50 protein-coding genes (1 of these 50 running past the window's edge) are annotated in these 57,671 nt (G+C 37.8%); 10 read left to right on the top strand and 40 right to left on the bottom strand.

Annotated features, from left to right (window positions below):
- The 14 genes from FB379_RS05990 to hpaB form a co-directional block, all read right to left on the bottom strand.
- Positions 1-167 carry the 5' portion of an ABC transporter substrate-binding protein gene (locus FB379_RS05990; protein ID WP_066252139.1) on the bottom strand. 1,021 nt of this gene lie to the left of the window's left edge, so only the first 167 of its 1,188 coding nucleotides appear in the window; its start codon is at positions 165-167; the stop codon falls past the left edge of the window.
- Between the two features lie 311 nt (positions 168-478).
- Positions 479-1,633, bottom strand: a complete 1,155-nt coding sequence (locus FB379_RS05985) for an iron-containing alcohol dehydrogenase (RefSeq protein ID WP_144597423.1) — start codon at positions 1,631-1,633, stop codon at positions 479-481.
- Between the two features lie 27 nt (positions 1,634-1,660).
- Positions 1,661-3,112, bottom strand: a complete 1,452-nt coding sequence (locus tag FB379_RS05980; RefSeq protein WP_144597421.1) for an aldehyde dehydrogenase family protein — start codon at positions 3,110-3,112, stop codon at positions 1,661-1,663.
- Between the two features lie 181 nt (positions 3,113-3,293).
- The gene (locus FB379_RS05975; RefSeq protein ID WP_063388846.1) at positions 3,294-3,950 is read right to left on the bottom strand and encodes a GntR family transcriptional regulator; all 657 of its coding nucleotides are present in this window, start codon (positions 3,948-3,950) and stop codon (positions 3,294-3,296) included.
- Positions 3,951-4,006: 56 nt separating this feature from the next.
- Positions 4,007-5,521 (bottom strand): 5-carboxymethyl-2-hydroxymuconate semialdehyde dehydrogenase, encoded by a 1,515-nt coding sequence (hpaE, locus tag FB379_RS05970; RefSeq protein WP_144597419.1) that lies wholly within the window; start codon positions 5,519-5,521, stop codon positions 4,007-4,009.
- A gap of 22 nt (positions 5,522-5,543) precedes the next feature.
- On the bottom strand, positions 5,544-5,930 hold the full coding sequence (locus FB379_RS05965) for a 5-carboxymethyl-2-hydroxymuconate Delta-isomerase (RefSeq protein WP_063388848.1): 387 nt from the start codon (positions 5,928-5,930) through the stop codon (positions 5,544-5,546).
- Positions 5,931-5,986: 56 nt separating this feature from the next.
- Positions 5,987-6,721 carry a fumarylacetoacetate hydrolase family protein gene (locus tag FB379_RS05960; RefSeq protein ID WP_144597417.1) on the bottom strand — a complete coding sequence of 245 codons (735 nt, stop codon included), beginning with the start codon at positions 6,719-6,721 and terminating at the stop codon, positions 5,987-5,989.
- Positions 6,718-7,509, bottom strand: coding sequence for a fumarylacetoacetate hydrolase family protein (locus tag FB379_RS05955; RefSeq protein ID WP_144597415.1), 792 nt, complete (start codon positions 7,507-7,509; stop codon positions 6,718-6,720). The genes FB379_RS05960 and FB379_RS05955 overlap by 4 nt, the downstream gene beginning before the upstream one ends.
- Before the next feature lie 49 nt (positions 7,510-7,558).
- The gene (gene hpaI, locus FB379_RS05950) at positions 7,559-8,476 is read right to left on the bottom strand and encodes a 2,4-dihydroxyhept-2-ene-1,7-dioic acid aldolase (protein ID WP_130156668.1); all 918 of its coding nucleotides are present in this window, start codon (positions 8,474-8,476) and stop codon (positions 7,559-7,561) included.
- 105 nt (positions 8,477-8,581) lie between these two features.
- Entirely contained in the window at positions 8,582-9,466 is an 885-nt protein-coding gene (locus FB379_RS05945; RefSeq protein WP_158640170.1) for an FAD synthetase family protein, read from the bottom strand.
- Between the two features lie 4 nt (positions 9,467-9,470).
- Positions 9,471-9,947 carry a flavin reductase family protein gene (locus tag FB379_RS05940; RefSeq protein ID WP_144597410.1) on the bottom strand — a complete coding sequence of 159 codons (477 nt, stop codon included), beginning with the start codon at positions 9,945-9,947 and terminating at the stop codon, positions 9,471-9,473.
- A gap of 25 nt (positions 9,948-9,972) precedes the next feature.
- Positions 9,973-11,397, bottom strand: coding sequence for an aldehyde dehydrogenase family protein (locus FB379_RS05935; protein WP_144597408.1), 1,425 nt, complete (start codon positions 11,395-11,397; stop codon positions 9,973-9,975).
- A 26-nt stretch (positions 11,398-11,423) separates the two neighbouring features.
- Positions 11,424-12,404: a 3,4-dihydroxyphenylacetate 2,3-dioxygenase gene (gene hpaD, locus FB379_RS05930; RefSeq protein ID WP_063388855.1), complete on the bottom strand. Its 981-nt coding sequence runs from the start codon at positions 12,402-12,404 to the stop codon at positions 11,424-11,426.
- A 163-nt stretch (positions 12,405-12,567) separates the two neighbouring features.
- Complete coding sequence (gene hpaB / locus FB379_RS05925) at positions 12,568-14,028, bottom strand: 4-hydroxyphenylacetate 3-monooxygenase, oxygenase component (protein ID WP_063388856.1); 1,461 nt, start codon at positions 14,026-14,028, stop codon at positions 12,568-12,570.
- A gap of 156 nt (positions 14,029-14,184) precedes the next feature.
- Here hpaB and FB379_RS05920 point away from each other — a divergent pair, with 156 nt between their 5' ends.
- Complete coding sequence (locus tag FB379_RS05920) at positions 14,185-15,105, top strand: LysR family transcriptional regulator (protein ID WP_063388857.1); 921 nt, start codon at positions 14,185-14,187, stop codon at positions 15,103-15,105.
- A gap of 220 nt (positions 15,106-15,325) precedes the next feature.
- On the opposite strand, the gene FB379_RS05915 is transcribed toward FB379_RS05920, so the two are convergent.
- Positions 15,326-15,766, bottom strand: a complete 441-nt coding sequence (locus FB379_RS05915; protein WP_144597406.1) for a hypothetical protein — start codon at positions 15,764-15,766, stop codon at positions 15,326-15,328.
- 705 nt (positions 15,767-16,471) lie between these two features.
- Here FB379_RS05915 and FB379_RS05910 point away from each other — a divergent pair.
- Positions 16,472-17,443 carry a 2-hydroxyacid dehydrogenase gene (locus FB379_RS05910; protein ID WP_144597403.1) on the top strand — a complete coding sequence of 324 codons (972 nt, stop codon included), beginning with the start codon at positions 16,472-16,474 and terminating at the stop codon, positions 17,441-17,443.
- A gap of 576 nt (positions 17,444-18,019) precedes the next feature.
- On the top strand, positions 18,020-19,312 hold the full coding sequence (locus tag FB379_RS05905; RefSeq protein WP_144597401.1) for an MFS transporter: 1,293 nt from the start codon (positions 18,020-18,022) through the stop codon (positions 19,310-19,312).
- A 426-nt stretch (positions 19,313-19,738) separates the two neighbouring features.
- On the opposite strand, the gene FB379_RS05900 is transcribed toward FB379_RS05905, so the two are convergent.
- From FB379_RS05900 to FB379_RS05860, 9 genes are all read right to left on the bottom strand, one after another.
- Positions 19,739-20,680: an MTP-1 family protein gene (locus tag FB379_RS05900; protein ID WP_063388861.1), complete on the bottom strand. Its 942-nt coding sequence runs from the start codon at positions 20,678-20,680 to the stop codon at positions 19,739-19,741.
- 241 nt (positions 20,681-20,921) lie between these two features.
- Positions 20,922-21,995 carry a BtaManbiosPhlase gene (locus FB379_RS05895; protein ID WP_144597399.1) on the bottom strand — a complete coding sequence of 358 codons (1,074 nt, stop codon included), beginning with the start codon at positions 21,993-21,995 and terminating at the stop codon, positions 20,922-20,924.
- A 1,114-nt stretch (positions 21,996-23,109) separates the two neighbouring features.
- The gene (locus FB379_RS05890; protein WP_066251196.1) at positions 23,110-24,165 is read right to left on the bottom strand and encodes a galactitol-1-phosphate 5-dehydrogenase; all 1,056 of its coding nucleotides are present in this window, start codon (positions 24,163-24,165) and stop codon (positions 23,110-23,112) included.
- Between the two features lie 24 nt (positions 24,166-24,189).
- Positions 24,190-24,372, bottom strand: a complete 183-nt coding sequence (locus FB379_RS05885; protein ID WP_063388864.1) for a hypothetical protein — start codon at positions 24,370-24,372, stop codon at positions 24,190-24,192.
- Between the two features lie 107 nt (positions 24,373-24,479).
- Complete coding sequence (locus FB379_RS05880) at positions 24,480-25,514, bottom strand: zinc-binding dehydrogenase (RefSeq protein ID WP_063388865.1); 1,035 nt, start codon at positions 25,512-25,514, stop codon at positions 24,480-24,482.
- A gap of 38 nt (positions 25,515-25,552) precedes the next feature.
- Complete coding sequence (locus FB379_RS05875; RefSeq protein WP_063388866.1) at positions 25,553-26,815, bottom strand: PTS galactitol transporter subunit IIC; 1,263 nt, start codon at positions 26,813-26,815, stop codon at positions 25,553-25,555.
- 45 nt (positions 26,816-26,860) lie between these two features.
- A complete protein-coding gene (locus tag FB379_RS05870; protein ID WP_063388867.1) occupies positions 26,861-27,145 on the bottom strand; it encodes a PTS sugar transporter subunit IIB in 285 nt (94 codons plus the stop codon).
- 1 nt (position 27,146) lies between these two features.
- Entirely contained in the window at positions 27,147-27,626 is a 480-nt protein-coding gene (locus FB379_RS05865) for a PTS sugar transporter subunit IIA (RefSeq protein WP_082829602.1), read from the bottom strand.
- Between the two features lie 34 nt (positions 27,627-27,660).
- Positions 27,661-29,712: a BglG family transcription antiterminator gene (locus FB379_RS05860; protein WP_144597397.1), complete on the bottom strand. Its 2,052-nt coding sequence runs from the start codon at positions 29,710-29,712 to the stop codon at positions 27,661-27,663.
- A gap of 716 nt (positions 29,713-30,428) precedes the next feature.
- Between FB379_RS05860 and FB379_RS05855 the strand changes: the two genes are divergently transcribed.
- Positions 30,429-31,565 (top strand): carbon-nitrogen hydrolase family protein, encoded by a 1,137-nt coding sequence (locus tag FB379_RS05855; RefSeq protein WP_144597395.1) that lies wholly within the window; start codon positions 30,429-30,431, stop codon positions 31,563-31,565.
- Between the two features lie 524 nt (positions 31,566-32,089).
- Here the strand turns inward: FB379_RS05855 and FB379_RS05850 are convergent.
- From FB379_RS05850 to FB379_RS05825, 6 genes are all read right to left on the bottom strand, one after another.
- Positions 32,090-33,073 carry an endonuclease I family protein gene (locus tag FB379_RS05850; RefSeq protein WP_338420489.1) on the bottom strand — a complete coding sequence of 328 codons (984 nt, stop codon included), beginning with the start codon at positions 33,071-33,073 and terminating at the stop codon, positions 32,090-32,092.
- Positions 33,074-33,189: 116 nt separating this feature from the next.
- Entirely contained in the window at positions 33,190-34,161 is a 972-nt protein-coding gene (locus FB379_RS05845) for an MBL fold metallo-hydrolase (protein WP_117017164.1), read from the bottom strand.
- A gap of 599 nt (positions 34,162-34,760) precedes the next feature.
- On the bottom strand, positions 34,761-35,507 hold the full coding sequence (locus tag FB379_RS05840; protein WP_063388872.1) for an IclR family transcriptional regulator: 747 nt from the start codon (positions 35,505-35,507) through the stop codon (positions 34,761-34,763).
- 655 nt (positions 35,508-36,162) lie between these two features.
- Positions 36,163-36,669 (bottom strand): flavin reductase family protein, encoded by a 507-nt coding sequence (locus FB379_RS05835; protein ID WP_117017162.1) that lies wholly within the window; start codon positions 36,667-36,669, stop codon positions 36,163-36,165.
- Between the two features lie 49 nt (positions 36,670-36,718).
- Complete coding sequence (locus FB379_RS05830; RefSeq protein ID WP_144597393.1) at positions 36,719-36,931, bottom strand: hypothetical protein; 213 nt, start codon at positions 36,929-36,931, stop codon at positions 36,719-36,721.
- Between the two features lie 195 nt (positions 36,932-37,126).
- Positions 37,127-38,206, bottom strand: a complete 1,080-nt coding sequence (locus FB379_RS05825; protein ID WP_063388875.1) for an LLM class flavin-dependent oxidoreductase — start codon at positions 38,204-38,206, stop codon at positions 37,127-37,129.
- Between the two features lie 442 nt (positions 38,207-38,648).
- Between FB379_RS05825 and FB379_RS05820 the strand changes: the two genes are divergently transcribed.
- Positions 38,649-39,935 (top strand): MFS transporter, encoded by a 1,287-nt coding sequence (locus FB379_RS05820; RefSeq protein ID WP_242009299.1) that lies wholly within the window; start codon positions 38,649-38,651, stop codon positions 39,933-39,935.
- 179 nt (positions 39,936-40,114) lie between these two features.
- On the opposite strand, the gene FB379_RS05815 is transcribed toward FB379_RS05820, so the two are convergent.
- The 9 genes from FB379_RS05815 to FB379_RS05775 all read right to left on the bottom strand — a co-directional run bounded on the left by FB379_RS05815 (position 40,115) and on the right by FB379_RS05775 (position 50,915).
- Entirely contained in the window at positions 40,115-40,666 is a 552-nt protein-coding gene (locus FB379_RS05815) for a glutathione peroxidase (protein WP_063388877.1), read from the bottom strand.
- A gap of 916 nt (positions 40,667-41,582) precedes the next feature.
- Complete coding sequence (locus FB379_RS05810) at positions 41,583-41,948, bottom strand: PTS glucitol/sorbitol transporter subunit IIA (protein ID WP_117017161.1); 366 nt, start codon at positions 41,946-41,948, stop codon at positions 41,583-41,585.
- An 84-nt stretch (positions 41,949-42,032) separates the two neighbouring features.
- Positions 42,033-43,052, bottom strand: coding sequence for a PTS glucitol/sorbitol transporter subunit IIB (gene srlE / locus FB379_RS05805; RefSeq protein ID WP_063388882.1), 1,020 nt, complete (start codon positions 43,050-43,052; stop codon positions 42,033-42,035).
- Positions 43,053-43,072: 20 nt separating this feature from the next.
- Positions 43,073-43,627: a PTS glucitol/sorbitol transporter subunit IIC gene (gene srlA, locus FB379_RS05800; RefSeq protein ID WP_066251165.1), complete on the bottom strand. Its 555-nt coding sequence runs from the start codon at positions 43,625-43,627 to the stop codon at positions 43,073-43,075.
- A 13-nt stretch (positions 43,628-43,640) separates the two neighbouring features.
- On the bottom strand, positions 43,641-44,093 hold the full coding sequence (locus FB379_RS05795) for a transcriptional regulator GutM (RefSeq protein ID WP_186439333.1): 453 nt from the start codon (positions 44,091-44,093) through the stop codon (positions 43,641-43,643).
- Positions 44,094-44,097: 4 nt separating this feature from the next.
- Positions 44,098-46,035: a BglG family transcription antiterminator gene (locus tag FB379_RS05790; protein WP_242009298.1), complete on the bottom strand. Its 1,938-nt coding sequence runs from the start codon at positions 46,033-46,035 to the stop codon at positions 44,098-44,100.
- Between the two features lie 119 nt (positions 46,036-46,154).
- Positions 46,155-46,955 (bottom strand): SDR family oxidoreductase, encoded by an 801-nt coding sequence (locus FB379_RS05785; RefSeq protein WP_144597389.1) that lies wholly within the window; start codon positions 46,953-46,955, stop codon positions 46,155-46,157.
- A gap of 1,876 nt (positions 46,956-48,831) precedes the next feature.
- Positions 48,832-50,235: a sensor histidine kinase gene (locus FB379_RS05780; RefSeq protein WP_144597387.1), complete on the bottom strand. Its 1,404-nt coding sequence runs from the start codon at positions 50,233-50,235 to the stop codon at positions 48,832-48,834.
- Entirely contained in the window at positions 50,232-50,915 is a 684-nt protein-coding gene (locus tag FB379_RS05775; RefSeq protein WP_063388886.1) for a response regulator transcription factor, read from the bottom strand. The genes FB379_RS05780 and FB379_RS05775 overlap by 4 nt, the downstream gene beginning before the upstream one ends.
- Positions 50,916-51,249: 334 nt before the next feature.
- On the opposite strand from FB379_RS05775, the gene FB379_RS05770 reads away from it, so the two are divergent.
- From FB379_RS05770 to FB379_RS05750, 5 genes are read left to right on the top strand one after another with little or no spacing between them, the layout of a single operon-like run.
- On the top strand, positions 51,250-52,527 hold the full coding sequence (locus FB379_RS05770; protein ID WP_144597385.1) for a right-handed parallel beta-helix repeat-containing protein: 1,278 nt from the start codon (positions 51,250-51,252) through the stop codon (positions 52,525-52,527).
- Entirely contained in the window at positions 52,520-53,065 is a 546-nt protein-coding gene (locus FB379_RS05765) for a nitrous oxide reductase accessory protein NosL (protein WP_066251149.1), read from the top strand. Before FB379_RS05770 ends, FB379_RS05765 begins: the two co-directional genes overlap by 8 nt.
- Before the next feature lie 43 nt (positions 53,066-53,108).
- Positions 53,109-53,921, top strand: coding sequence for an ABC transporter permease (locus tag FB379_RS05760; protein WP_144597383.1), 813 nt, complete (start codon positions 53,109-53,111; stop codon positions 53,919-53,921).
- Positions 53,918-54,619, top strand: a complete 702-nt coding sequence (locus FB379_RS05755; RefSeq protein ID WP_144597381.1) for an ABC transporter ATP-binding protein — start codon at positions 53,918-53,920, stop codon at positions 54,617-54,619. Before FB379_RS05760 ends, FB379_RS05755 begins: the two co-directional genes overlap by 4 nt.
- A 36-nt stretch (positions 54,620-54,655) precedes the next feature.
- Entirely contained in the window at positions 54,656-56,077 is a 1,422-nt protein-coding gene (locus FB379_RS05750) for a PepSY-associated TM helix domain-containing protein (RefSeq protein ID WP_144597379.1), read from the top strand.
- A gap of 341 nt (positions 56,078-56,418) precedes the next feature.
- Here the strand turns inward: FB379_RS05750 and FB379_RS05745 are convergent, their stop codons facing one another.
- Positions 56,419-57,381 (bottom strand): Rpn family recombination-promoting nuclease/putative transposase, encoded by a 963-nt coding sequence (locus FB379_RS05745; RefSeq protein ID WP_144597377.1) that lies wholly within the window; start codon positions 57,379-57,381, stop codon positions 56,419-56,421.
- Between the last annotated feature and the right edge of the window lie 290 nt (positions 57,382-57,671).

The raw sequence follows: 57,671 nt of genomic DNA, 5'->3' as shown, positions 1-57,671 counted from the left end.
TTTCCTAGAGGAGCACCGCCGCCCGAAGCTGAATAAATAGCACCAATTTTAATGACATCGGAACCACCGGAATCATTATTTTTTCCACCGGCGCTTTCAGAATTTCCGCATGCTGCCAGCATAGAGAGAAATAACATCAAAATGATCAACGAAACAAATTTTTTCAACGTAACCCCCTCCTTTATTTTTGGCAAAATTCCTTAAAAGCTTTATCTTTCTTAGTGACAACGCTTTCATATTAGTGAAATCAGAGGACCACCCCTTTCCTTCGACCAACAAATCATCAATAATATTATATATGATTTAAGATATGGTTTCAAATATTCCGAAAATTACTTCTATTTGTTTTTTTGCTAGCTTTTATTCGTTTTTTTATAACGGAATTAAAAATATTTTGGAATCAGTTTGATATCAATCGATTTTTAAATATATAAACATTTTTAAAAATATCTTTTATTTATTCATTCGCCTTATTTTTTTAATAAGCAACTTCTAAAATTTTTAATATATCTTGTTTAGTTACTTCTCTTGGATTCGCTAATATGCTTAATTCCTCATTTAAAGTAGCATCAGCTAAAATGTCAAACTGCTCTCGTTTAACTCCTAATTTACTTAGAGACGGTATTTGAACTTTTTCAGACAAATTTCTCACAGCCTCAATAGCTTGTTTAGTTGCTTTAAAGTCCGATAAATCTTCAACAGGCAAACCCATTGCCTTTGCGACATTCTTAAATCTCTTTTGTACATTTTCATCTTTCGCATTAAAATCCATGACATATGGCAAAGTACAAGCATTTGCTACCCCATGAGGTAATCCACAATAGACACTTAACGGGTGAGCTATTGCATGAACTAAACCTAATAATGCAGAGTTAAATGCAAATCCAGCAAGCATGCTTCCGAGTAACATGTTTGTCCGTGCTTCGATGTTTTTCCCATTATTAAATGCCTTTTCCAGATTGCTATAAATAAGTTCAATTGCTTTTAAAGCGTTGATATCTGTTGGAATAGAATGAAACTTTGATACATATGCTTCAATTCCGTGAGTTAAAGCATCCATACCTGTTGATGCAGTAATATTGGGTGGCAATGCTATTGTAAGTTCAGGATCTACTAGCGCAACATCTGCACCACAATTTCGTCCAGCAATTACCATTTTCTTTTTTCTTTTTGTATCAGTTATAACGGTTACCCCAGTAACTTCACTACCCGTACCTGCAGTAGTAGGAATTGCTATTAAAGGTTTTGTTGGACGTTCAACTTTATTCACTCCTTCATACTTAGCGATTGGACCAGGGTTAGAAATAAGTATATTGATTGCTTTAGCTGCATCAATTGAACTACCACCACCTATTGCGATCAATGCGTCAATTTGTTCGTTTTTGGCTAGAAGAGCTCCTTTTTCTAAAATAGTATCAGGAGGATTTGGAAGAACTTGATTAAACTCAATAATATCAACATTAGTTTTCTTAATCTTTGACAATACTTTTTCAACAATTCCTGCTTTTTGTACACCTTGATCATATATACACATTACTCTTTTTACATGAAACTCTGCTAGGACGTCCTGAAGCTTTGAAGCGGCACCCTTACCAAAGATTACTTGACTAGGAATATTAAATTCAAAATTCATCTTCTACACCTCTCCATTCATTTATTTTTAATTTTCATTCAAATCAATCCAAACATGCTTAGTTTGCGTATACATTTCCATCGCTTGAACACCTAATTCACGACCAAACCCACTTTGTTTTGTTCCGCCAAAAGGTGCTGCACTATCTAATAAACTGTAAGTATTAACCCATACAGTTCCTGCTTTAAGACCGCGAGCCATTCTGTGGGCACGTTTTAAATTATTGGTCCAAATACCAGCAGCTAGTCCATAAATGGTATCATTTGCTTTAATTAATGCATCTTCTTCATCTTTAAACTTAATGACTGATACAACAGGGCCGAATATTTCCTCACGTGCAATCGTCATGTCATTTGTAACGTTTTCAAACACTGTTGGAGTAAAATAGTATCCATTTGCCTCTTTATTTAATCTTTTCCCACCTATTGTCAGTCGAGCCCCTTCATCCAATCCAACAGCAACATAATGTTCTATTTTTTTTAAATGTTCTTCTGAAATTTGTGGCCCCATTTCCGTACTCTGATCAAGCGGATTTCCTACACGAATAGAATTAGCTTTTTTTATGAATAGATCCATGAATTTTTCGTAAATTGACTCCTGTACAAATAAACGAGACCCAGCCGCACATACTTGTCCTTGGGCAAAGTAAATTCCAAAAGCAGACATATTTACAGCTTTTTCAAGACTAGCATCATCAAACACAATATTCGGGGATTTTCCACCCAACTCAAGTGAAACTGGTTTTAAATTTTTGCTGGCTGCTTGCATAATTAGTTGACCTGTTTTTGTGGACCCTGTAAATGCAATCTTGTCTACATCTGGATGAGAAGCCAAGGCTTGGCCTGCAGTTTCTCCAAAACCTGTTACAACATTAATTACTCCATCTGGAATTCCGACTTCTTGAAATAGTTTTACTAACTCTAAGATACTCACCGGTGTCTGTTCAGCCGGCTTAATCACAATTGTATTTCCAGCTGCAAGAGCAGGAGCCAATTTCCACATAGTAAGCATAAGCGGAAAATTCCAAGGTACTATAGCTCCAATAACACCTAATGGTTCTCTTAGAGTATAATTGAAACGGTTGTTAGGTGATGCTAGTGTTTCACCTTGAACTTTATTTGCCAAACCTGCATAAAATTCTAAAACATCGATCGTTGCTGGTATTGCAATAGACTTGGTATCACTTATTGGCAATCCATTGTCCTGTGATTCCACTTCAGCAAGAAAATCGGCTTTTTCCCACATTTTTTGCGCAGCCTTATACAATAACCTACCTCGGTCACTGGGGGTCATTTTTGTCCAAGGACCTGATTCAAATGCCTTTCTAGCAGCTCTAACCGCCCGATTGACATCATCTGCACCTGCCTCCGCAACGATAGCGTGTACCTCACCAGATCCGGGATTAACTGATTCAAAAGTCTTTCCAGAAATAGCGTCTACCCATTTCCCATCAATAAAAAGTTGATACTTTTTTACCATAGCTTCTCCCCCTTAATATTTCATTTTCTCAAAATATTTTAGAAATCGCTTTCACAAAATACTTATTTTAATACTATATATAAAATTATATACGATATTGGCTGCATAAATATTTATTTTACCTGAACAAATTCAACTGAGTACGGAGTACGATCAGTTGAATTTGTTCGAAATTGTTTTATTATGAAAATTTTTGCCGATTTCTGAATGCTTCTGCTGTATTTAATTTGTGTTGGCGGACAAATTCCTCAATTTGGTTGGGCGGAGCCTTTTCTCGAAGCAATCGAATAATTTCTTCGTGCTCTTTAATGGACTCTTTAGAGCGCTTCGGAACGAGTGTGAAGCCATAAGTCCGTATCCGCTTCATCCTCTGCCAAATTTGCTTAATCTGTTCCTCTAAAAAGTTATTGCCGCAGTTTTCATATATTAAGGTGTGGAACTGATAATTTAATTCACTGAATTGCTCTAATTCAAAATCTTGCAGCGACTGTTTCATCTTTTCGTTTAATTCTTCTAATTTTTTGATCGTCTCCTCCTTTATAATATTAGAACTTAAAACAGTCGCGTAGCCTTCTAGCACCGCCAAAACCGAAATGGTTTGCAAATACTCTTTTTCGTTGATATTGCTTACAACTGCTCCGCTATACGGCTTATATTGAATTAAGCCTTCTGCTTCCAATTGGCGGATCGCTTCTCTGACAGGGATGCTGCTTAAATTCAGCTCTTTTGCAATTTGATCGATTACTATTCGATATCCAGGCCCGTAAGCACCATTTTCAATTCGTGAAAGAATATAATCATATGCAATTTGTGTTTTATTTTTTACCTTCTGTTCCATACTTATATCATATATTAAAGAATATATACTAACAAGCAAAACGAGTTAGCTTTCTATTATTGCTGAGCCGAAATCGTTTCGGCTTTTTTTGATTTACCAAACTGAGGAATGTGATGATCTCCAATCGCCACATGAATTACTTGAACCTCTGTATAAAAATCAAAACTATAATGTCCGCCCTCTCGGCCAATACCGCTATATTTCGTTCCGCCAAACGGGATTCTTAAATCCCTGACGTTTTGTGAGTTTACCCAAGCCATTCCGCTTTCAATCGATTGGACAATTCGGTGTCCGCGCTTCAAATTGTTCGTCCATACATAAGCAGCCAGCCCATATTTTACATCATTAGCCATTTTTATGACTTCTTCTTCAGTCTCAAATGGTATAACTGCCATGACAGGTCCGAATATTTCCTCTTGAGCAACTTTCATACCGTTATGGCAATTCAGAAGAAGTGTCGGTGGAACAAAGTTGCCATTTTTCAATGATTGCGGAACGTTTCCTGAAAACACTTCTGCCCCTTCTTTTTTGGCTATTTCAATGTAATTTAAAACGGTTTCCCAATGTTTTTTGTGAATTAGCGGCCCTAGTTCTGTCGAAGAATCCAATGGATCCCCTACCGAGATATTTTGCACACGCTCTTTCAGCCGTTCAACAAAGGAATCATAAATCGATTTTTCCAAAAACAACCGCGAATTGGCTGTACAGCGCTCCCCGTTAAGAGAAAATACTCCCCAAACGACAGCATCCAAGGCTTTTTCCAAATCAGCATCGGCAAAGATAATTGCAGGAGATTTTCCTCCTAGCTCCATAGAGGTTTTTTTCAACGTATCTGCGCTATTTTTTATTATTTCGGCACCTGTTGTCGTCTCGCCCGTAAAGGAAATAAGCCGGACATCAGAATGTCTCACGAGGGACGCGCCAGCTGTTTCCCCAAAGCCGTGAACGATATTAAAAACTCCCTCTGGCAGTCCCGCTTCATGAATAATTTCAGCCAGCTTGTTAGCAGTCAGCGGCGACCATTCAGCAGGTTTTAAGACAACCGTATTACCTGTTGCCAACGCCGGAGCCACTTTCCATGTTTCCAGCATGAACGGAGTGTTCCATGGAGTAATTAAACCTGCCACCCCAATTGGCTTGTAAATAGTATAATTAATAAAATCTCCGTCTACTTTATACGCTTCTCCTACCATGCGGCTTTTAACCATTTGTGCATAAAATCGAAAGTTTTCAGCTGCACGGGATGCTTGCTTTTTCGTTTGACTGATTGGCAATCCTGTATCTAGAGATTCCAAATAAGCAATTTCTCCCGCATTTTCTTCAATTAATGCAGCAATTCGTAAAATATACTTCATTCTTTCATCTACCGACATTGTTCCCCAAGGGCCGTCAGCAAAAGCTTTTTTGGCAGCTTTTACTGCTAAGTCAATATCTTCTGCAAATCCTTCCGCTACCTCATTGATTACTTCATTATTAAAGGGATTAATATTCTCAAAGCTTTTCCTTGCAACTCCCTCTACAAACTTGCCATTGATATAATGAAGAACTTTCCCAACTTTATATGTGGTCATTTCGATTCCTCCAAGTATGCAATTAATTTTTGTAGCGCTGATGAATGTTATTATATTTGTACGTTCCAAATTCACTAAATTCATATAGTTCTAAAGACAATGCAAGATATCTCCTTTTGAAAAGGATAGAAAAATGATCTTTCATCACGGCAAAGATCTCATCACAAACTGCTTTTTTATCCTCTTCAGTACGCCCAGCGCCAATCTTTAGCGTACCGTGGACAAAGGCATCATCCTCAGAGCCGTCAGCAACACAATAATCTTTCAATTCAATGGCTCTAGATCTCACGCCTCCAATTGGAAATATATCGCTTTTGGAAATTAGCACATCATTAACTTTTTTCAGCAGCTCTGGAATTTTTGCCTCTTTTTTGATATTGTCGGTATATTCTAAAATAAAATGCGGCATAACGTCAGCTCTCCTTTAAAGTGTTGGTGACGGAGAAAAGATTCTGAATGACAGCTTCATATAATTCGATTAATTAAACGTCCAATCCCTTCTATTTCTGTAATCACTTCATCGCCAACATTAACATTGACCGCTCCTTTAGGTGTTCCTGTGAGAATTATGTCCCCGTAATTTAAGGTCATAAAGCTAGTTAAATACTCGATTAACATAGGGATTGTAAAAATCATATCTTTTGTGTTTCCTTCCTGCACTAACGCTCCATTAACGTAAGTCCGAAGGACCAAGTTCATCGGATCTGGTATATCTTCTTTATCGACAAGCCAAGGGCCTATCGGGGTAAATGCATCGCGATTTTTCACGCGCAAATTCGGCCGGTAATAGTTCTCTAAATAATCCCTGACAGCGTAGTCATTTGCAACCGTATATCCTAAGACGTATTCATACGCTTCACTAGCCTTGACATTACGCGCCATTTTTCCGATTACCACTGCCAGTTCACATTCATAGTGCATAAAATCTACATCAGGAGGACGTTTCGTTTCAGATCGATGCCCAACAATCGTATTCGGTCCCTTTAGAAACACAAGCGGTTCAGTTGGTGCATGAAATGACAGCTCTTTAGCATGATCTGCATAATTCAAACCTAATGCAAAAACAGTCCGCGGGCTTACAGGCGGAAGCCAGACTACGTCCTTTTCTGTCACTTTATGCTGATCGTTCAGTTGAAGGAAGCCGTTATCTTCAATTGCTTCATAAATAGTGCCGTTCATAGCAACTCTAGCTCGTTTCATCGCACAGCCCCCTTCACATAATCCGCTTCATGAACAATTGTATTTTCTAGACTGCCTACACCTTCAATTTCAATGCGAACATGGTCTCCTGCCTTTACTAAAGGCGCTTGCTCAGGAACACCTGTCAGCAGCACATCTCCTGGATAAAGCGTCATAAATTCTGTTATATCAGCCAGCAGCCGAGCAACTGGCCGGATGAAATTTTTCGTGTTATTTTTTTGTGCAAGCTTTCCATTGACAAAAACGCGAATGTCCAATGAATCAGGATCAACTATCGATTCCTTTTTGATGATCCACGGACCAACCGGATTAAATCCATCTCTTGCCCGCTCCCTAATCGCCGGACGATAAATGTTTTCGTGCGGAATTGCTACATCATTCACAACTGTATATCCAGCAACATATTGAAAGGCTTCTTCTTCCTTTACTTTAGTGGCAGTACGCCCAATGACCACGCCGAGTGCTGCCCCTACTTCTAATTCGTCTGCATCCTCAGGCAATGGTATGGGGCTCCTGTAGCCACTTAATGTGTTAATCGGTTTTATATATAAAATTGGCGCTTTCGGTGGTTCGTTATATGGTGAATGTGCCATTTGCTCACGATATCGATGAAAGGCGCCTTGATAATTCAAAAGGACACCGTAAATCGTACCTGAAACCGGAGGCTCCCAAGAAAGCTGATTGACGTGATATTGAGTTCCATTTAAAAAAATTGAATTGTTTTCTGGATCCACTTCGGCTTCCGTTATATTTGGCATTCCAAAAATTTTCACTACTGCATTGCCCATCCAATTCACTCCTTAGCAGGCGCAATACATCAGCCCTTTTTAGCTTGCCTTAATTTTTTACTTTCTCTAAAAGACCATATTTTTGCAGCGTTTGCCGAATTCTTTCTTGAAGCTCCTCCGCAGGCAAATCAAGAGGCAATCTTAATTTCGGCGTGATTTTTCCCATCATTCCAAGCGCCGCCTTTACAGGTCCCGGATTTGTCTCGGCAAATAAAATATCGTTTAATTCCATTAACTCGAAATGGAGGTCCTGAGCTCTCTTTATATCGCCTTCAAACCAAGCATCATGCAATTCCGCAACTTTTGCCGGTTCCACATTAGCCGTTGCACTAATAGAACCTGCTCCCCCGATTGCTAGCATTGGATAGCATAAAAGCTCGATTCCTGAAAATAGTAAAAAATCTCTTCCGCAATGAAGCAGCACCCGATTCACATGCTCAAAATCTTTATTGGATTCTTTTGCACCGATAATGTTCGGGCAATCCTCCACTAAACGAGCCATTGTTTTGACCTCTAAATTTACAGCTGTTCTCCCTGGGATGTTGTAGATAATGATCGGAATATCTACAGAATCAGCTACTGCTTTAAAATGCTTATACAACGCATGCTGGGACGGCCTATTATAATACGGAACAATGACCATCGCAGCATCTGCGCCAATTTCTTGTGCAAATTTCGTTAGTTCAAGTGTTTCATCATGATTAGTCGATCCTGTTGCCGGAACAAACGGGACTCGGCCATTCACTGTTTTTTTCGCCAGCTCCATTACCTGCTTGCGTTCCTCCGTTGTTAATGAACTGGGTTCGCCAGAAGTTCCTGTCACTGAAATCCCATGGCTGCCGCTTTCAATTTGCCAGTTGATTAAATTTTTCATCGTTTCAAAATCAATATTGCCTTCCGCATCAAATGGAGTAACAACAGGAGCAATCGATCCTCTTAATCTTTGCTTTATTTCGTTATAAGACATATATAAGCAACCTCCTGAACAAAATGATTATTATCTGAATATTTCAAATCTCATTAATTTATTTTTATTATATATATAATCATATATGATTTCAACTATAAATTATTATATGACTGTTCGGCTAAAAAGATCATAAGCAGCAGCAACTGGTCGATCAAGCAATTGTTCTATGAACCTCAATTGGACATTATTTTTTTCTGCTATTCTATCCAATCCGTCAATAACACCCTCAAATAAGTAAGGTTTTAATGTTTTGTTCGTTATATGGCATAAACCGTTGTAAAATGTCTCATTGAATTCTATTTGGATTTTATAAATTCCCGGTTTAGGCAGGAAATAATCATGATCGATTTGCGCTTTAAAAATAAAATTGTTGTCAGCATCCCCTCGTTCCATCGATTTGACTAAACATGAAACACGATAATAATCCCCAAGATAATGAGGTATTTCATTTACAAGGCCTGACTCTAGCAGCTTCCGAATCATGGAGGAGCTTATTTTTTCTTGTTTATATTGGATTTTCGGAATAGTCGTCACATCAAAAAATCCCGTTCCAACGTTTTTCAGCTTCTCCATATTCCCTTTTCCTTTAAAACCATACGTAAAGTCGAAGCCGGCAACGACATGTTTGCACATCAAGCCTTTTAAGTATTGATTCACAAAGTCTTGATCGGATAATTCAGAAAAATTTTTATCGAATTTTACAATATACAGTTTCTCTACCCCTAATTGTGAAAAGATTTCCATTTTGGAAGGAAGCGGCGACAGATAGGAGATAACTTTTCTATCCGTTTCAATGACTTGACTTGGATGTGGAAAAAACGTCATCACGGCAAATGTTAGTTTTTTTACTTGCGCGATTTCTTTCGCTTTTTCAATGATTTTCTTATGTCCTAAATGCACTCCATCAAAGAAGCCGACTGCCATGACACACGGCTCGGGCTTGCATTCCGCTAATACTTTGGAATTGTTAATATAAACGACTTCCATCCATTCACCCCGCGTTGGCATGACTAGCCAAATTTCTATATTTTCCTTCAAAAAATAACAATGGGTCACCTTCCTTCATATAAATGTCAGTCACCTTTCCAATGTATAAAGTGTGGTCGCCGGCAACATGTGTATTGTATACGTCACATAAAATATTTGCTAACGAATTGGGCAGCACCGGTTGATCACCGACCCAATCAAAAGTAACATTTTGTTTCTCTTTTAATTGGCCGGCAAAAAGCATCGATAAATCTTGTTGTTCTTCAGACAAAATATTTACTGTAAATTTTCCTGTCTGCTTAATGATTTCATTCATTTTTGCTTTTTCTCCAATTGAAATGAGAATTAGTTTAGGATCTAAAGAGACAGACATAAATGCATTTGCCGTCATTCCGCGTACTTCCCCATTTAGGGCAGTCGTAATAACAGTGACTCCTGTCGCAAACTTCCCCATTGCATTTCGAAACGTGCGATCATCCATGTTACACACCTCTTTTTACGCTTTTTTATACTTGCCGATTTATCACGATTAATTTTAGCTCCGTCATTTCTTCAATCGCATATTTAATTCCTTCTCTCCCCATTCCGCTCTCTTTCACTCCACCGTATGGCATATGATCGACTCGGAACGTCGGGATATCATTAATCATTACACCGCCTACTTTTAGCTCTTCAGCCGCATATAAAGCATGGTGGATATTTTTTGTATAAATCCCTGCCTGCAGTCCATACCGGGAATCATTTACATACTCAACAGCCTGTTCAATCGATGAAACCTTTTCGATTAACACTACAGGGCCGAAAATTTCTTGACAGGAAACTTTCATATCAGGTTTTGTGTTGAGTAAAACCGTCGGTTCGACAATATTTCCTTTCGCATTTCCCCCTGTTGCAACTATTGCACCTGTTTTTTTAGCTTCTTCGATCCAGCTGATGACACGGATTACATCATGTTCGGAAATCAGCGCTGAAACATCTGTTTGAAAATCCAGCGGATCTCCTGTTGTCAGCTTTTCCGTTTCTTTCACAAATGCATTGACAAACTCATCATATACATGTTCATGTACGTAAATTCTTTGCAGCGAGATGCATACTTGCCCTTGGTTAGAAAAAGCCCCTTTAACACATCTTGGAATGATGCTTTTAACATCAATTCCTTCATCTACGATCAAAGCCGAGTTGGAACCTAACTCAAGCGTGACACGTTTCAAGCCTGCTTTATTTCTGATCTCTTTTCCGACTTGCGGGCTTCCTGTAAACGTAATCATTTTAACCCGCTCATCTTCTACGATTTTTTTGCCAACGATGCTGCCGCTTCCTGTTACAACATTTAATGCACCATCAGGCAGTCCTGCTTCCTGCAATAATTCAGCTATAAAGAAAGCAGATAACGGTGTTTGGGAGGCCGGCTTTAAGACAATCGTATTTCCGGAGGCAATGGCCGGTCCTACTTTATGCGCAACTAGATTCATTGGAAAATTAAACGGAGTGATAGCTCCTATTACACCGATCGGTTCACGAACCGTATAAGCAGTCCGATTTTCCCCGCCGGGCGCCGCATCTAATGATAGTGCCTCACCATGAATTCTTTTTGCCTCTTCAGCCGAAAATTTGTATGTTTGAATGGTTCTTTGCACTTCCTCTAATGCTGTTTTGATTGGCTTCGCCGCCTCTTTTGCAATAATTTCTGCCGCTTCCTCTTTCCTCTTATCTAAAAGCATCACCAGTTTTTCCAAAATATGTCCGCGTTCATGCTTTGGCATTTTCGCCATTTTCAGAAAGGCGTTATGTGCGGCTTCGATCGCTTTTTCAACGTCAGCTTCTGAAGCAATTGGAATTTCTGCAATTACTTTTTTATCATATGGAGAGGAAAGAGGAGCATAATGTTCTGCTCCTACCCAACTTCCATTAATAAACAATTTTCTTTTCATCGTTACCTCTCTTTTCTTACTTAAAATTAAATGACAAAATCAGGTTTTAGCTTTTGCACACTTGGCTCTTTTAGTTCAACTAACTCTCCGCTATGAATATCAAATACTTGTGATGCTTCATTAAACCAGCAGTCCGGTGCTTCATGCCCCCAAAATGTTTGGCGTCTTGGATCATTTATATCCCAGCGAATCGGCAGAAAATCCGGATCGCTTGTCAAGTAATCTCCATTGTATAATTCAATTCGATGTCCATCTGGATCACGCAAATAGAGGAAAAATGCGTTTGAAAGACCATGGCGTCCAGGGCCTCTTTCTATATTTTTCGCATATCCCATAGCCGCTAACACATCACAGGCATGAATGAGACTAAGTTGATCCGACAGCCAAAAGCCGATATGGTGAAGACGAGGGCCGTTTCCATTCATAAACGCCAAATCATGCACATTAGGTTTTCGATGCAGCCATGCAGCCCATAATTCATTATTCTCTGTTTCGGTATACTCAGAGCACGCAAACCCCAGCTCTTTTACGTAAAAGTCATATGCTTTTTGTACATCCGGCACCATGCAATTAAAGTGGTCAATTCGCTGTATTCTTGCTCCTTTATATAAGTCATATCTTTGCAGCAGCCTTTCGACCGTGTCCATTCTGGCAAAAAACTCAACTGGAAGACCTGAAATATCCTGCACACGGAAAGCCCTTTCAACTGCATGCTGATTTTCTATCCATTTTGGATTCATATTTTTTTGTTGAAAATAGTCATATAATTTGTTTAAATCCTCATCGGAATAAACCTTGTAACTGATCGCTTCCACACCAGGCTGCTCTGCTTTTTTCAACACCAGGCTGTGATGATTATGTTCCTCATACCCTCTGAGATATAAATGGTTTTCATCAGCCTCTGTCACAACGAACCCTAAAGCGTTTTCATAAAAATCGCGTGAAGCCTCCAAATTTGTCACCAACAGTACCGCCCTTGCACAACGAATAATATTAAAATCTACCATCTTGAAAGTCCCTCCCTATTAAATTCCCCCGAGAATAGAAAATTTTCAGAAAAATATAGTTCACTAAAATCATATATGATATTGTATATTAAGTCAAGTTCAACTCGCTATGCTGTCATGATCACTTTCACAATTAACGTGTGGCACCTTCATTTATTATTTGTTAAACAGTTGTTACTTTTGTAGCTCCTAAAAATTCACGAACCAAGTCTTTGAAATAATCTTTTTCGTACCCGTCAAAATAAACCATACCCATGCGGACCGGATCTCCAAAGAAATAATATTCATAATGAGTTTGACGGCTACCAAATGCACTCATTGTAATATCCCAAGCTAAACGGAACAACTGAACGCGCTCATAACCATCAATATTTGCTCCTTGCATCGCTCTTCTGACAATATCGCCGATTTCTTCATTATTAAAATCAGCTTCTGTCGGAATGGCCATTAATCCAGAAGCGCCAAGAATCCTTAAGATTTCCACTAAACGAGGGTAAATTCTTGGGTACCAATTTCGAGCAGCATCAAGCGCAGCAAAATCCGGCGTCATTGTTCCCCATTTATCAAGCTTTGCATTATGCTCTGCACGATATAAATGACTGCGCATTGTCTCAAGAGTCAGCATAATTTCTGTTCCTTTATCTTTTACATGCTGAAACTGTTCAATTCCAATAGCCTCCATAATTAAAAGGACAACTCCAAGTATAAATTCAGTTTTCACTACATTTTTGGCAACTACTTGATGCGACATGTGGACAACGGCATTCGTCTCACGGAAGGTTCGGTTGCAAATGGAAGAATTGCCACAGACAAATACCCGTTCCCAAGGAACGAAAACGTTTTCAAATGAAACAATAGCATCTCCTTCTTCAAATCGCGACCCGAGCGGATGATCCCAATGACTTTTTCCATAGTCAAAGGCTTCGCGGCAAATAAATTTTACGCCTGGAGTATTATTTGGAATTGCAAAAGCTAATGAATACGGGTCATCCCCTTCACTTGATTTTTTAACTGTTGAAGGAAAAACTAATATTTCATCCGTTATGCCGCCTTGCGTAGCCAACAAACGAATCCCATCAACAATAATTCCATCTTTATTTTTCTCGACTAAATGCAAGGAAACATTTGCATCCTTTTGCTCATGCTGAGCTTTAGAGCGATTAATCTGCGGATGTATAAGGGTATGTGTTAAAGAAATATCGTTTTCTCTCGCATATTCATAATATTTTCTTGCGTTCTCCGCATACATTGGATCATCTTCTGCGAACAGATCATTCGCTATTCCCATTGCCATCACTTCAGCATTTAAATAATCCGGAGACCGCCCCATCATTCCGGCGGAAGTTCGAGCCCATTCCTGTATTGCTTCGCGTCTTGCAATCAGTTCTTCTTTTGTGGTAGGCTGCATAAATGTTATACCGACTTTTTCTCCTGTTGTTGGTGAAGTATACAGCATCTTATCAGCTTTTTCATATTGAAGATCGTAAAGCTTTGCCATTGATTGAATCACATTTTTCAATGCAGGATGCTCCGTGACGTCATCTACTTTCTCCCCATGAATGTAAACGCTGCTTTTCGCTTTCTTCAAACGCTCAATATACTCTTTTCCAGTTTTTGCAGGCATCTTCATTCCCCCTTAAATAGATTTTTTCATCCACAATTCGATTTACTTTTTTGAATCTTCAAAAATAATATAACATATGATATCATATATGAAAAATATGAAAAAAATTGGTTTTGTATATAAAAAAAATATGCACCTTCACATGAGGTGATCAGATTGATTGACATTAAACAGCTGAAATATTTTGCAGCGATTGTCGAGGAAGGACAAATTACACGCGCGGCGAAAAAGCTGCATATGGCGCAGCCGCCTTTAAGTCATCAGTTGAAGCAATTGGAGGAAACGCTTGGAGTCATTTTATTAGAACGGAACGGAAAAAAACTTGAATTAACGGAATCCGGGAAAATTTTCTACAAAAAAACGAAACAGCTCCTTCATCAATTGAATGATATGATTTTGGAAGTCCAAGAAATAAACGATGGAACGAAAGGCACATTATCAATAGGATGTGTGAAATCATGCTTTTCCTATTTACCCAAAACAATGCGGAAGCTTCTTGAGAAATTCCCCAATGTCAAATTCCATTTAAGAGAAGGAGATACATTCTTAATCAGTGAATTTTTAAAAAGCAGAGAAATAGAGGTAGGGATTATACGATTGCCCATTGATACCGATGAATATCAAACAATAAAACTGCCAAGCGATCCATATGTGGCCGTCATCCCGCAGCATTGGAATTATAAACATCATTCTATTCAAATGAAAGATATAAAAGAAATGCCTTTGCTTCTATTACACCGAATCAGCGGGAAAGGCCAGTATGAAATGGTTGTGAATGAATGCGCGCGGCATGGATTTGAACCAAAAATTTTATGCGAGTGTCCTGATGTAACGATTCTTTTATCATTAGTTGCAGAAGGTGTAGGTGCAACGATTGTCCCAAAATCTGCCGTTTCCAATTTTCAAATTCCAAACATTCAAATGCTGGAAATTGAGGATTCATCCATTACAGCTGAAGCATCGATAATTTTCGAAAAAAATCGGTACCTGTCTAAAAGTGCAGCGAATTTTATTAAGATACTAAAAACTGAATATCCGATTGATGATCAGCTTGGCAGACCGCAGCCAAATAAATAAATAAATAAATAAATAAATGCACACCGAAGAGAATCTTTGTTTGGAATTCATGTCTATTATAGTGGCACAAGGACTTAAAATTGAAATCGAGAGAAGACCTCGACTTAACTAGATTAAAAGGCTGGCTTCTTTTCTCAATATTCTACGGTTGTGTTCGCAAAATATTGGGCGGCGGATAGTTTTCATCAACTAAAAAGTGATGAAGAAATATATTTCCTCATCACTTCTTAGATCCTGTTGTTGCCCATGTCAATTTATACGTAACTTTCTTTTTGGTTCCTTCGTTAACGAGCTTGAATCTGTAACGATCTTTTGGTGAAAATTTCGGTGAATCGAAACGGGTTGTGCCGTTTTTGTTGGCATTGATCGTTTTGATCGTTTTCCAGCTTCCTTTATTATTTTGTTTAATTTGTATATACAGCTTAAATGTTCCTTTTGCTGCACTTGAAGCTTCAATGCGTCCGTATGAGATGGAGACATTTTTTGTGCTGCTCGTCCACTTTTCTTGATAGCTTGGCGTTTCGACATAATTGGTAAAATAGCCGCTTTTGTATTGAAAAAGAGAAAGACCTGCTGCTTTTTTCGGAGCTGCTCCAAAACTAGCAAAACCAAAAAGTATTAAGACAACAGCTATTGCACCTATTATGAAGTTCTTTTTCATTATAAATATTCCTCCTATCCCATCAATATCCAGATTGATTATAATATGGGTGGGTCATAAATACATCCTCCGAATGAACTAACATAATTTAGTAGAAAGAACCGATTTTTGAAGAATAGTATCTTTCAATCTATGAATGACAAATTGCTGCTTCTCAATCAGCACACGGAGGAAAAATTGAAGGGCATGAAATTGCCGAAAACGCATTGAAAAAAACGCATGAAATAGTGCTAAATGTCCAGAAGTCCTGATTACGGAGAAGAGCGCTTTTAGGTTTTAAGTTGTTTTTCAGCTGACAGGGACACTAGAACATATCGCCTAGTGAGAAAATCATCCTTTCAGCAAACAGACAAACTCGTCCAAGACGTTTGAATCGCTGCGTCCATTTATAACTGTGCTCCGACAAACTTGTATTAGATGTTATGAAACTGATCCAAAAGCGGGAAAGCTCTCAAGCCTGTATTGTTAACGCGCCGTTAAGAGGTAAATTGCAAAATCAACAGAGGTTTTGTGGACAAGCAGCCTTGATAGCCTTCTTTGTTTTCCTAGATAACAATTGGGAAAATCTCCATGCTCAACTTTAGATCGGTCAATCGCTTACTTCCATTTTTCTCACATAAAAGACACCTTTAGAATACGTGCAGCACAATTTCTTCCATAATAGATTCCGCCTTGATGTAAAATATATTTTTGGAGGATAAAAACATGAAACCAAAGGTGATAGTATATAAAAAATTGCCTGAAGATATTTTAAACAGCTTGAAACAAGTATGTGAGATCAAATATTACCCCGACAGTAAAGACTATTCTATATTTCTGCATGACTTACATGACGCTGAAGGGATTATTGGCGCAGGAATGCGAATCGATCAGCATTTTTTAAAGCAAGCTCCAAAATTGCGAATTGTCAGCAATGTTTCCGTTGGATATGACAATTTAGACATTCAGGAATTAACGAAACGAAACATTATGGCAACCAATACACCTGCTGTTTTAAATGAAACAACGGCTGATGCAATTTTTGGGCTGCTCCTTATAACAGCTAGAAGAATGGCGGAGTTAGATCGTTACGTAAAAGAAGGCAAATGGGAAGCCCCGATTGGAGAAAATTTATTTGGTGTTGACGTTCACCATAAAACACTTGGGATTATCGGCATGGGGAAAATCGGCACCGCCATTGCCAAAAGAGCACATTTCGGTTTTGGCATGAACATTTTATATCATAACCGATCCCGCAATCAAAAGGCAGAGGAACAATTTCATGCCATCTATTGCGAGCTTGAGGACTTACTAAAACAATCAGACTTTGTCTGCCTCATGACGCCGTTAACATCAGAAACAAAGCATTTAATCGGGCTAAAACAATTTCAATTGATGAAACGAAGCGCCATTTTCATCAACGGTTCAAGGGGCCAGACCGTCAACGAAAAAGACCTTATTTACGCGCTCCAAAACAAACTCATTTTAGGTGCCGGGCTTGATGTATTTGAACAAGAACCTGTCCCGAAAGATCACCCTCTGTTAAAAATGAATAATGTCGTCACATTACCGCATATCGGCTCAGCAACTTATGAAACGCGGTATGCAATGGCAAAACTGGCGGCGGAAAATTTAATAAAGGGGCTGAAAGGATTATGTCCGCCCAATTTAATAAATCAAGAAGTGATGCGAAAGTGAATTGCTAATTTCAAACCTCTGAACATCAGAAACACTCCTTTCCAAAAAATCTTTTCAAAATAAAAAACGCTCTCCACGGAGGCGCTTTTTTTCTTTGAAAACATAAAATGTGAGTCCTTAAACTGCTGCTTGCTGAAACCGGGATAAATGCTGATTCATTCAAACCGTTCTAAGTTCAGCCTTTAGCTCCACTCTTTTTGCAATGGGCTGCTTTTTCTGTTATATTTCATTCACTGCTGATGATTGTGCTGAAATAATCAAATCGTTTCCTTAAAGCATTCAGCAGTCATGGATGCTAGTTTTTATTTGCAGATCGGACGTTGGATAATCTGCTTTACGTATCGTGAAATGGAATTTTTTCAAAAAGATACTTTTTACAAAAATGTCATTTATGTTAATATAAAAAAAGATATTTCTATTTTCCGGTCATCAGATGACCTGTTTATCTGTTGTCAGAAAATTTAATAAAATGAAAGGAGGCGGACAAAGCTCTAAATGAACTAAAAGCTTCGCAAAAATGAAAGCGTTTAAACAATTCGATTTTAGAACGAAAAATTTGAAGAAGGGGAGAAAGCCGTGGTCAAGGGTAAATGGAAAATATTGATTGCCAGTTTAGTAGGAAGTGCGATTGAATGGTTTGACTACTTTCTTTATGGAACAGTTGCATCATTAGTTTTTAACCAATTGTTTTTTGTTAATGAAGACCCTACAGTCGGATTATTAATTGCCTATACTTCTTTTGCTTTAGCGTTTTTCCTCAGACCTGTTGGCGGAATTATTTTCAGCCATATTGGCGACAGGTTAGGAAGAAAGAAAACATTGGTTTTAACCCTTAGCTTAATGGGAATTGCCACATTTGGCATGGGGGTAATGCCTACGTATCAAGTGATCGGAATTTGGGCTCCTATCTTTTTGACTCTGTTGCGTTTCATACAAGGTTTAGCTCTTGGCGGAGAATGGGGAGGCTCTGTTTTACTAGCTGTTGAATATGCTTCAAAAAATAATAGAGGTTTTTTTGGAAGTGTACCTCAAATGGGAATTTCTTTAGGATTGATTTTAGGCACCCTTGCCCTTTCAATTATGTCACTTTTGCCGCATGATCAATTTATGTCATGGGGCTGGCGTGTTCCATTTCTGTTAAGTGCATTGCTTGTAATTTTCGGGCTGTGGATTAGAAAAGGAATTGATGAGACGCCTGCCTTTAAAAAAGCTCAACAAGAAGGAGAGGTTGCTAAAATTCCATTGGTAGACACTCTTCGCTACCATTGGAAAGAGGTTTTAATTGCGATGGGTGCAAAAGTCGTGGAGACTGCACCGTTTTATATATTCGGTACGTTTATTGTATCGTATGCCACTTCAACTTTGAATTTTGATAATACAGATGCATTAAATGCTGTACTGATAGGCTCTATCGTAGCTACAATCGTCATTCCGCTCGTCGGAAGCTTATCAGATCGAATCGGACGAAAAACGATTTATATTAGCGGAATTATACTCACTATTTTATATGCGTTCCCATATTTTTGGATGCTTCAACAAAATTCGGTGTTTTTATTAATTTTAGCAACGGTGATCGGCCTAGGCGTTATTTGGGGATCTGTGAATGCAGTTCTTGGCACAATGATTTCAGAAATTTTTTCGGCCAAGGTTCGATATACGGGAATATCTCTAGGCTATCAGCTTGGGGCTGCAGTTGCCGGAGGGACCGCACCGTTAATTGCAACCGCTTTATTGGTGGAATTTAATAATTCCTACATTCCTGTTGCCATTTATATTATTTTCGCTGCATTGATCAGCTTCGTAGCTATTTGGTCTGTAAAAGATGGAGCGAATAGAGAGCTGAATGATAAAGTACAAATAAAAGCTTAAGAAAATCTCAAAACCCAGATTATTCCATTCCATGTGGATAATCTGGGTTTTATTTTATTTCTCACCATACTTGGGGTTGTTAATATAAAATGAATAATTTTTCTATTAATAGGTATAAAAAAAGCGAAAACTCTGATATCGTAATTGTTGACTAAACAAACCAGTTTATCAAATCTATTCTGCCATTACCATTTTTTTATGGTTTCTATTCCTTCTGATGAAGTGCCTGCTGTTTTTCCAACCCAAGCAGCACCTCCATGCATTCTTTGTTCCATTTGCTTTGGGAAAAAATAAAATAAAACTCATCAAAAAGGGGGGATGGATACCGAAACAACGCACATCTTTTCTTTCGTATCCGCCTAGAAACGGGAAGAAAATTTGTCACCCCCGCCTTTTGATGATGAACCTTTTATTTTGCAATCTTCCTTATTTTTCATACTTCACAAACGGATCAGCAATGGTAATTTTTTGCGCTTCTGCATCGCTGGTGCCTACATATAGATCAGCTGTTCCATCCCCTTTTCTGATTAAACCGCCGCTGAAAACTACATTGACAAGGTCAGGCCGCTTGGCTGCGCCTTTCAAAAAATGGGATCTCGTTGCGATTAGTTCCATATCAGAAAATTTCATTGTATCAGGATCTAATACAAACACCATCGGATAATAATGGCGGTTCCCTTGTTCATCTTTGCTTGCTATATGTCCGAGTACACCAATCAGACCGTTTGAAAGCAAATGCAGTTCGTTTGCTCCTCCCCATTCTTCATCCGTGAATTGCCCCTCTAAAAGCGTGGCTTTTTCGAGATTTTCGGGATTAAGATCATCAAGAGTCGGTATTCGGATAAACCCAATTTTGCCGAGACCGCCTTTCTCGCCTTGAGGCCTCGTCAACACTCCAATTGATCCGTCTTTTAATTCGATCACTCTGATATCCTTCATGCCTTCAGGACCTTTAGCGAATTTTTCTAAATCTGCAATATTCTTCCCTTTATAAAAAAGCGTTCTCCACCAAAGTGAGCTTTTAAAAGTGGGATGCGGAAAAATTTCAACTCCGCCAAAAACTAAATCTCCGCCAATTCTCGTCACGAACGGATCCTGCAGCTGAAATTTCGGCGCTCCTTCTTTCGGAATCCACTTTCCATCCCGATTTACAAAGAAATATACTTCTGAATGCTCGCTGTTTCGAGGCTCTACTCTACCTGCTATGACAAGTTCCCCATCATCTAAAAACGGCGCCGAGATATTATATACGTCCCTATTTCCTACACCTTTGAAAATTAACTTTTGTGGATTGATCGGCTGAGGAGCATTTTCAAATTCTTTTAGCAACTTAGCGCTTGACTTAATGCCCGTTTTCTCCAACCGCACAAAAGCTCCCTCCACACTTTTGCATTTCTGTTTCTAGCAAAGACTTTCTGATGTTTTATCATATTCAATTCCAATGATGCTTGACAATGATGTGTAACGGGGGAAAAATATTTTACAAATGGATTCATCATTTTATTTACCTTTTCAAAAGAATTCTTTTAATTATTTTACATAACAAAAGTATTTCGTCAATTATATCATTTACAAAGATCAGCAAATTATTTATATGCCCTGCCCTATTTCAAATGAAACGTTTGTGAAGTTTTTCCATTATTTCTTCAAGAGAAATTTCCGCACCTGCAACCGATTGATCCGATGCACCATAATAAATCCGAACTGTACCATTTTCCGTCAAAGCTCCGCATGTAAATACAACTTGACCGAAGAATCCGTTCATTTCATAATCCGCTTCAGGCTTTAAAATGGGTTCCTCCGTCTTAGCTAACATTTTCCCAGGATCATTCAAGTCTAGAAGCAGAGCACCTAAAGAATAGCAGTCGTTTTGATCAGCGCCATGATAAATAGCCAACCAGCCTCTATCGGTTTTAAACGGAACTGCTCCCCCGCCAATGCGGCAGCTGTCCCATCCTTTTTCGCTAAGACTAAGCAAATGCCGATGATTTCCCCAATATAAAAGATTGTCCGATTCAGCAATCCATATTTCCGGTCTGCCGATTCCTTTCGGTACAGGTCGATGCAGCGCATAGTACTTGCCATTAATTTTTTCAGGAAAAATGGCCACATCTTTGTTTTCAGGATGAAAAATTAACCCTAGCCGCCTGCATGTTTTAAAATCAGTTGTTGAGGCAAGCCCCACTCCAATGCCTTCAGGCGACACTGCGCTGTACTGAATGTAAAAAGATGCACCAATCTTAGTAATTCTTGGGTCTTCAATTCCCCATGCTTCACGTTCAGTTTCCGGATACATGAAAGGTTTATCATCAATGGTGAAATTCCGTCCGTCTTTGCTGCGGGCAAGCCGAAAATAAGATAAAGATGTGACATAGGCAGCTCTATGCATGGAATCACTGTAAAAAATCATTCTTGGGTCAGAAAAATCATATCTTGTGTCATTTTTTTGCAATTCCATCTCTTTCAGCTTTCCTTTTCCTGAAGAAAAATCGATATAAGAAATTTTCACGACATTTGGATCTGTACAGACAGGACGTTCAGCAACGCGCAGCAATAGAAGCACTTCGCCGTTCAACTGGGCAACACCAGCATTAAAAACTCCTATTACTTCATGTCCACGGTGAAAAGGTTTAACATCGCCCGGAGCAATCAGTGGATTTTCTGGAAAACGAAAAACTTTCACAACCAATGCCTCCTGTTTTAAAAAAATCTAGGAAGTTTTTTGAATTGCCATGTTATTTTTCTTCAATGTCCCCTTTTCAATTCCTGTTACCAATTGTGATCGAATGTTAAACAATCCATGATCAACGTTTGAATTATCTATCCAAAGAACATCTCATTTATACAGCGTCGCTAATATAAATATTCAGAATAAAAATCAAGGTTGATATGGCAATTTTCAATCAAAGGTAAGAGTTAAAGCATGAAATCCAGCTGTCCAAAAATCCACAAACACCTCTTGAATGGATTGGCAAGGCAAAACGCAGCACTTATGTATTGAAAGATGAGCCATTATTTTTATGGTGACAAAACAAACGAAAGATTGACATACTGCATAATGACAGGGATGGTTATCAAGGGGTGTACAGAGCAAATTCAAACAAAATTCTCTATATAAAAATGACAGTCCGATGGGTTCCTAAAATGAAGGATTGGGGAGAAATACTACTGTAAAGGACAAAAATAATCGAATAAAATTTGTAAATGTCCTTCATAGAGGCAATGAAGTCCAACAAGAAGCAATTGTATGTGCTGAATGTCCATCATAAAACTTTTGAAGAACGTAATTCAGAAAGAGAACATAAGAAAAATCCTTCATAAGACTTCTGAAGGATTAAACAAGATAGGAAAAAATGGTTTGTCCGATAAATCCCTAAAATGAAGGGGCTCCAAAAAGTCAGTTAACTTGGGCACCTCTCCAACGGAATATTTTGACTGTACCAAATGAATGGCTCCAAAAAGTCAGTTAACCCTGACTTTTTGGACAGCCCTACCATCTAAGCGTCTATTCATTTCGATTTTTTCCACCTTAGTCTGTCTTAAAAACGCTTGGCAGACAAGGAACTGATCTTTAGAGAAGATGCGAATCGAACCAAAAAAGTTCATGAGCGGACGAGGCCAGTGACGCTGGATGAAAGCATTCGCCGACAGTCTGAATGCCTCCCAAATAAGGAAGGCTAGACTTTGTTCAGCTGTTTTTATTCATTTGTATATTTTGCAAATGAAGCTCCAAGCAGGTAACAATAGTTCAAATGGCAAGAATAAGCTTTCCGCATAGCTCAAACAGCGGCTGAAAATTAAAGCCTAATTTCCGGATAAAACAATACTTTGCCGATGAACTCTTTTTTTTCTAAAATTTTTTCAAACATTTTCGGTCCTTCCTCTAACGTGATGCGATGTGTGATCAGCGCCTCAGCGTTTATTTTTCCGGTTCTCATACAATCGATGGTCGTTTTCCATTCTTTTCCCGGAAACGGAGACGATATGGCATTCCAAGATCCTAATACGGTTAATTCGTTTCGGACGATTTTTTCAAAGTAAAATCTTTCGACTAGGACGTCTCCGTATGGAATTCCCATAAATACAACCTGCCCTCTCTTTTTCGCTAATGAAAAAACTTGGGCGGAAGTTACAGGGGATCCCGCTGATTCTACAGCAATGTCTACTCCTTTTCCATTCGTCAGCTCCATGATTTGATCATATGCCGATTTTTCAAGAGGATTAATCGTAAAATCCGCTCCCATTTCTTTGGCAATATTTAATTTCTGATCATCGATATCAATCGCAAAGATTTCACTTGCTCCAAAAATTTTTGCCCATTGGACTGCGAGAAGCCCGATAGTTCCGCATCCCATGACAGCAACGCTGTCACCCGGCTGCAACGATGTCCGGTAAAGCCCGTGTACGACAACGGATGACGGCTCAATCAAAGCAGCGGAGTCATAGCTTATCTCGTCCGGTATTAAAAGCACATTTTCACTAGGCAATTTCACATATTCGGCAAAGGATCCCGGCTGTAAGGCTCCAATAACATGCAAGCTTTCACATTGGGACAAAATCCCTTTTTTGCAGCTTTCACATTTACCGCAATATAAAGCAGGACAGCCGACAACCCTGTCTCCTGCTTTTACATGAGAGACAGAAGGACCAACTTCTACCACTTCACCGGAAAATTCATGTCCCCAAATCATTCCTTGTACGTAAGGTCCCAGTTTTGCATATCTTGAAATGTCTGAACCGCATATGCCTGTTGCTTTTACTTTAATGATCACGTCGTTCTCATTTTCTATCCTTGGTTCACTAGCATCCTCGAACCGCAGATCTCGTTTTCCGTAAAGTTTTAGTGCTTTCATTTCCTATTCCCTTTCCCGCATGGTTTAATTTTCGTTATGAACCTTCATAGCTTGCTCCGAACGAACACCTTTAGATTTATTTTTGAAAAGCTTGTAAAATGCAACTGCCAACACGATTGAATTTATGATAAATTGATGTTCAATATAAAAATCGCTGACCATTCTCCCATACGGTCCAAGAATAAAATCTATGATGCTCTCAATCATTTTTTCACCTTCTTATTGACATGTTTGTCAATACTTTACTTCTTCCCCTTTGCCAAGACTTACATTAGACATATCCCCACCTGCTAAATGCGGTGGGGAACAACTGATTATTCATGAACAGGAGTTAAAATAACTTTAATTGCATCGCCGCTTTTAATTGCTTCGTATGCTTTATCCCATTCAGAAATGTTGAATTGATGTGTTACAAGTGTTTTAGTATTTACTCTATTTTCATTCATCAAGGCTAAAGACGGCTCCCAATCGCTTGGTTTTTGACTGCGAGATCCGGTAAATACAATTTCTTTTTGAATAATTTTTTCCATATCAATAGGGATTTCAGATTTTGCATAAATGCCAACCTGTACAAATTGGCCTTTCTTTTTCAATAAATCGAGCCCCATGTTCAAAGCAGGTACAGCACCGGTACATTCAAATACTGCGTCTACACCGTAGCCATCCGTCAATTCATTGACTAATTGTTTGACGTCTTCTTCTTGAATGTTTACGGCATAATCCAGTCCAAGCTCTTTTGCCTTTTCCAGCCGCAGCTTGTCATTGCTTAATCCGGTTATGATAACTTTAGCTCCTAAATCTTTTACGACTTGAGCGACTAATAAACCAATCGGACCGGGGCCGAGTACTAAAACGACATCACCTTGATGAATCGTAGCTTTCTTTACTGCATGATGTGCACATGCAAGCGGCTCCGTCATCGCTGCAGATAGAAAATCTACATTTTCAGGAAGCTTATGAACACTTTCTTTACGTGCAATCAAATAGGTTGCAAAGCTTCCATCTTGCTGCGTGCCCAGCCCTTTTCTGTTGCTGCATAAATTGTAATCACCGGACTGACAGTATTTACATGTTCCGCATATATAATAAGTAGTTTCAGAGGTTACCCGATCTCCTACCTGAAATTCAGTTACATTCTCCCCGACTTCTGCTACTACACCGGAAAATTCATGGCCTAACGTAACGGGGGCTTTCACTTTGTAATGTCCTTCATACGTATGAATGTCCGTACCGCATATTCCGCTGTATTTCACTAAAATTTTGACTTGATCCGGTCCGACTTTCGGTTCTTCCACATCTACTATTTCCAAGTTCCCAAATCCTAGTTCTTTTTTTACTAAAGCTTTCATTTCTTTATCCCTCCAGCAAGCTGCAATATTGGAGACTATTAATTGAATAGCGCAAAAATTCTATAGATAACGTAATTGATCAGATTTCCACCTTGGTCGATACTAGAGATTTTGCTCGCTCCTTCAGGCATGTTAAATTTAGATTCTACAGCCATCTCAGTATGGAGCGCCGCCAAATCTGTCGCCATGTACAGTGACAGGGCGATTAACAACGTACCAACGATTACCGAATGAACAATGTTTCCTCTTGCAGCACCGACAATAAATGCAACAATGAAAGGAATGGTAGCTAAGTCCCCAAACGGAAGAACGTTATTTCCAGGTAAAATAATGGCGATTGCTACTGTGATTGGTACTAAAATAAGAGCTGTTGAAATTACGGACGGGTGACCAATTGCAACGGCAGCATCTAGCCCGATATAAATATTTTGTGCGCCGAATTTCTTTTGAAGCAGTTCTCTAGCTGATTCAGAAATCGGCATTAAACCTTCCATTAAAATTTTCACCATTCTCGGCATTAACACCATAACTGCTGCCATAGACATCCCGATTTCGATCGTATCTCCGACAGAATATCCAGCCAATAATCCTAATGCGACACCTAAAATTAGCCCCATAAAGATCGGTTCACCAAAGATCCCAAATCTTTTTTGAATCGTTTCCGGATCAGCATTTAAATTTTTAAGACCTGGTATTTTTTGAATCAATTGGATCAATGGGATACCAAGAACTGCGTATGAAACCGTGCTTCCCGTTGCAACAGAAATTCCCGGAAGCCCGAAATATTTATCAAGCATCGGAGCTGTCCAATCTGCAATTTTCAAGCAAGCAATTTGGAATAATACCGCGGCAATTAAGCCTTGAATAATACTGCCTGATAACGTATATACAATTGCACCGGTAAAAGTGTAATGCCAAAAATTCCAAATATCTACATTCATTGTTTTTGTCGTTTTTGTCACAAGCATCAAAACATTTACTAACAATCCGAGAGGAATGATAAAGGCTGCGATTGGGGAGGCCCAAGAAATCGATGCAGCAGCCGGCCAACCTACATCAATAACATTCAGTTCGATTCCAAATCGATCAACCATTCCTTGAGCTGCCGGCCCTAGATTATTGACTAAAAGATCAACTACTAAGAAAATCCCTACGAATGCAACACCAATCGTCAAACCGGCCCGAAAGGCTTTTCCGGGTTTTTGTCCGAAAATTAACCCTAGTATAAAAATCGCCACGGGCAAAATAACTGTTGCACCTAAATCTAAAAATGCTCGTATCGCATCAACAAAACCTTGCATATTTTTCCCCTCCTTAAACCCCTACCAAAATAATCAAACGTTTGTTTAATTTTTCAGCGCTTCCAAAATTTCTTTTTTCACTTCATCCAGTCCAATGCCTGTTAAGAAAGCGCGTGCATTAATAACCGGGAACGGGTACTCCTGTTGTACAATTGTTGTACTAATTAATAAGTCAGCCGTGTCCACATAAGAACCAACTTCTGTAATTTTTATTTGAATAATTTCACATTCAATGTTATGTTCTTTGCAAAGCTGTTGCACCGCATCATTAACAATAGTTGAAGTAGCAATTCCAGCACCACATGCGACTAATACTTGTTTTTTCTTCATTTCAATTCATCTCCTTTAAATCTAAACATTCTATAATTTTTGTTTTGATTAATGTTTTATTTTTTTCTGTTGTTAAAAACTTGATGACATCCTCGTTTTGAAAGATGCTTATCAGTTTTTGCAAAATTTTCAAATGAGAATTTTGCTTGTCGATCGCTAATAAAAACACAATTTTTACCGGAGTTTTTGCCTCCTGCTCCCCCATGATTCCAAACTCAACAGCGTCTTTTAGTATCGCCAAGCTGATCGCCTTTTTATTGACATGAACGGAATCCGTATGGGGAATGGCGACAGATATATTACTGGAAGTTGGGAGACCGGTCGGAAAGGTTTTTTCCCTCTCAATAATTGCATCTATAAAACTCTCTTTTACAAAGTTTTTTTCGTAAAGATGGTTTCCCATTACTTTCAAAACTTCTTCCTGATCCTTCGCTTTTAAGTCGCAAAAAATCAAAGATTCATCAAAATGTAAATCAATCACTGGTATATCACCTACTCCATTAATAAAAGAGCTTTTATTCTTGTGCATATAATTTCAGAACTTCGTGTAAGTCTTTCATGCTTTGTGCGTTCAATACTTTATTCAAATCCTGTTCATTTCTCACTAAATTCATTAATTGCATGAATGCTTTTAAATGTTGATCTTTATCTAAAGCTGCAATCACAATGATTAACTTAATGGACTGATAGTTTTCAAAGGCTACTCCTTTTCGCAATTTCAATAAGCTCATCGATAAACGATTTACTCCTTCATCAGGTGAAGCATGTGGAATGGCTACATGTTCACTGATGACAAAATAAGGATCTGATTGGCAATGTTTGATCATTGCTTCAACATATTGTTCTTTAATGCTTTTATCCTTCAGCAAAGGCTGGGCCGCCAGTTTAATCGCTTCTTCCCAACTACGAACCGAATGGCGGAATATCATCGTTGAAGGAGTAATTAAATCGCATAAATTCGGATTTTTAATAGAATGATTTTCTAACTTGTTGTTAGAGCCTTGGTGAATATAGCTTTGAATCGCATTGTAAAGCTCTTTTTTATTTTTAATGACAGCATGCTTTTCAATAATTCCCATTAATTCTTCAACATTTATTACTTCAGGTACAAACCCATATAGGTCAGACATCACTTCTTTTCGCAATCGTCTTTTTTCTTCAGCACCAATAAAATGATCTACAAGGAAGAACTTTTTATTTGTTTTCAAATAAACTGGAGAAAAGACAATGTCATAATCCATTTCATATTGTTGGAATTCGCGCACAGACAATGAATCAAGAAAAATAAATTCAGGAAACAGTTCTCTTAGCGTCCCATACATCAATCTGGAAACTGATATTCCTTTTGGGCAGACAACTATGGCTTTCATTCTTTGGCTAATATTGTCGCCCTGCCTGGAAAGCCACCCGCCGATTAAAATTGTTAAATAAGCAATCTCACTTTCCGGAATAGCTGAACCGATTAAATCTTCCAGCGGTTTAACCGATTTTTTAACAAGATGATGCAATTCCTTGAAATTTTTATTGATATCATCAAGAACATCATTTGTATCAGTTAAATTGTATTTAATTCGAAAATAGGCGGGCTTCATATGAAGGACGAGCTTTTGAAGAAGCTGCTCTTTATCCTTCAAAAAAATGAACGTATTTTTTTCAAAGTTGTCGATCACTTGACTTAGCGCGCTTTTTAATTCAGGAATTTCTTTATCAATCTCCTCTTTAGACCAATAAACATTCGTTGTCAGCAAGTTCAGAGTAATAAAGAGCCGTTCTTCCTCTGAAACATTTGGAAAATCATGCAAAAGTTCTTCCGTTGCCAAGTATTCTTTTGTGCCGGAAATCTCATTATAATTAAGGTTAAAAGAACCGATATGATGGCCTTTCCGTATTCTTCTTAAGATAAAAATTAAAATATAAGGCATTAACTCAAGTTTTTCGTCTGTAAATTTCAGATTTAACGATGCCTCCACTTTTTCGAGGCGATTTTTAAATTCCTTTAACTCATCTACAGATAATTGCGAAATCTGAATGATCTTTTCTTTTCCTTGATCTGCTGTCCAGATGCTGTTCGTGATAGAGATTAACAGTTTCCGGCATTGAAATTCGTCTCCCTCAATGACGTATCCATACTTTCTTGAATACTTGTATTCAAGGCCGTATTGTTCGACAATATCCTTTACTTTTTTCAAATCGTCAATAACGGTATTCTTGCTCACTTTTAGTTCAGATGTGAAATGAGCCAACGATAAGGCATCCATTCTTGTTAAAATCATCAATATAATGAAATGGACGCGCTGCAGTTTCGATAAATCATAAAAATCGACTGATTGAGTATTTTCCTTTTCACTCAATACTTTTAGTAAACTCGGATCTACAACAAAATAGCCGTGATTTGTCCTTTCAATCTGAGGGAAATTTTGTTCATACAGCCATTCATTGATCTTGGAAAAACTATAATTGATCTGTCTCTTGCTCAAGTTGAATTTTTGAGCAAGTTCATTGCTACTAATGTTTGGATTTTTGATTACTTCTTTCAAAAGACAATTGCTTCGAATGTCTAGTAGCATTTGTACCTCCTTTCTAAGCACAATTTTAGGCCACTTTTCCTAAAATTGATTACGCTTTCATTCCTTTTTTTGAATTTTCGCTTTACAATTTTGGGATGAACTGATCTGTTCTCGTTATTATCAAATATTAAAGACACCTTCTGAACGAATGACATCCTCCCTTCTGATAAATCCATTTTCAGGCATTAAGGCGTTCCGAAATCGATGCTGCATCAAGTAAATGGATTCAAATCCAATTACTTATTTAATTTATCTATAGACTTCCCAACAAGGATTTAGAATATAAAGAAGTACAAGGTCAAAGACCTTGCCCAGTCGCTTGTAATCAATAGCGACGAAAAACCTGTCCATCCGGAAAAGATAAGACGGGATTCGTTTGACACTTACTTTAAAATCGAATGTCCTTGGATGTACGAGCTCTTCTTAACCGTCTTGTTAGGAATCAGCTAATATACTAACACAATTACATAATGTTATTTATAATTTCATAAAAGAAACATAATGAAAAATATTTAAAATTTTATCTAAATTTTAAAATATAATTATAGAAAATCCATATTTTATCACAAATTAAGAAAAGATGCATGAAATCATAATACAAATTCTTATTATTCATTCGTATAAAAAACGTCATTTTTTTATTGAACTCAAATAAAATTTACTGTATATTCTAATTATTTTTATAATTAAAAAATTCTGTGAGGTGGGATTAGCTGATGAGCGATTTTTTAAATGAGAAATTCACGGTTGCTGCCGTACAAGCCTCTTCGATTTTATATGACAGGGAAAAATGCTTGGAAAAAGCTATTTCGTTAATTGAAGAATCCGCGAAACAAGGGGCTCAATTAGTTGTATTGCCTGAGTCTTATATTCCTGGCTATCCGTATCACATCTGGTTAGGAACACCAATGTGGTATCATGAACTATTTAAGGAATGGTTTCTCAATTCTGTAGAAGTACCTAGTAAAACAACTGATGCTTTATGTGAAGCTGCACGAAAACATAATATACATGTCGTTATTGGTATCTCAGAGCGCGACGGAAAAACATGCTATAACACAATTTTATTTATTGATAATAAAGGGAAAATTTTTGGAAAACACAGGAAATTGATGCCGACTCATGTTGAGCGTGTTCATTGGGGCATGGGAGATGGAAGTTATCTAAATGTTTATGACACAGAGCTGGGACGAATGAGCGGGCTGGTCTGCTGGGAGCATACTATGGATTTGGTACGTCATTCCCTTATCGCACAACGCTCCCAGCTGCATTGTGCCGTATGGGTAGGATTTTCAAGTATAACGGGTTGGGATACATTATTTGATATGTCTACTGAACTATCTGCGCGTTATCATGCTCAAGTAGGCGGATGTTTTGTTATCAATTGTCAAAGTACAGTCGACAAGGACAATGTGGAAAAGTTAACACAGACTGATTATCAAAAAGAGTGGATAAAGCCTGGAGGGGGCTGGACGGCGATTATCGCACCCGGTGGTTCCATATTATCCGGTCCTTTAAAAGGAAAGGAAGGTATTTTGTACGCTGAAGTTGATATGAAATTAATTGCTGATATGGCACATTGGCACGATGCCATCGGACATTATTCACGACCTGATGTGACTAGTCTTCTGTTAAACCGCGAGCCTTATAAAGTGCTCCGAGATATGAACAATGCCAATAACATTAGTAATCCGAAGAATGGAAGTGGTCATGATCAACAATCTGTTGATCAAATAATGAACTTGTTAAAGCAATTAGAACAAAATCTTCGAAGCAGTGAATCAGATGAGCTCAGCAGAAGATTATCAGAAATTCAGCGCGAAGCCGTTCATGCAATTACAAGGGGGAATTAACCATGTGTCTTTGTTCTTTCGGTCCGAATTCTGGTGTTCACACTTATGATGTGACAAAATCAAAAGTAACGTATTTCAAATATAATATCAATGATCGTACTTTAGTTACGAACAAACAAGAGCAAGCAGATAGTGAAGCGTTGCTAAGGGAAAAAGTCAATCATTATAAGCATATGCAACAAAAACTCCCTTGTTTTTCTCGAAACTAGGGAGTTCCGAATGACAGAATATAGCCAATTTTTCAAACGAACGAACATTCGGCTGTTCTTCATTATAAATCGCCGACCAGCAACCATTACGGATCAGCAGGTTGCAAATAAACAGAGACAAACAAAATCCGAAATGCTTCTGACCGCAAGCTGCCATTGACCGTCATCTTGTATGGAAAGAGCATCTTGAAATTTTAGCTCAGAGTTAAGCAGGAAAAATCAGGAGCTTTACAATCGGTATTTCGAAAGAACGGCTCTTCTTGTGATTATTTTGCAAAACGAGGTGCTCTAAGTATGCTCCTATAGTCTATGATTTCACGATTCCTTGACGCCACATGATCCAATATGAAACGGAAACTTTATTTTATACGCTAACTCTTGAAAGTCTATAAAAGGATTGCGGTTTCCCTGTATATAATAAATCGATTGGTTCCGATGCTTTTCATAGATGGAAACGGGAAACGATTCATGCCAGTGAATCAGTAAAGAAAGATTAATTTGTTTAAGGCTGCTTTTTTTTATTTCATTCGGGTATCGCAATAAAAAATACATCATTGCTCTCGCAACAGTACCTTTGCCATGTTCCGGTTCGAATCGGCCGTCTTTAACAACTCCGCAGCGATTGCGGATTTTTTCTTTTGGCGATTCCGGCTGATAAAAAGAAAAATCATGAAAAGGATAATTGGATCGTTTGACATTGCACTCCGGATGACAAACAAATAAATGATGCAAATCGCTTTTCATCGGTTCCCGTGCATGAAACCAAGACTGCGGAACAATATGTTCTGTATTATATTTTAAACGCAAGTCAATGCTTTTCATCTTTTTCAATAAAGAAATGTCCTTTTTGCTGACTATTTCTAAAAGAGCTTGAAATTGCTCATATCTTTTTTGAATTATTTCGAAATCTTCTTGTATGATTCGGCTAGGATCGCTTTTTTCGCCAGAATAGATGCTTTTCACTGTTCCATCCGGCTGCAAATCGACCCACGTATACAAATAATGATCTTTGCATATAAAATACGGCAGCTGATTTTTATGTGTTTTTTTCACTAGATTATGATAATGGTAAAATAGGTTCAGCCCCTTGATTTCTTTTCCGATGACATTTTTGTAATAATGCTCTATATCTTTTTTATCTTTTTCTGAATCATAATAAAACTTCGTGTTTTGGCGGATTTTTTCCTGATTCTGCAAAAGAGTAAGAGATGTCCGAGTACGATCTTTTTTCTGCCACTCCTTGTGCTCTGCAATATTTTTAATTAAAGGTGCATCTTTTCTCCTTTTTCTTCCCATCATTCCTCATACCTCAATAATTAGTATCATGCTTGCAAACAATGAAACTTTGTTACTTTTGCCGCTTGCGAAATACAAGAAAAAATTTTCATCGTCAACAGCCAATCAAAAACCTTCTATTATTCTTTATTAATGGAATAATGCCAAACTCCTTTTTCCATCTCCTTTCTAATTTTTCCGTTGAATTCTAAATAATCTAGATGTCCTATAATTTCAGACATCACAAGCGAAAACTGCTCCGAATACTTATTTCCATAATAGGCTTGGGCTAGACCGCTCGCGGTTGTTACCCCGTTTAAAATGAGATTCATAATTTTTTCCGCTTTTTTTTCAATCCCTTTTAATCTTTTATTTATTAAATCTTTCGGGTCTTGAATGAATACGCCGTGTCCCGGAAATACGAGATCAAGAGGCAAATCCGAAACTTTCTCTAAAGAATGTTTATGCTGGAGTAAAGTCGGCATCCGCCGTCCAAAAGAATCGGGTTCGACAAGTGCGTTGCTGGATATATGCTGAATCAGCAAATCACCTGAAATCATCCAACGATGCTTTGGATCATACAGCGCAATTTGATCCGGAGCATGTCCGGGCACCTCGATAATTTGAAAATCCAAATGGCTGCTCTCGACTGGAATGATCTCCGCTTGGATAGCAAGTTTTCTGTTTTTCACAATCGATTCTTTTAAATAATCGACCTGCTTCCTTCCTGCTTCATGACATCCCATTTCCTCATATAATTTAGAAAAAAACTCCACCCTCATCTCAAGAAATTGGCGGTCTCTCTTTAAGCGCGGGATCGCATTTTTGTGGGCATAAACTTGAATGGGGTGATCCGCAATGATTCGATTCACTAATCCTACATGATCTATGTGGTTGTGAGTTAAAATGATTTCAGTTAAGTCATGCAAAGCCAACCCGTTTTTTTGCAGCGTTTCCAACAATGCATTCCAACAAGCCTCATGATCCAAACCGGCATCTATTAAAGCAAGGGATTCTTTTGCTTTTACTAAAAAAAAGTTGATCGTTCTTAAATTAGACGGAACATCGACGATAATCGGGATGATTTCATAATTTTGCTTGCGAAGCTCCATATTTTTACTCCCCCTTTGTTTTGACGAACCAAATAAACCGCTTAAAACCCCCGACTTTAAAATTTGATACAAAGCGAAAAAAAAGAGTTATGTGATTTGTTTCAGTCTTTGCAGTGCAGACGCTTACTTTAACCAAATCCCCATTTTTGCCATACCCTTCGGAAAATTTAGAACTGTATAAACATATTATATGTTTTTTTAAAAAGGTTTGTAAAAGAGGGGCTGCCAATTTATTTACAACTTGTAAGGGAAACAACACAATATCAATTATTCCTGGGGTTCGGTCACGGATCACGCTGTTGTCTTTGCCGCTTCAGAGAAAAATCCACAGGTAATCTGGCTTACAAGGTGCTGTTAATCGAAGCGCTTCACATAAAAACATCTAAGCTCTTTATTGAAAAACAAATAACCCCTTTCCTAAAATTCAATGGAGAGGGGAGGAAATCAGCTTGAACCTTAAAATCATACAGCTTCATATTCTTTTCAACATGTTGATCTAAAATTAGATTACATTTTAGTTAGGCATATCTGATTCATATTTTCAAATCATGACCCTGCAATGTTTTCTAAGTCGAATGGAGCTTATTTCAAATTAAAGCTTAATAACCTAGTTCACGGGAAATTTCTTTTGCTGTCTTCAATAATTCCTTGGTGTATATAGAATTTTCAGATATATCTATAACACCGGATAGACCAATCACAGTTAATGCTGCGACGAGCTCTTTATTTGGTCCGAAAATTGGGGCAGAAATAGCTGTGATTCCAGGCAAATACGATTGAGTATAAGCATATCCTTCTTTTTTTATTGTTGATAGTGTTTCCTCTAATTGCTTTTGATTCATTTGATTTTTGGAAAGCTCACGATCAATTAAATCTTTTGTTTTAGTTTCTGGATAAAAAGCAGCAAAAATATTTCCAGTTGCACTAGTCGTTAGAGGAACGATCGATCCGACTCGAACATTAATTTTAATTAGTTTGCTGCTTTCTTCCCAACTGATAAAAATCGGCCCCTCATTTTCAATCCAAATAGCTAACGCAATAGTCTCATCTAATGTCTTATTTAATTGTTTAATAAACGGCTGAGCCTTAATATGTATATCAACATTTTCCATGGCACGAATGCCAATCGAAATGAGTTCATCTCCAAGGGCATATCGTAAGTCAGAACCTTTTTTTAAAAAACCAATTCTGCATAAACTTACAAGATAACGATAAATTTGGCTTTTTGGCATATTGCATATTTTAGATAACTCTGTAATAGTTAATGGTTCGTCGGAACGGGATACAGCTTTAACTATAGAAAATCCTACCTCAATTGATTTTATTCCCTTTTTTTCCATTTCCATATAGTTTCCCCTCATTCTCCACTTTTTGTTATCTATATTACCATAAGGAATTTTGATCGACCTTATTTAAAGTGCGCTTCTATATCTTTTATCATATCAATAATCTCAGATTACTGAAAAAATCTTATAATTCCATTTCGATCTCTTTTAATGTTTTTGCCCACCTGTGATAAACTCCTACATAGTTCTCTCTTTCCTCCTTGTGTGTGATTTGTGCACTTATCACAATACAGGAAGAGAGTCCTTTTTGCATCTAACTTGCCTTTCCACCTAGTTTTTAAGAGAAACTCCTCCTTCTAACGGAAAGGATCTTATCTTTCTCCAACAAACATTTTATTCATACACATAGGAAATATAATGGAAAAAAAGGCTGAGGTTTTCTCGCATTGCGGCTAGAGAAAAGAATGGTTCCTAACTAATATGATGATTGTTAATAAAATAACTATAATCACACGCAAAACGCACATAAAATTCTTGACGATACTTCAGGAAAATGGAGAGTTTATTGAATTTTATTTTAATCTTCAAATTTTTTGTAGAAACATCTTTGCACATAAAACGATTACTTTAAAATGTATTGGTTCGCTGATCACATTTTCTTAAAAACAAAAAGCTTGTAGACTTATTGAATTCCTCCCGTCTACAAGCTTAACCATTAATTTTTAGTTGTGTAAAACTCCGGCGGTATGGAAGCAAAATGTCTACGATGGTACAACATTGGGTCTTTATTGCTATCGATTTGAATTTCCTGTACTTCTCCTATTAAAATAGTGTGGTCTCCAGCTTCTACAGTTTTGTATGTTTTGCACTGTAAAACAGCAAAAGTTCCTTCAATAATCGGCAACTTATTGTCAGAAAAAGCCCAATGACATTTGCTAAAGCGATCCACTCCTTTGCTCGCAAAAGTTTTGCATAGCTCCTGCTGTTCACCAGCAAGTATGTGAACCACAAACTGTCCGCTTTTAATAAAATCATTAAAAGACGAAACTTTATGATCAATACACCAAAGCACCATTAGAGGATCTAACGATACAGAAGCAAATGAGTTAACCGTTAGTCCAACGGGCTTTCCATCTTCAGACGTCGTCGTAACAATCGTTACACCCGTAGGATAATTTCCCATCACTTCTTTAAATAAAAGTTGTTTATCGGTTTTCAGCATAATTCTTTCCCCTTTACACCAATAAATATTTCACAATACAGTTTCTATTTTAATTGCATATATACCAAGAATTTCCTTTATTTAAGACTTTTTGTTTCCTCTTTAAAACTCTAAGTTTTTTAAAAACGATTGTTTGCAAAGTATCCTGTTTTATTTGTGTAGATCTGGTATTAATTGCTGCATTTAAGTTTTTTAGCATTTTTTGTGCACTTGCTCCCGGATGTGCTTTTAAATATTCAAGTATAGCATTTTCAATATTCAAAAACATCATCACCCTTCAAAATTTTCTTGTGAAAGAATGACGATATTACTAATAAAAAAATCATTGGATCATATTTTCATCTTTCCTGCTTATCTTGCCTCACGTATATATGGCCTGAAACTAGAATGATAATATGACTGTTTCAAATGAAAGAGGGTGACATTTCTGCGGAACTGCCCCCTCTTACTTCATTAATCACCGAGCGGAAATTGAGATATTTGAATCTTGGAAGTGCGGCATTACATATTTTGAGAATCGCTCCATCGATTTTAAAGTTTCTTTGTGTGATAGACCTCCAAAATCAAAATAAATAATAACTTCTTCTATTCCTGCAGCCTCCACTTTTTTCAACACTTCCACGCAGTATTCTGCATCGCCAACAATAATGCTTTGCTCACTCAAATCAGATGTTTTCATGTTCTTAAGTTTATAAACTATATCAACAAAATAACGAATATGCGGAGGTGCCGTGCTCGGATCAGAAGGGAAAGCAGGTACTAATCCATTGAAATATTTCAGCATTCTTTGTTTCGTTTCCTCTACTTCTTTTTCGCTTTCTACTACATTTAAGAAATATGAACAACGTGCTTGTTTTCCTTTAAAACCTTTCGATTCAGATAATTTTTTAAACTCATTTACAGCATTTTGTACACTACCAAAAACCATCGTAGCTGCAAATGGTGCAAATATAACATTTTCCCCCATTTCTGCAGCTTTTTCTATAGATGGTCGACTAAATGCAGCTACATAAATTGGTGGATGTGGATCTTGGATCGGTCTTGGCGTTAACTCAACTTCTGGGAATTGATAAAACTCTCCATTATATGAAAAAGATTTTTCTGTCCATGCTTTTTTAATAATGTCTAATTGCTCAAAGAAAATATCTCTACTTCTATTAAAATCTACTTGAAATACGTCATATTCCCTCTTGTCATACCCTCTTCCAGCCGAGAAAATGGCTCTTCCATCACTTAATAAATCTAAAAGCGCATATTCCTCTGCCATTCTAATTGGATGGCTTGCCGGCAATAAGACTGTTGCTGGAGCTAGTTTTACTTTTTTTGTTTTCGCTGCAATATATGTCAGTGCCATGGAAGGAGATGGAAGAACACCAAACACACTAAAATGATGTTCTGGCAACCATACAGAATTAAAACCTAATTCTTCTGCATACACTCCTTGCTCTACAACATCTTTAATGAGCTGATTTGGATCTTTCCTTTCAGCACCGTATTCAATGGGATTATCAGTCAAAGTAAAAAAACCAAATTTCATGCAAAACACCCTCTCATAGTAATTGTTAAACATAGTTTAACTATGTTGTTTATTGTTTAATTAAATATTAAACGCTTTCATCATTTTCTGTCAATAATTATTTTGATAAGAATTTCTATTCTAAATTTATAGAAAATTATTTACAAAAGATTGGATAGTTGTTAATATATTGTACAACATTATTTAATTTAGTTAAACATAAGTTAACAAAATTAAGGAGGGGTGTATGCGCTTACAATCAAACGCTGCGTTTGCTCCTAGAAAGTAAATTCAGTGGGAAAGATTTCGTGAGTCAAAATGAGACATACGACAAGGTAATGGCAAAATAATAAATTTGATATGGGGAGGTAAATGTATGCACATTAACATCGAAAAGGTCGTCAACGAAGCCAAATTTAATTCTTTTCACTTTCTTTTAGTTTTCTGGTGTGGCTTTATCATTATGTTTGACGGATATGATCTAGTTATATACGGTTCAGCTATCCCAATATTAATAAAAGAATGGTCTTTAACACCTACTCAAGCGGGGGCGTTGGGAAGTTATGCATTAATCGGAATGATGTTTGGCGCTTTAATTTTTGGCCCGCTTGCTGATAAAATTGGAAGAAAAAATGTTATTTTATTTTGTTTAGCGCTTTTTAGCTTTTTTACCTTTTTAATCGGTTTTTCCAATGGACCCGGTCAATTTGGGATTTATCGGTTTATTGCAGGACTTGGGTTAGGCGGAGTTATGCCAAATGCTGTTGCTTTAACAACTGAATACTCCCCTAAACCTTTGAAAAGTACGTTAGTATCCATTATGTTCAGTGGATATTCATTAGGGGGAATGTTATCAGCTGGTCTTGCCATTCTCCTCTTGCCAAAATTCGGATGGCAATCATTGTTTTTTGTAGGAGGACTCCCTTTGCTTTTTTTACCTATTTTATACAAGACGCTACCGGAATCTTCTAATTTCTTATTAGCAAAATCAAATGCCGAAAACATTAAGAAAGTATTAAAACGTATTAATCCAAGCTTACAATTTCAAGATGGAGATTCTTTTGTAATTTCCAATAAAGAAAAACAGCAAGGAATTTCAGTAGTGAAATTATTCCATGAAAAACGTGCATTAAGCACTATATTACTATGGATTTCTTTTTTTATGTGTTTATTAATGATATATGGACTAAACACATGGTTGCCGCAATTAATGTTGGAATCCGGCTACCCTATCAATTCTAGTTTAATGTTTTTACTGGTGCTAAATTTAGGAGCAATTTTTGGTGCGATTTTTGGAGGATGGCTGGCTGATCGTTGGAGTGCAAAGAAAGTTTTAATTCTCTTTTTTGTCCTAGGCTCCGTCTCATTAACATTGTTAGGCTTTAAGGGACATATTCTCTTTTTATATTTTCTTATTGGAATAGCAGGAGCAGCTACGATTGGCACTCAAATAATTTCGAATGCATACGCATCTAACTATTATCCGTTGACAATCAGGTCAAGTGGTGTCGGCTGGGCATTGGGGATTGGCAGACTGGGCGCTATTGTCGGTCCAATAATGGGGGGAGTTTTATTATCTATGCAACTTTCTACATTCCAAAATTTCTTAGCCTTTGCTATACCTGGAATAATCGCTGCAATAAGTGTATCATTTATAAACGAGCATCAGCCTCAGTCCGCTTCTTTGGAAAGCTCTGAATCATCAACTAAATTGTCTACTATTGAGAATATCGAGAATACAAAAGTTTAAAAAAATGATAAATGACACCGCTTTCAACGGTGTCACTTTTTTTTGATATCTTTCAACATTCTAGCCGCTGACGCAGTAATTGAAAGATGAGTGAAACAGGCAAAAGAACTAGTCGCTTCTTGCTAGCATTCTTATACATAAAATAAATCCGGTCGAATGAAAAAACGATTCAACCGGAATTAGTTTTTCAATAATTTCTGAATATCTTGCTCAAAATCAATCGGTTCGTCCCATGGTTCATATCTATTCACGACTTGACCGTTTTCATCAATTAAATATTTTGTAAAATTCCATTTAATATCGTTGCCAACCAGCCATTCAGGGTATTCATTTGCTAGTTTGATTTTTAATAGCTTTTCTGCCGTATTCGATTCATCAAATCCGCGGAACGGCGCCTCATTTTTCAAATATTCGAATAATGGATGAGCGTTTTTTCCGTTCACGTCGATTTTTGCAAACATCGGGAATGTGACGCCATAATTTAATTGGCAAAAAGAAGCTGCTTCATCGCTTGTTCCCGGCTCCTGTTGATCAAACTGGTTGCATGGAAATCCTAGTATTTCAAAACCTTGATCATGATATTTTTTATATAGCTTTTGCAATTCTTCAAACTGGTATGTAAATCGACATTTACTAGCGGTGTTCACCACTAAGAGCACTTGACCTTTAAATTCTGCTAAAGAAACTTTTTCGCCGTTTGCTTTTTCTACTTCAAATTGATAAATAGACATAGGAAACACCTCTTTATCTATTATTAAGTTATAATTATTATAATATAAAAATATTATCACGCAAAAAAATTGCTCTCAGTTACAAATTTGGAAACTTTTTTCCTGAATCAAAAAGAAGGTGAATGCCCGCCTATTTTTTCAATTTGAAGCATTGATTTTTTAGAATGGCTGCCTTAGTCCTCCTTTACTATAAAAATTTGGGAGCTCTCGGCGGAATCCATTAATTTTTGAAAATATATATTTCCTAAATAACTCGAGCCTTCACAAGTATTGAGTATTTTCCGGCGCCCGCATTTCAGTTGTAATTAGATACACTCACTAATTCCTTCATCCATTTCTTGTGTTAAAGTGATAAAGTAAGCAGGCAAAAGTTCTCCTTCAACCGTTCCATACTTATAAGTATTCAACCACTAGTGCCAGCTGGACTTTTTGTCCAATCTTTCCTTTATCTTAAGCTCCCGCCTGCAGATCATCATAATCTTTGAGTTGGCTTGAATGGACAGTGAACAAATCCCATCTAACCAAAGAAGATTTGGAATTTTTCTTACTAATTCTGCCAATTTAATTGTACCTCAAATCTTCCATATAGAAAATGATTCCGGACAACTTGCGTGACTTTTTCTTATTTTCAATGTTGTCAAGGCGTAGTGATCATAAATTATTGCCGGCAAGCAAACTGCTGTTAAGAGAAAGGATTAAAAAGCAAAAAAAACCGGGCGAAAAAATGGGTGCCCGGTTTGCTGTCTTATTTACTTGTTTCACTTAAATCTTTCACAGTTTATCCATTTATCCATTGAAGCTGCAAAAAATCTTTTATGTATATGATTCATTCACTGAATCTATTCAGCCTCATTTTTCCCTTCTATTGAAAAAAGTCGGATGAATAGCCAATGATGAATGGAAAATATCCAAATTTTTATTCACTCGCAATCTTTATTTCGGTATTCAATCCAATTTCAGGGATATCTTTATTTTCCAAGTACAAAGTGCCCGGCAGTTCCGGTGTTGTCGATCCGTCAAAGCGCAAAGTAATATGCCCCAATGTTGTTAAGTTTCTTTGCACAGCATCGCCGACAGCCGTGATTTCAAATTTTTCATTATTAATATAAAGCTTCTGTCCAGCTTGAATGACTCCTTCCGCCTTTACGACATCAATGACATAACAAAAATCTTTCAGATCCTGCGGAGCTTCATTACCAAATAAAATAATCATTTTCTCTTTCAAAAAATGATCGGCCATTGTTCCGATTCCTTTTATTTTATTCTTATAAATGATTGTCATAAAGTCGGCACAAACCTGTTACGGTTGTGCCTTCCCTCCCATATGTCAGATTTTTGCAAAACTCATGATGTTATAATTACAAATTTACGAATCATAAAGTCCGAAGCTTGCCAGCCAAGCGACAAACACCCTTGGAACCCCGATTAAGAATCTTGAATAAAGGACGGACGGTACACCGACCTCTACTGTTTCAGGTTCCGCTTCTGCAAGTCCCAAACCTACAGGTATAAAGTCACAGGCGTTTTGCGTATTGATGGCAAACAATGCTGGCAGCGCCAAGTTTGGCGGGATATTCCCTTTGCCAATTTCCACTCCAATCAGCGTCCCGATAATCTGAGCGATTACTGCTCCAGGTCCAAGCAAAGGTGATAAAAATGGCAATGAACAGATAAACCCGATTAAGAGCAATCCCCATATATCGCCAGCCAGCGGCGACATGATCTTGGCAAATACGTTTCCGATTCCTGAACCTTGAATAATTCCAATCAGCAATGATACAAAAGCCATGAACGGAATAATCGTGTTAATCATTGTTTGCACTGCTTCACGTCCTGCTTGATAGAACGTGCTAATGACTTTTCCTGCGCCAAGTCCAATTTTCGTTAATAAGTTTTTATTGGAGCTTGCTGCCATTGTTTCAGAAATCTTTTTATCACTACTATATTTAAACTCTCTTTCAGGTTTTTCTTCCGGAATTTTTTCTTCAGCCGGAGCCGCCTCTCTAGCACTCTCTTCAACGGGCTGAATTTGATCCAACCCCACATCTGAAACGTAAATATCTTCCGTAATATATTGGGCCAACGGTCCGCTTTTTCCTGTTGGCATAATATTGACAGTTGGAATGCGTTTTTGCGGATAGATGCCGCAGCGTAATGTACCGCCGCAATCAATAATTGCAAGCGCAATCTCTTCATCCGGTACTGATGTTTTAAAACCGTTGACCGGCTCGGCACCTGTCAGTTCAGCAATTTTGTCTACAATTTCAGGCTTTGCTCCTCCGGTAATATAAACAATTTTATTTCTTTTTTCCGTCGGTGTAATGATGAGCGGTCCGCCAAAACCGCCGCTGCCCTTCACAATTTTTATCGACCGATATTTAGCCATTTCCCATTCCTCCTCCTTTTCTAACGATGATGTAACGTTACTTCTGTTTTCAATTTAATATTTTGCTGTTTTTCTACTATTCTTGTTGTAAAATCTGTAATCCAGCCTGCGAAGAAGTTCATCACGAGACCGACAAGGAAATAACGGACAGCCAATTCTGCAGTGCTCAAACCTAGTTTCTCAATTCCAGCCGCAATACCGAGCCAAATAAATAATTCCCCTGGGTTTATATGTGGAAATAAACCGTTGCTGGTATGGCAAAAATATGCGCCTGAAGCGAAATAGCTCGGTTTATATCTTTCCGGCAAAAAACGTCCTAATGACAACGCCATTGGATTCCCTAGCATAAATGAACCGACAAGCGGCAAGACTAAATATCTTAACAACGGGTTTTTAGAAGATGCCATCGCAAGTTTATTGACCCGCTTTTCTCCAATAAGCTGAATGAATGTATTCATACAAACCATCAATAGCAACACAAGCGGAACAATGCTTTGCATCCACGAAATAAATGTTTCTGCACCAGTTTTAAACAAATTCATAAAACCTTCAGCAATCGTAACAATAATATCCACGTTCCTCACCTCTTCATGATTTTTTTACCGAAACAATGTTTTCTGCCTGCATCATGATTCGTTTAAAGATACTCGGCTTTTCGGGAATTTCCCCGCCGCTCATAATAATCTTATAATTGCTGACCGCATCCAAAATAGCTGATTTCAATAGTTTGTTGCAATGAGCCATATCGGCTTCTCCAAGCGTTTTTATATTTTTGCCCGTAAAGCCTTTCAATTCCCGAACTTTCGCTAAAACTGTAACCCCTTGTATTTTCATTGCTTTCAGAATCTTCCCGCTGTCGGAAACGGCAAATAATACAATGGTGCCCGCCCGAATTCTGCCGGGGCGCTTTCCGATTGCCACTTTTCCAATCTTTCGCAGCTCTATATACGCTTTGGCAAAATGTTTAATTTGAAAATAACCTAATGCCAATTGCACAATAAATGCTCCTGCTATAAAAAGCATAATGATGATCAATTGCATCCTATCACATCCCTAAGATTGATGATGAACTGCTCGCTTGTTCGAGGCATTTTGTAAAATCTTCGTAGCTGGCTGCACCGGCCAATTCCTCTACCTGTTTCTGATCAGAGGCGATTTTGATGATTTCATCGTAAATTTTAATCAGGAGGCTTGCATCATTATCGGCTTTTTCCGGTATTCCCAACAGAAAGACAAGCTTGATTTCCTTCCCGTCAACCACTGCTTTTTCAGGAAAAACACCGATCGCCATTTCAATCTGATTGGACTTGTAGTTAACTGTATGCGGCAAGGATATATACCGGTCAAAAACCATTGATCCTTTCTCTTCCCTTTCTCTCAGCCTCTCTTTAAACCCTTCGTCCAAATAGCCTTTCTTGACTAAAACGTCGATCATATCATTCACATTTTCGTGGTAGCCTTTATTTGTATCTAAGACGAAGAATTTATCTTTGTTGAGTAAAAGTTTTAAAATTGAACGGTGATTGCCAAAATCTTTCATTTTAAATTTTTTCCGATAGGTCATCTTTTCTATTTGCCTAGAAACACTCGCTTCGTCAAAGATTTCGTTAATTATGATGACAGGTGGATCAATTGCAAAATGAAGCTTTACTGTTGAAAAGACCATATCGTATTGATTCAAAAGCTCTTTTGAAACTTCAATTTCAGAGTAAATATCAATTTGAGTATTTGGATTTAATATGCGCTGCAGTTGAATAGAGACTAATTTGGCAGATCCCCGCCCGGTTCCGCAAATGACTGCAACTTTTTTTAATGCTCTCGTTATTTCATCATGTTGGGCAATGAATACTCCGAAATACAAGGATAGGTAGCCAAGCTCATCTTCAGGAACCTTCAGTCCATACTCATTCTCAATTACTTGCCCGGCAATTTCGGCCAATTTAAAGGCGACAGGATACTTCTCCTTCACATCAGCCAGCTGCGGATTTTTCAAACGCACATCAAACATCAAGCGGTTCAGCATAAAGGTTAAATGATACAGAATATCTTTGAAAAATGTTTCATTTTCGAAAATAATGCTTTTATCAAATCCTACTTGTTCGATTATTAAGTCCAAGAGACGTTTAATATCGTCGGAAATTGTAATGTCTGCAATTGTTCGAATGTTTGTCGGCGTTCTTCTTCCCGCGATCGGCAATGTTATAAACAGTATTTCAGGTTGTGAAATTTCAACCGGCAAATGCCGTTCGATTACGGAAACGATTTCTGAAGCAATCGAATAGTCCTGTGTATTTAATAGTTTGTTATATTTTTCATCCAATTCCGTAAGAGGATGATTTTTTATAAAACGATCCAACATGACAATAATAAATTGCATTAACTTTTTTTGGGTGGTAGACTCTAAATTGTAGTGATTGGCAATCTTCATTATTTCTTCTTTAATATCTTCATCCAGCGGGTAATCCCCGTATAAATAGTCATAGACGTTATCTAATATAAAAAAACGGATATCCAGTTCATTTCCTTTCAGGCTCATCCCGCTGTTCGGTTTTCCATGAATGGCTAAATTGTAAGATTCCAACGCTACGGCAGCTTTTTTTATTTCATTTACAAGAGTTGTTCTCCCCAGATTCATGTCAAAAGCGAGCTCATCCAGCGTATTCCTTCCTTTGCTGTTGATTAATCGATCAATGATAAAAGCGATACGCCTTTGTGATGAATCCAGCATGTTTTTCTTCTTAGAAACGGTTTCAATGAAATCATCAAACATATGGCCATCTTCAATAAACAAATGGTAGCCTTTTCCCTTTTCGTTTTTGATGGCTGCAATCCCATTCAGTTCACTGTTAAGTAGCTTAATATAATTGCGGATTGTTCTCGTGCTGACTCCCAATGAGTTGGCAAGATAATCCAAAGAACAATAGGATTTTTTTTGAAACGTTTCTAGCATTTGAACAACACGGCCATCAATTGTAAAATCCAACAATATTCACCACCTTTTACGTAAAAATAAAGTGACATAGTTTCGTCTATCAGTCAAAGGTAGTGATTGGAATTTTGTGATATTTCGTTATAGGACCATTTTTTTAGGCTGCTGTGATCTTAACCGCGGGATTTGCCTCCAGAAATATTAACTGTCGTACCAGTAATATAACTTGCACGGTCTGAAGCCAAGTAAGAAACTAAATCGGCTATTTCTTTTAGTTTACCCGGACGCCCAAGAGGAATGGAATTGCTGTAATCCGTTGACAATTGATCAACTGTGACGCCTCGAGTATAGGCAAGCGCTTCATTATAAGCATCTGACGTCAAGCCTGTCGGTTCGTTGATGCCAGGCGCCACCGCAACAACTCGGATATTGTATTTGCCGAGTTCTTTTGCCCACGAACGAGTGAAAGCTATTAATGCTCCCTTTGTCGCGGCATAGCAGCTTTGTCCAGATGATCCTTCCTGTCCAGCTTCGGAAGCAATATTGATAATAACTCCTTTATGTTGTTTAATCATTTCTCTGGCAGACGCCTGTGCACAAAGGTAAGGACCTTTTTGATTGACAGCTACCATGAAGTCAAAATCTTTCTCATTCAACTCGTATTCAGGTTTTTCACCTTTGACATCGACTAACAGTCTTGGCAGGTTGACTCCGGCATTATTTACTAAAATATCGACTGAGCCGAATAATTTCACAGTTTCGGCCACCATTTTGTCAACGCTTTCTTTTTTTGTAACGTCACATTTTAGAAAATAAGAACCATTATCTTGCGGTCCTTCTTCTCCATTTAAATCGGCTACAACAACTTTTGCCCCATTTCGGATCAGTTCGTTTGTGATATGTAATCCGATCCCGGAAACGCCGCCTGTTACAATCGCCACCTTTCCTTCTAATTCAAGCCATGAGTCACTCATTACGATCTCCTCCTTTTGATCTAGTCTCTGCTCATTAGATGCTTTTAGTGTAAAATGTTTTAACCTTTTATTTAATACACAGTTTTTCACTTAAAATTGAAAAGTGGTGCATGAGCGGACAAAACGGCGGAAACAGATTGGAGCTGTAGAAATGAAAGAAAGTCTTACCTGCTTTCAAGGGTGGCTATAAGCCAAAAGACATATAAAAGTACGGAGTAACAGGAAAAAGACGTTCAGCGTTCCAGAGGAAATACCGTAATGAACGCAAGCGCACGACGTAACGAAGCGATATTCGTTCATGAAAGCAAAATGGTGTAAACCGCACGCTTTTAGCAGCTGATAAATATATGAATGAATCGTATTGTTTTATTTTTATTGCATGAATTTTAGACTACAGGAAAACTATCATTTATTAACGAAAAAATAATCTTTCTTATCAAATGAAGGATTAGACTATAAATCCCTAATTTTTAGTCAAAAAACGATGCAAAACTTATCATTTCAAAGGCAATGGGTGTTGAACCACTATTGTATTCCTCCTTGTATTCACTAACGGGAAGCAGTCTTCATGTTTTCATTTTTACACTATCAAATGTGTGGACTGAATTTGCAAGATTTAATGCTTTTGAATTACTCTAATTTGCTGATTTTTATTTACATAATATTACAAAAAAGTTTATTCTGGCATCATACGTAAGGGAATAAGACAAGCTTAATTACTTGTGATCGGCAAAATAGACTTATAGGAATATTAAGTGAGGTCATCATTTATATACCTACTAATGCCCAATTAGGAATTAGACTAGTTTTAAATGAATATAGATTCAGGAGTGAAAAGATTGCGTAACATTATTTTATTATTCATTATGTTTTTTTGGTTGGCTGCAATAATGTAAATGAATTAAAGAAAGATGAAAAAACTGCAAGTTACGGAAATTTTGAGCTGAAATTAAAAGTCCCCAAAGTGGTTAAAAACAAACAAGAATTTGATATCATTCCAGCTTTTAAAAATAACGGAGCTGAAACAACTTTATTTCATAGTAAACCAATAATAGAATCATTCATTATAAAGGATAAGCGAGGTGAAGTAATTTATTCAAAAGATTAAACCTCAAACAGAGTTTTATATAAAGACGAAATCAAGCCTAATCAAAAATTTGAGGAGAAATTTCATATAGCTATAGATAAAACGGGAACATATTATGTAGCAGTCAACACTTCCAAATTATCTGAGAGCGAGGATGTTGAAGGTAAAAGATTTTCCATTAAGAACATAAAAATAAATGTTGAACAACAACATATAAGCAATCTTACAAATTAAACCCGGCTTTTATTATGATCCCTCTTATGCAGACAGTTAGGAAAAAGTTTAACCTTCGTTTTCTGCAAGAAAAAAATACAGAGGGTTACAGTATATCTTTATCAAAATTTTGAATAAATGTATATGTGATCTATCCGTCAAGGGCTTGGCGTAAATCCTCTGTAGCCATGATTCTTTAGTCAAGCGCCAGCTTCAACAGTTTTGGCAAAACCAAAAAAGGTTATCATGGCTTCTCCTCCATGTAAAGCCCCATTGCATATCACTGCATAAGGATTTTGCAATTCTCTGCACTTTATTTTGCAAAAAACACCTAACCTGTCTCACAGAGGGATTTTTCACGGAAATAAAAGGATAAATATACTGATGAGTTTCAATGATGGTTGTTTAGGAATCTTAAACAGGAACGACGTTTAGCTAAAAAATTTCTTGAAATATTCGTCAGTAGGTTAAAAAATGCGAAACCTCAAAAAAAGATTGATCAAAAGCATTTGCAGACCAGAGGAAACTTTTATCGTACTGCCTGAAGGCCACATTTCGTATAGCCTTTTTAAACATCTACTCTACTATCGGAAATGACAAAATAACCGATGTTCCTTGCCCTTCTTCACTTTCAATTTTCATCGTCCCGTTATGTAAAGCAACAATTTGTTTGACGATGGAAAGCCCGAGGCCTGTTCCCCCTGTTTCTCTTGAACGCGATTTATCTGTCCGGTAAAAACGTTCCCCTATACGATCCAACTCTTTTTTCGGTATGCCTATTCCATTATCCCGAACGATCACAACAGCCCGCTTCTCTTTCTGATACAATGTAATGTTGATCATCCCGTCTTCGAAGGAATACTTAATGGCATTGTCAATCACATTACAAAAAACTTGATGCAGCCGGTTCATATCTCCCATAATGATGATTTCATCATCTAAATCTGTTTTGATGGATATATTCCTTTTCTTCAGCGCAGGCGCAAACAGTTCTAATGAATCAAGAATCAATTGGGAAAAGGCGATCGGCTCTGCTTCAAGAGTCATATCTTTGTTTTCCAGCTCATTTAATTGTAATAAGTCGTTTATGAGCTTCTGCATTCGCGTTGTTTCTTTATTGATGAGCAGAAGATGATTTTTCGCCTCTTCTTTTGATGAATAAGCTTCATCCAGCAAGATTTGCGTGTATCCTCTAATATATGTGAGAGGGGTTCTTAATTCATGAGCCACGTTGGATAAAAATTCTTTCTTGCGCTCGTCTTGTTTTTCAAGAGATTCCGTCATTTTGTTGAAGACGCTCGCCAATTCTCCTATATCATCTGACGTTTGGATAGGAACTCTTTTAGAAAAATTTCCGCGGCTGATCTCTTTTGCAATCGTTTGAATAGTTCGCAGCGAACGAAAGATCGAATGAATTGAGTACGTGATAACAAAATAGATCAATACGAAAAAGATTAAACCGAACAAGATTAAAATCGGAATGCCTTTACTAAAAACCTCTGGTATTTCGGCTAAAGGAATATAAATATATATAAAACCTATTAAGTTCTGTTCGTGGGTTAGCGGGAATATTGCTCCGACAATCTTTCGATCCAATTCATGAACATAGCCCTCTTTAACTACGTATTGCCCGGATGAGAGCTTTTTCTCATCTTCTTGACTGATCAGATGTTTGTAATCAATTTGATACGGAAAATGTTGATGAAGCTCATCTAATTGATCAACAGCTATTACTTCATAAGGTGAAATGAGATTATACCATTCAATTTTTTCTTTAATATCTTGACTTAGCGAGCCGTAATGAAAGTGAGCAGCTGTCTGCTTTCCCTCAAAAATAAGCCGCTCTTTCACACTGCGAATGTAAAGCTCTTTATATAGGAAGTGAATGAACAGAAAAGAAAACAAGATGGAAAAAATGATGCTGACGAAAAAGAGCAGCAATACTTTCTGACTAACTGAAAAATGTTTTATTTTTTTCAAGACGGCACCTCAAACTTGTAACCGATTCCCCAAACGGTTTGAATTAGATGGCTGTGCTCCTTTAATTTTAGACGAATCGTTTTAATATGAGTATCAACGGTTCGTTCACTTCCTGCATAATCGGAATCCCATATTTGGTCAAGCAATTGACCTCGTGTAAATACTTTTCCTTTATTTTTGGCTAAAAGGAATAATAGATCAAATTCTTTTTGTGTGAGCGCAAGCCTGCGGCCTTCAACAGTGGCAATCCGGCCTTGAAGATCAAATTGCAACGGTCCAATAGCTGCTATTTTTACATCGCTTGCAATTCGATGTGTTCTGCGAAAAATCACTTCCATACGCGCCAAAAGCTCTGAAGGATGAAAAGGTTTTACTATATAGTCATCTCCCCCAATTTTTAAACCTTTCACCTTATCTTCCTCATTCCCTTTTGCCGTTAAAAAAATGACTGGAGAATCAATTTGAAGATATTGGCGCATTTCCTCGACTAAAGTAAAACCATCAATGTAAGGCATCATGACATCAACGATCAGCATATCCGGGTTTTCCTTTTTTAATCTTTCAAGTGCTTCAAACCCGTCTTTTGCTTCCAAACATATATATCCTTCTCTTGTCAAATACGTTCTAATCAGCTTTCGCATCTTTTCTTCATCATCAACGATTAACACCTTTAAAGACATCAGCCACTTGACACCTTCTCTCAACTTATTAAATGAATTTTCTAATTTATTAATTATAACCAGAAATTATGAAATTTGTTTGAAGTTTTTCATAAATTTGTCCTAGTAAGCTCCGAGCAATAGAAAGGCAAGCAAATGTTTCACATGACTGTCCATCATGTTTAGACCTCCTGCGATTGGATTTGACAAATTGCCAATTTTAAAAGCAAAGGCCAGTAAATGAATGTAAGAAAGGAAACAAATGTAAAAAAATATCCAAATAGGCTTCATAGTTTTCACACAATTATACGCTAACCTTCAATTAGAACAATGACACTGAAAAAAGGATTCCGTCATGAAAAAATTATGGTATTTAATCGTTTTTTTGATGCTTTTTTGGACACATCCATCCAGCATCCATGCCGAAAGCACATTGCAATATCTGATTGATCAAGCTCCAGAGCACTCAATCGTGAGAATACCGAGAGGCGTTTATCATGAATCGATTGTGCTCTCAAAACCTGTTACGTTACAAGGAAATGGACAAGTAACCATTCAATCCTGCCGTAAAGAACCCGTCATCTCCATCAAAGGTCAACGCGTTTCAGTAAAAAACGTAACGGTCATTCAATGCAGCCAAGAGAAAAACGCTGCCGCCATACAAGTATCAGGAACTCATCACCGAATTGAACACGTTCATATTCGTACAAAGGGGATCGGGATAAAGCTTGAACACGCCTATCACACCGTCATCACACAAAGCTCGATAAAAGGTGAAAAACAACATAACGGGATTGATTTATGGAAGTCAGAACAAAATGTCATTGAAAAAGTCAGAATCGAAAAAGTGAGAGATGGGATTTATATGGAACAAAGCGATTATACAACGGCCGTCCAAAACCTCATCCAGCAATCAAATTACGGCATACACATTATGTATTCTGACCACATAACAATTCAAAAAAACATTTCCAAAAATAACGTGGCAGGAGCGATGGTCATGGAAACAAAGGGTGGAAAAATCGAAAATAATGAATTCATTTTTAACAACCGCAATGTTCATGCTCAGGGGATTCTTTTATTTGATGCGACAGAGACAAAGGTGGTTCGCAATAATATTTCTTATAATCGAGTTGGTATTTTGGCCGAAAGCGCCTCCAATAACCTTATTTTATCCAATGAAGTGCGTGGGAATTTTATTGGCATTCAATTCAAAGAGGCGAACGGAAACATCGTTTCAAACAATACGTTTATTAGCAATGTAAATGAAGCTCAAGCTTTGAGCAGCTCGGACAATGAAGTGAAAAGGAATTATTGGGACGCCTCTCTAAAGCTTGATGCCGATGGATCCGGTTATAGCGACATACCTTATAAAACGAATCCGTTCTTTTTAAGTTTGACGAAGGATATTCCAGAATACCAGCTGTTTTTCCATTCACCAGGCATGGTTGTATTGCAAAAATTATGGAAAAGTCCAGACAATGAAGCGATGACGGATGACTCGCCGCTTATGACAGCTAAAATACAAGATGAATCAAAGTCATCTTCTGGAGTGATCATTGTTTTCAGTCTTCTCTTGTTTTTAGGAAGCATTACTTTATGGAGGATAGGGAGGAAAAAAGAGGATGCGTAAAATGTATTTCATTTTCATGTTATGCGCTCTACTGATTATCACTGCTGCGTGCGGAAAAAAGGAAGTGTCGCCAAGAGCCATTGATGAAAAAAACGATAAATGCGCTCAATGTAACATGGCTGTAATGGATAATCAGTTTGCAACACAGCTTATTTTAAAAAATGGCAAAACATTCGTTTTTGATGATATCGGATGTATGTATAAATGGAAAAGCGAAAATAAAAATGAAAACATCGAAGCGGAATTCGTCAGAGATTATCATTCGAAAGAATGGGTTGAATCTGATAAAGCAACCTACGTGTATGATCAATCGATACGGACGCCAATGGCCTACAACGTCATTTCTTTCCAAGATAAAAAAGATGCTGAAGCCTTCATTTCAAAAAATAGCGGAAAAATATTAAACTTCGATCAATTGCAAGATCATAAATGGAAAATGAATAAAGAAATGATGGAAAAGAATATGCAGGATGGTCATACGGATATGAATGGCGACCACAGCCACATGGATGAGGGCAATGATCATTCACATGAATGAAGGGCAAATTTATAAGTGCCCTTTTTTTACAGCGGGAGGAGTTATGCGGAACATATGGAAAGCCGAATGGCGTTTGACAATCAGGCAGCGTTCTTCTTACACGTTTGTGTTTCTATGGATTTTCGTTTTATCATTACTATTTTTGTTAGAGCGGAATAACCCTGCTCTCACAGGCTATACAAACATGACAGGCACAATCGCCAACATTGTGCTGTACATCGTACCACTGTTTATGCTGGTGGCTGGATCGTTTTCCATCGCGAATGAAATGGAAAATGGCCAGTGGAGTCTTTTATGCACGTATCCGTTGCCGACTATTGCCTATTGGGTTGGGAAGCTTTGCGGGCAATTGACCGCACAATCTGCCATCTTCAGCTTAAGCTTCAGTTTGAGCCTTTTGGTCGGCACTTTATTGGGAAGTTCATTATCTTTGAAATGGGTGCTCATTTTATATATTTTTTCTATCTCGCTAATATGGTTTTTTCTCGTCATCGGCTTGACCATTGGCTCGTTTTCAGAAACGAGATGGCAAGCTCTCATACTTTCGGTCGGCGTGTGGTTCTTTCTTATCATGATATGGCCGACTGCAGTCATTTCCGTTTTGAGCTTTGTCCCTTATCCGATGATAGCTCCGCTTTTAAAGGCATCTTTATTCTGTAATCCGGCGGAATTGCTCCGCATAGTATTTGTTGTTCAGCTTGACGGCGGAGCTGTTTTTGGACAATCATACGACGAGCTCATCTCTTTTATGCAAACAAAAGCGTTATGGGTGCTGTTCGTCGGTTATATGTTCATCTTTTCAAGCATCATGCTTGCATTTTCCGTCTGGAAGCTTGAAAGGAAGAAAAGACAATGACAACATTACAAGTCTCCGACGTTTCAAAAAAATATAAAACAAAAGTTGTGCTTTCTTCCATGTCACTGGAAGCAAAAAAAGGGGAATGCATCGTATTATGCGGCGGAAACGGAGCCGGAAAAAGCACGCTTCTTCGCATTTTGGCGGGTATTTCAAAACCGTCCTCCGGGGACATTGTTTTAAACAATATCAGTCTAATTAAAAACAGAAAAAACTATATCGAGCAGATAGGCTACATGCCCGATGATTTTCATGCTCAGCAATTCATGACCCTTCAAGAATTTTTATCATTTTATGCCAAACTGCGGAAAAAAGATCAATCATCTGTAAAAGACATTTTAAAAAAAATAGGTTTGGAAGAATTTAAAAGAGAACTAGTGAAAAATGTATCAAAAGGAATGAGGCAAAGACTATTATTAGGACAAGCATTGTTAGGAAATCCAAAACTGCTCTTGTTAGATGAGCCAACAAATGGTTTAGACCCATTTTGGATTGATCAGTTTGTCAATTTGATAAAAGAACAAAAGATGAAAGGCACAATCATCATTTTTTCCACTCATATGATGGATGTTGCCGCAGAAGCAGGCGATCAAATTCTGTTTATAAAGGAAGGCTCTATTATTGACCATATGAAAAATACAATTCATAAGGAAAAAACCGCATTGCAATTGTTGAGGTTATATCGACATGAACTATAAAAGTTTTTGTCATTGCTTAAAAAAAGGGTGAAAACAATGGAATTTGAAAGAATAGATGCAGTAGCAAAGGATTCAAAAGCATTCACTGATAAACAAACGAAAGCTTCTTTATATAAAACAGTATGGAGATGGCATTTTTACGCAGGGATTTTTTTCGCACCGCTGATTATTTTTTTGTCTATTACCGGAGGAATTTACCTGTTTAAACCGCAAATTGAAAATTACATGTACCATGATCTTTATTACGTCCAACAAGGTCAGCAAAAAATTTCATCTACAGAACAGATTCATGAAGTGAAAAAGAATTATCCACATGCAAAAATTACAGGTTTTACACCTTCCGTTGCACCGGACAGATCATCTGAGGTTGAAATAATGGTGAACGGAAAAAGTATATCTGTGTTTGTCAATCCATACAACGGCGACATTATTGGAAAGTTAAATGAGAATGCACGCTTCATGGCATGGGTGAAAGATTTGCATAACGGTGAATTATGGGGCGGCACCATTGGAAACTGGTTAGTAGAGCTCTCCGCTTGCTGGTTCATTATCCTAATTATTACTGGTGTTTACTTATGGTGGCCGCGAAATAGAAAATCTCTTTTTGGGACATTGATTCCGCGAATAAACCTGAGTAAAAGAAACCGCACGTTTTGGCGCGATATGCATGCCGTTACAGCAATCTGGCTTTCTCTTTTTATCGTCGTACAATTGTTTTCTGGACTCATGTGGTCCGGTGTTTGGGGAAGCATGGCACATCGTATCGTTGATCCCATTTCCGGAAACCCGGAAGGAGATCAACCATGGGAAAAATATGCATTTCCTAAATCAACAATGCCAACAAAAGAAATAGCAGATGTTCCTTGGGCAGCTGAAAACTTACCTGTGCCCGAATCAAGTCCCAATGGGGTGAAAACAATTTCTGTTGATAAAGTTATGCAAATTGCAGAAAAAAACAACGTCCAACCGGGATATAGAATTGCATTTCCTGATGGAGAAACCGGTGTATATACGATCTTTCTAGATCCTGCTGACGTCTATCCTAACCGCCCACTGCCTTGGGCGCAACAAACGCTGCATATAGATCAATACAGCGGAAAAGTTTTAGCTAAATTTGCATGGAGTGACTATGGTGCATTGGGAAAATTAATTTCACTAGGCATTGCATTTCATCAAGGAGAATTTGGATTCATTAGCCAGCTTTTCATGCTTGCATTAACTATTGGCATTATAATGATTGTTGTAAGTGGCGTTATAATGTGGTGGAAGCGAAAACCGAAAGGCAAATTGGGTGCTCCGGCTTTGCCAGAAAACTTTAAAATGTTAAAGGGAGTAGCTGTCATTTTCATTGCTTTAGGCCTTTTCTTCCCATTAGTGGGCGCATCACTATTGATAGTGTGGGTTTGGGATTATTTCGTCATTAAAAGAATTCCCATTGCGAAACAGTGGATCGGGTAGAAAGCTAAATGGGAGTATCACACGAATAATGAATAAATTGTTATCAACCATTTACTGGCACCAGAGCCAATAAATCATTTCGCCTGTCAGCTCATCGATTGCATACGTCTGATTCCGTGAATCCCCGTCAAGGGAGGAAAGTTTTCAAGTTCGTGCGCGCTGGCAGGCGCCTTCAATGTTGGCACATGCTTTGCAGCAGCTACCCACTCTCCCATTTTACTGGAATAACAAGTATAACTCCTCTATCTCGTCCACAAAATTCAGGTAACTTCCTTTTTACAAAATTGACCTGAACAGCTGGCAATAGTTAATCATGTAATGAGAGTCTCGTTCCTTCCCGCTTAAAAGGAGTGAGGCGATAGTTTCTTTTTCAGTTCATCTAGCTCTTCTTCAGTTATTTTTGTAACCGACATAATAACTTCCTGTTCTAATCCGGAACGAAGCATTTCTATAGCTACCTGTCGAACTCCTTCTTCCCGGCCCTGCTTCAACCCTTTTTTCAATCCTTCTTCCATTCCCTTTTTCAGCCCTTCCTCCCATCCTGCTCGCCGTTCGCCTTGAAGGTTTGACAATTGGTCCCGCAGCCATTTCAAACGCATTTCATATTCATAACGGTTTACCGGGTTGACGCTTAAGCTTTCCCATTCTTCCAGCGCTTCACGAATTTCCTGCTCATTCATCGCAAACACCTCCAGTTCACTGAGCATAAACTCATCGATTTTCCCCTTTTTGGCGTCTACTGCTGACAGCATCATCAGCCACGGATACTCTGGCAATCGTTTTATTTCTCTGTTATATTTCTTCCATTTTACCATAAACTGCTGTAAATCAATGACGTGAAATTCAAGGTGCGGACTCCAAAGAAAATGTTCTTCATCTTCTCGTATATGGAAAACCGTATGAAATCGCTCCGTTTCATGAGGAAAAAGCCGATAATTAAGGATGGTAATCATAAAGGTAGGGGGAAGCATGCTGTACGGCTGTCCTTTTGCTAATGACCGGGAGAAAACCCTCGCCCAGTAATACAAAATTCGTTCCGGTAAATCGTGCTGATTTACGATTTGAATTTCCACATTGATGCGCTCGCTTCGATCCGTCAGCACCAGTACATCAAGCCGGTTCATTTTTCCATCTTCTGTCTCTTTCGTCAGCTCTGTGCTTTCAAACTGAACATCGACAATGCGATCTGCCTCGCTCCGATGTAAAATCGCATTCAAAAAGGCAATGGTAAGCGACTTGCGGTTCGGGTTGCCGAACAGCTGCTTAAACATGAAATCTATCTTCAAATCGAGGTATTCTTTCATAGTGAAGATCGTCCTTTCGAGGGAGAATAAAAATAAGAGGAAAACATAAGAGGGGGAAAGATTAAAAATCGTAACAGCTAGGACAAGTATTAATATTCTTACCAAAAAGAACATATGTTCTGCAAATAATATAAAACTACCTATAAGAAATGTCAACCTAAAATTTCTAACTTATTAATAGGAATTTAAATAATGAACTGTAGATGAGCAAATTCACTAACATAAATTTACATCCGAACAAAAAAGGAGACATGAACCCGATTCCTTGATTAGAATAGATGTGTCACCAA

The sequence above is a fragment of the Aeribacillus composti genome (genome assembly GCF_007827555.1).
GTDB classification, from domain to species: domain Bacteria; phylum Bacillota; class Bacilli; order Bacillales; family Aeribacillaceae; genus Aeribacillus; species Aeribacillus composti.
Note: the sequence above shows the minus strand (reverse complement) of the source record. Positions and strands in the feature narration are given on the sequence as shown.

Coding starts and splice junctions, on each gene's coding strand:
- FB379_RS05985 (WP_144597423.1), bottom strand. CDS start 1,633: ATGAATTTTGAATTTAATATTCCTAGTCAAGTAATCTTTGGTAAGGGT.
- FB379_RS05980 (WP_144597421.1), bottom strand. CDS start 3,112: ATGGTAAAAAAGTATCAACTTTTTATTGATGGGAAATGGGTAGACGCT.
- FB379_RS05975 (WP_063388846.1), bottom strand. CDS start 3,950: ATGGAACAGAAGGTAAAAAATAAAACACAAATTGCATATGATTATATT.
- hpaE (WP_144597419.1), bottom strand. CDS start 5,521: ATGACCACATATAAAGTTGGGAAAGTTCTTCATTATATCAATGGCAAG.
- FB379_RS05965 (WP_063388848.1), bottom strand. CDS start 5,930: ATGCCGCATTTTATTTTAGAATATACCGACAATATCAAAAAAGAGGCA.
- FB379_RS05960 (WP_144597417.1), bottom strand. CDS start 6,721: ATGAAACGAGCTAGAGTTGCTATGAACGGCACTATTTATGAAGCAATT.
- FB379_RS05955 (WP_144597415.1), bottom strand. CDS start 7,509: ATGGGCAATGCAGTAGTGAAAATTTTTGGAATGCCAAATATAACGGAA.
- hpaI (WP_130156668.1), bottom strand. CDS start 8,476: ATGTCTTATAACGAAATAAAGCAAAGATTAAGAGGATCGATTGCTCCT.
- FB379_RS05945 (WP_158640170.1), bottom strand. CDS start 9,466: ATGGAAGTCGTTTATATTAACAATTCCAAAGTATTAGCGGAATGCAAG.
- FB379_RS05940 (WP_144597410.1), bottom strand. CDS start 9,947: ATGGATGATCGCACGTTTCGAAATGCAATGGGGAAGTTTGCGACAGGA.
- FB379_RS05935 (WP_144597408.1), bottom strand. CDS start 11,397: ATGAAAAGAAAATTGTTTATTAATGGAAGTTGGGTAGGAGCAGAACAT.
- hpaD (WP_063388855.1), bottom strand. CDS start 12,404: ATGGTAGATTTTAATATTATTCGTTGTGCAAGGGCGGTACTGTTGGTG.
- hpaB (WP_063388856.1), bottom strand. CDS start 14,028: ATGCCTGCAAAAACTGGAAAAGAGTATATTGAGCGTTTGAAGAAAGCG.
- FB379_RS05915 (WP_144597406.1), bottom strand. CDS start 15,766: ATGAAAAAGAACTTCATAATAGGTGCAATAGCTGTTGTCTTAATACTT.
- FB379_RS05910 (WP_144597403.1), top strand. CDS start 16,472: ATGAAACCAAAGGTGATAGTATATAAAAAATTGCCTGAAGATATTTTA.
- FB379_RS05890 (WP_066251196.1), bottom strand. CDS start 24,165: ATGAAAGCACTAAAACTTTACGGAAAACGAGATCTGCGGTTCGAGGAT.
- FB379_RS05885 (WP_063388864.1), bottom strand. CDS start 24,372: ATGATTGAGAGCATCATAGATTTTATTCTTGGACCGTATGGGAGAATG.
- FB379_RS05880 (WP_063388865.1), bottom strand. CDS start 25,514: ATGAAAGCTTTAGTAAAAAAAGAACTAGGATTTGGGAACTTGGAAATA.
- FB379_RS05875 (WP_063388866.1), bottom strand. CDS start 26,815: ATGCAAGGTTTTGTTGATGCGATACGAGCATTTTTAGATTTAGGTGCA.
- FB379_RS05870 (WP_063388867.1), bottom strand. CDS start 27,145: ATGAAGAAAAAACAAGTATTAGTCGCATGTGGTGCTGGAATTGCTACT.
- FB379_RS05860 (WP_144597397.1), bottom strand. CDS start 29,712: ATGCTACTAGACATTCGAAGCAATTGTCTTTTGAAAGAAGTAATCAAA.
- FB379_RS05855 (WP_144597395.1), top strand. CDS start 30,429: ATGAGCGATTTTTTAAATGAGAAATTCACGGTTGCTGCCGTACAAGCC.
- FB379_RS05850 (WP_338420489.1), bottom strand. CDS start 33,073: ATGATGGGAAGAAAAAGGAGAAAAGATGCACCTTTAATTAAAAATATT.
- FB379_RS05845 (WP_117017164.1), bottom strand. CDS start 34,161: ATGGAGCTTCGCAAGCAAAATTATGAAATCATCCCGATTATCGTCGAT.
- FB379_RS05840 (WP_063388872.1), bottom strand. CDS start 35,507: ATGGAAATGGAAAAAAAGGGAATAAAATCAATTGAGGTAGGATTTTCT.
- FB379_RS05835 (WP_117017162.1), bottom strand. CDS start 36,669: ATGCTGAAAACCGATAAACAACTTTTATTTAAAGAAGTGATGGGAAAT.
- FB379_RS05825 (WP_063388875.1), bottom strand. CDS start 38,206: ATGAAATTTGGTTTTTTTACTTTGACTGATAATCCCATTGAATACGGT.
- FB379_RS05820 (WP_242009299.1), top strand. CDS start 38,649: ATGTTTGACGGATATGATCTAGTTATATACGGTTCAGCTATCCCAATA.
- FB379_RS05815 (WP_063388877.1), bottom strand. CDS start 40,666: ATGTCTATTTATCAATTTGAAGTAGAAAAAGCAAACGGCGAAAAAGTT.
- FB379_RS05810 (WP_117017161.1), bottom strand. CDS start 41,948: ATGACAATCATTTATAAGAATAAAATAAAAGGAATCGGAACAATGGCC.
- srlE (WP_063388882.1), bottom strand. CDS start 43,052: ATGGCTAAATATCGGTCGATAAAAATTGTGAAGGGCAGCGGCGGTTTT.
- FB379_RS05795 (WP_186439333.1), bottom strand. CDS start 44,093: ATGCAATTGATCATCATTATGCTTTTTATAGCAGGAGCATTTATTGTG.
- FB379_RS05785 (WP_144597389.1), bottom strand. CDS start 46,955: ATGAGTGACTCATGGCTTGAATTAGAAGGAAAGGTGGCGATTGTAACA.
- FB379_RS05775 (WP_063388886.1), bottom strand. CDS start 50,915: ATGTCTTTAAAGGTGTTAATCGTTGATGATGAAGAAAAGATGCGAAAG.
- FB379_RS05770 (WP_144597385.1), top strand. CDS start 51,250: ATGAAAAAATTATGGTATTTAATCGTTTTTTTGATGCTTTTTTGGACA.
- FB379_RS05765 (WP_066251149.1), top strand. CDS start 52,520: ATGCGTAAAATGTATTTCATTTTCATGTTATGCGCTCTACTGATTATC.
- FB379_RS05760 (WP_144597383.1), top strand. CDS start 53,109: ATGCGGAACATATGGAAAGCCGAATGGCGTTTGACAATCAGGCAGCGT.
- FB379_RS05755 (WP_144597381.1), top strand. CDS start 53,918: ATGACAACATTACAAGTCTCCGACGTTTCAAAAAAATATAAAACAAAA.
- FB379_RS05750 (WP_144597379.1), top strand. CDS start 54,656: ATGGAATTTGAAAGAATAGATGCAGTAGCAAAGGATTCAAAAGCATTC.
- FB379_RS05745 (WP_144597377.1), bottom strand. CDS start 57,381: ATGAAAGAATACCTCGATTTGAAGATAGATTTCATGTTTAAGCAGCTG.